This window comes from Pseudomonas putida (genome assembly GCF_002741075.1).
GTDB classification, from domain to species: Bacteria; Pseudomonadota; Gammaproteobacteria; order Pseudomonadales; family Pseudomonadaceae; genus Aquipseudomonas; species Aquipseudomonas putida_T.
Window position 1 is genome coordinate 202,501 of the sequence record NZ_CP016634.1, and the last position, 57,671, is coordinate 260,171.

The 57,671-nt window shown below is 58.5% G+C and carries 46 protein-coding genes, 2 tRNA genes and 3 rRNA genes (2 of these 51 only partly in view); 27 read left to right on the forward strand and 24 right to left on the reverse strand.

Annotated elements, in window-relative coordinates:
* The 10 genes from IEC33019_RS01265 to IEC33019_RS01310 form a co-directional block, all read left to right on the forward strand.
* Positions 1–210, forward strand: a 16S ribosomal RNA gene (locus IEC33019_RS01265) (it extends 1,327 nt beyond the left edge of the window).
* Positions 211–295: 85 nt separating this feature from the next.
* Positions 296–372 (forward strand) — tRNA-Ile (locus tag IEC33019_RS01270).
* 22 nt (positions 373–394) lie between these two features.
* Positions 395–470: transfer RNA gene (locus IEC33019_RS01275), tRNA-Ala, on the forward strand.
* Positions 471–704: 234 nt separating this feature from the next.
* Positions 705–3,595: ribosomal RNA gene (locus IEC33019_RS01280) — 23S ribosomal RNA — on the forward strand.
* A 128-nt stretch (positions 3,596–3,723) separates the two neighbouring features.
* Positions 3,724–3,839 (forward strand): 5S ribosomal RNA (gene rrf, locus IEC33019_RS01285).
* The 16S, 23S and 5S rRNA genes sit together here with 2 tRNA genes alongside, the layout of an rRNA operon.
* A 329-nt stretch (positions 3,840–4,168) precedes the next feature.
* Positions 4,169–5,812 (forward strand): acetolactate synthase large subunit, encoded by a 1,644-nt coding sequence (locus tag IEC33019_RS01290; protein WP_099592774.1) that lies wholly within the window; start codon positions 4,169–4,171, stop codon positions 5,810–5,812.
* 159 nt (positions 5,813–5,971) lie between these two features.
* On the forward strand, positions 5,972–6,526 hold the full coding sequence (locus IEC33019_RS01295; RefSeq protein WP_070091762.1) for a UPF0149 family protein: 555 nt from the start codon (positions 5,972–5,974) through the stop codon (positions 6,524–6,526).
* 172 nt (positions 6,527–6,698) lie between these two features.
* Positions 6,699–7,328, forward strand: a complete 630-nt coding sequence (locus IEC33019_RS01300) for a glutathione S-transferase family protein (RefSeq protein ID WP_070091761.1) — start codon at positions 6,699–6,701, stop codon at positions 7,326–7,328.
* An 18-nt stretch (positions 7,329–7,346) separates the two neighbouring features.
* Positions 7,347–9,362, forward strand: coding sequence for a pyridoxamine 5'-phosphate oxidase family protein (locus IEC33019_RS01305; RefSeq protein ID WP_070091760.1), 2,016 nt, complete (start codon positions 7,347–7,349; stop codon positions 9,360–9,362).
* Positions 9,363–9,408: 46 nt separating this feature from the next.
* A complete protein-coding gene (locus IEC33019_RS01310; RefSeq protein WP_070091771.1) occupies positions 9,409–10,308 on the forward strand; it encodes a LysR family transcriptional regulator in 900 nt (299 codons plus the stop codon).
* Positions 10,309–10,931: 623 nt separating this feature from the next.
* Here the strand turns inward: IEC33019_RS01310 and IEC33019_RS01320 are convergent.
* The 4 genes from IEC33019_RS01320 to IEC33019_RS01335 are packed head-to-tail and all read right to left on the reverse strand — an operon-like array spanning position 10,932 to position 16,399.
* Entirely contained in the window at positions 10,932–12,875 is a 1,944-nt protein-coding gene (locus tag IEC33019_RS01320) for a TniQ family protein (protein WP_099592776.1), read from the reverse strand.
* Positions 12,875–13,816 carry a TniB family NTP-binding protein gene (locus IEC33019_RS01325; RefSeq protein WP_004576814.1) on the reverse strand — a complete coding sequence of 314 codons (942 nt, stop codon included), beginning with the start codon at positions 13,814–13,816 and terminating at the stop codon, positions 12,875–12,877. The genes IEC33019_RS01320 and IEC33019_RS01325 overlap by 1 nt, the downstream gene beginning before the upstream one ends.
* Positions 13,813–15,744, reverse strand: a complete 1,932-nt coding sequence (locus IEC33019_RS01330) for a DDE-type integrase/transposase/recombinase (RefSeq protein WP_099592777.1) — start codon at positions 15,742–15,744, stop codon at positions 13,813–13,815. Before IEC33019_RS01330 ends, IEC33019_RS01325 begins: the two co-directional genes overlap by 4 nt.
* Positions 15,745–15,748: 4 nt before the next feature.
* Positions 15,749–16,399, reverse strand: a complete 651-nt coding sequence (locus IEC33019_RS01335; RefSeq protein ID WP_099592779.1) for a TnsA endonuclease N-terminal domain-containing protein — start codon at positions 16,397–16,399, stop codon at positions 15,749–15,751.
* A 743-nt stretch (positions 16,400–17,142) separates the two neighbouring features.
* Here IEC33019_RS01335 and IEC33019_RS01340 point away from each other — a divergent pair.
* The 3 genes from IEC33019_RS01340 (at position 17,143) to IEC33019_RS28035 (ending at position 18,281) form a co-directional block, all read left to right on the forward strand.
* Entirely contained in the window at positions 17,143–17,469 is a 327-nt protein-coding gene (locus IEC33019_RS01340; protein WP_004576817.1) for a hypothetical protein, read from the forward strand.
* 85 nt (positions 17,470–17,554) lie between these two features.
* Positions 17,555–17,890, forward strand: coding sequence for a hypothetical protein (locus tag IEC33019_RS01345; protein WP_099592782.1), 336 nt, complete (start codon positions 17,555–17,557; stop codon positions 17,888–17,890).
* 229 nt (positions 17,891–18,119) lie between these two features.
* Positions 18,120–18,281, forward strand: coding sequence for an MbcA/ParS/Xre antitoxin family protein (locus IEC33019_RS28035; protein WP_349814583.1), 162 nt, complete (start codon positions 18,120–18,122; stop codon positions 18,279–18,281).
* 121 nt (positions 18,282–18,402) lie between these two features.
* On the opposite strand, the gene IEC33019_RS01355 is transcribed toward IEC33019_RS28035, so the two are convergent.
* Complete coding sequence (locus IEC33019_RS01355; RefSeq protein WP_099592785.1) at positions 18,403–18,756, reverse strand: hypothetical protein; 354 nt, start codon at positions 18,754–18,756, stop codon at positions 18,403–18,405.
* Between the two features lie 121 nt (positions 18,757–18,877).
* On the opposite strand from IEC33019_RS01355, the gene IEC33019_RS01360 reads away from it, so the two are divergent.
* Genes IEC33019_RS01360 through IEC33019_RS01370 form a run of 3 tightly spaced genes read left to right on the forward strand, consistent with a single transcriptional unit; the run spans position 18,878 to position 22,226 of the window.
* On the forward strand, positions 18,878–20,431 hold the full coding sequence (locus IEC33019_RS01360) for a recombinase family protein (RefSeq protein WP_099594109.1): 1,554 nt from the start codon (positions 18,878–18,880) through the stop codon (positions 20,429–20,431).
* Entirely contained in the window at positions 20,431–21,324 is an 894-nt protein-coding gene (locus tag IEC33019_RS01365) for a ParB/RepB/Spo0J family partition protein (protein ID WP_099592787.1), read from the forward strand. Before IEC33019_RS01360 ends, IEC33019_RS01365 begins: the two co-directional genes overlap by 1 nt.
* Positions 21,321–22,226 carry a ParB/RepB/Spo0J family partition protein gene (locus IEC33019_RS01370; protein WP_099592788.1) on the forward strand — a complete coding sequence of 302 codons (906 nt, stop codon included), beginning with the start codon at positions 21,321–21,323 and terminating at the stop codon, positions 22,224–22,226. The genes IEC33019_RS01365 and IEC33019_RS01370 overlap by 4 nt, the downstream gene beginning before the upstream one ends.
* A gap of 241 nt (positions 22,227–22,467) precedes the next feature.
* On the opposite strand, the gene IEC33019_RS01380 is transcribed toward IEC33019_RS01370, so the two are convergent.
* Positions 22,468–24,354 carry a DUF262 domain-containing protein gene (locus tag IEC33019_RS01380; RefSeq protein WP_099592790.1) on the reverse strand — a complete coding sequence of 629 codons (1,887 nt, stop codon included), beginning with the start codon at positions 24,352–24,354 and terminating at the stop codon, positions 22,468–22,470.
* A 663-nt stretch (positions 24,355–25,017) separates the two neighbouring features.
* On the opposite strand from IEC33019_RS01380, the gene IEC33019_RS01390 reads away from it, so the two are divergent.
* Both IEC33019_RS01390 and IEC33019_RS01395 read left to right on the forward strand, forming a co-directional pair.
* Entirely contained in the window at positions 25,018–25,830 is an 813-nt protein-coding gene (locus IEC33019_RS01390; protein ID WP_099592792.1) for a hypothetical protein, read from the forward strand.
* On the forward strand, positions 25,796–28,942 hold the full coding sequence (locus IEC33019_RS01395; RefSeq protein ID WP_172959793.1) for a DEAD/DEAH box helicase: 3,147 nt from the start codon (positions 25,796–25,798) through the stop codon (positions 28,940–28,942). Before IEC33019_RS01390 ends, IEC33019_RS01395 begins: the two co-directional genes overlap by 35 nt.
* A 145-nt stretch (positions 28,943–29,087) precedes the next feature.
* On the opposite strand, the gene IEC33019_RS01400 is transcribed toward IEC33019_RS01395, so the two are convergent.
* The 8 genes from IEC33019_RS01400 to IEC33019_RS01430 all read right to left on the reverse strand — a co-directional run bounded on the left by IEC33019_RS01400 (position 29,088) and on the right by IEC33019_RS01430 (position 41,730).
* Positions 29,088–29,798 (reverse strand): YgjP family zinc-dependent metalloprotease, encoded by a 711-nt coding sequence (locus tag IEC33019_RS01400; RefSeq protein ID WP_099592794.1) that lies wholly within the window; start codon positions 29,796–29,798, stop codon positions 29,088–29,090.
* Positions 29,799–29,811: 13 nt separating this feature from the next.
* Positions 29,812–33,096, reverse strand: a complete 3,285-nt coding sequence (locus tag IEC33019_RS01405) for a type I restriction endonuclease subunit R (protein WP_099592796.1) — start codon at positions 33,094–33,096, stop codon at positions 29,812–29,814.
* Positions 33,097–33,099: 3 nt separating this feature from the next.
* Complete coding sequence (locus IEC33019_RS01410; protein WP_250169414.1) at positions 33,100–33,429, reverse strand: OST-HTH/LOTUS domain-containing protein; 330 nt, start codon at positions 33,427–33,429, stop codon at positions 33,100–33,102.
* Positions 33,430–33,588: 159 nt separating this feature from the next.
* The gene (locus IEC33019_RS01415) at positions 33,589–34,902 is read right to left on the reverse strand and encodes a restriction endonuclease subunit S (protein WP_099592799.1); all 1,314 of its coding nucleotides are present in this window, start codon (positions 34,900–34,902) and stop codon (positions 33,589–33,591) included.
* Positions 34,899–36,509, reverse strand: coding sequence for a type I restriction-modification system subunit M (locus IEC33019_RS01420; protein WP_172959794.1), 1,611 nt, complete (start codon positions 36,507–36,509; stop codon positions 34,899–34,901). The genes IEC33019_RS01415 and IEC33019_RS01420 overlap by 4 nt, the downstream gene beginning before the upstream one ends.
* 269 nt (positions 36,510–36,778) lie before the next feature.
* Complete coding sequence (locus tag IEC33019_RS01425; RefSeq protein WP_070091759.1) at positions 36,779–38,029, reverse strand: ribonucleotide-diphosphate reductase subunit beta; 1,251 nt, start codon at positions 38,027–38,029, stop codon at positions 36,779–36,781.
* 517 nt (positions 38,030–38,546) lie between these two features.
* Positions 38,547–38,678, reverse strand: a complete 132-nt coding sequence (locus IEC33019_RS27960) for a hypothetical protein (protein ID WP_256544354.1) — start codon at positions 38,676–38,678, stop codon at positions 38,547–38,549.
* A 172-nt stretch (positions 38,679–38,850) separates the two neighbouring features.
* Entirely contained in the window at positions 38,851–41,730 is a 2,880-nt protein-coding gene (locus tag IEC33019_RS01430; RefSeq protein WP_070091758.1) for a ribonucleoside-diphosphate reductase subunit alpha, read from the reverse strand.
* Between the two features lie 778 nt (positions 41,731–42,508).
* Between IEC33019_RS01430 and IEC33019_RS01435 the strand changes: the two genes are divergently transcribed.
* Positions 42,509–43,222 (forward strand): response regulator transcription factor, encoded by a 714-nt coding sequence (locus tag IEC33019_RS01435; RefSeq protein ID WP_070091757.1) that lies wholly within the window; start codon positions 42,509–42,511, stop codon positions 43,220–43,222.
* A complete protein-coding gene (locus IEC33019_RS01440; protein WP_070091756.1) occupies positions 43,219–44,823 on the forward strand; it encodes an ATP-binding protein in 1,605 nt (534 codons plus the stop codon). The genes IEC33019_RS01435 and IEC33019_RS01440 overlap by 4 nt, the downstream gene beginning before the upstream one ends.
* A gap of 3 nt (positions 44,824–44,826) precedes the next feature.
* On the opposite strand, the gene IEC33019_RS01445 is transcribed toward IEC33019_RS01440, so the two are convergent.
* Positions 44,827–45,528, reverse strand: coding sequence for a 4'-phosphopantetheinyl transferase family protein (locus IEC33019_RS01445; protein WP_070091755.1), 702 nt, complete (start codon positions 45,526–45,528; stop codon positions 44,827–44,829).
* Positions 45,529–45,606: 78 nt separating this feature from the next.
* On the reverse strand, positions 45,607–46,398 hold the full coding sequence (locus IEC33019_RS01450) for a dienelactone hydrolase family protein (protein ID WP_070091754.1): 792 nt from the start codon (positions 46,396–46,398) through the stop codon (positions 45,607–45,609).
* Positions 46,399–46,530: 132 nt separating this feature from the next.
* Here IEC33019_RS01450 and IEC33019_RS01455 point away from each other — a divergent pair, with 132 nt between their 5' ends.
* The 4 genes from IEC33019_RS01455 (at position 46,531) to IEC33019_RS01470 (ending at position 51,011) form a co-directional block, all read left to right on the forward strand.
* Positions 46,531–47,133: an outer membrane beta-barrel protein gene (locus tag IEC33019_RS01455; protein ID WP_070091753.1), complete on the forward strand. Its 603-nt coding sequence runs from the start codon at positions 46,531–46,533 to the stop codon at positions 47,131–47,133.
* Positions 47,134–47,276: 143 nt separating this feature from the next.
* A complete protein-coding gene (locus IEC33019_RS01460) occupies positions 47,277–47,954 on the forward strand; it encodes a response regulator (RefSeq protein ID WP_070091752.1) in 678 nt (225 codons plus the stop codon).
* Positions 47,951–49,297: an ATP-binding protein gene (locus tag IEC33019_RS01465; RefSeq protein ID WP_070091751.1), complete on the forward strand. Its 1,347-nt coding sequence runs from the start codon at positions 47,951–47,953 to the stop codon at positions 49,295–49,297. The genes IEC33019_RS01460 and IEC33019_RS01465 overlap by 4 nt, the downstream gene beginning before the upstream one ends.
* A gap of 391 nt (positions 49,298–49,688) precedes the next feature.
* A complete protein-coding gene (locus tag IEC33019_RS01470; protein WP_070091750.1) occupies positions 49,689–51,011 on the forward strand; it encodes a dicarboxylate/amino acid:cation symporter in 1,323 nt (440 codons plus the stop codon).
* Between the two features lie 104 nt (positions 51,012–51,115).
* On the opposite strand, the gene IEC33019_RS01475 is transcribed toward IEC33019_RS01470, so the two are convergent.
* Positions 51,116–51,610 (reverse strand): SprT family zinc-dependent metalloprotease, encoded by a 495-nt coding sequence (locus tag IEC33019_RS01475; RefSeq protein WP_070091749.1) that lies wholly within the window; start codon positions 51,608–51,610, stop codon positions 51,116–51,118.
* A 127-nt stretch (positions 51,611–51,737) separates the two neighbouring features.
* Positions 51,738–52,337: a Yip1 family protein gene (locus IEC33019_RS01480; RefSeq protein WP_070091748.1), complete on the reverse strand. Its 600-nt coding sequence runs from the start codon at positions 52,335–52,337 to the stop codon at positions 51,738–51,740.
* 253 nt (positions 52,338–52,590) lie between these two features.
* On the opposite strand from IEC33019_RS01480, the gene ttcA reads away from it, so the two are divergent.
* Both ttcA and IEC33019_RS01490 read left to right on the forward strand, forming a co-directional pair.
* Entirely contained in the window at positions 52,591–53,415 is an 825-nt protein-coding gene (gene ttcA / locus IEC33019_RS01485; protein ID WP_070091747.1) for a tRNA 2-thiocytidine(32) synthetase TtcA, read from the forward strand.
* A 4-nt stretch (positions 53,416–53,419) separates the two neighbouring features.
* A complete protein-coding gene (locus IEC33019_RS01490) occupies positions 53,420–54,091 on the forward strand; it encodes a DNA-3-methyladenine glycosylase I (protein ID WP_070091746.1) in 672 nt (223 codons plus the stop codon).
* Positions 54,092–54,187: 96 nt separating this feature from the next.
* Here IEC33019_RS01490 and IEC33019_RS01495 read toward each other — a convergent pair whose 3' ends face one another.
* The 3 genes from IEC33019_RS01495 to arsC are packed head-to-tail and all read right to left on the reverse strand — an operon-like array spanning position 54,188 to position 55,546.
* A complete protein-coding gene (locus tag IEC33019_RS01495) occupies positions 54,188–54,598 on the reverse strand; it encodes a DUF2069 domain-containing protein (protein WP_070091745.1) in 411 nt (136 codons plus the stop codon).
* Positions 54,591–55,196 (reverse strand): NAD(P)H:quinone oxidoreductase, encoded by a 606-nt coding sequence (wrbA, locus tag IEC33019_RS01500; protein ID WP_099592803.1) that lies wholly within the window; start codon positions 55,194–55,196, stop codon positions 54,591–54,593. Before wrbA ends, IEC33019_RS01495 begins: the two co-directional genes overlap by 8 nt.
* Complete coding sequence (gene arsC, locus IEC33019_RS01505) at positions 55,193–55,546, reverse strand: arsenate reductase (glutaredoxin) (RefSeq protein ID WP_070091743.1); 354 nt, start codon at positions 55,544–55,546, stop codon at positions 55,193–55,195. Before arsC ends, wrbA begins: the two co-directional genes overlap by 4 nt.
* An 85-nt stretch (positions 55,547–55,631) precedes the next feature.
* On the opposite strand from arsC, the gene IEC33019_RS01510 reads away from it, so the two are divergent.
* Positions 55,632–56,099: a TlpA disulfide reductase family protein gene (locus IEC33019_RS01510; protein ID WP_070091742.1), complete on the forward strand. Its 468-nt coding sequence runs from the start codon at positions 55,632–55,634 to the stop codon at positions 56,097–56,099.
* 114 nt (positions 56,100–56,213) lie between these two features.
* On the opposite strand, the gene IEC33019_RS01515 is transcribed toward IEC33019_RS01510, so the two are convergent.
* The 3 genes in view from IEC33019_RS01515 to IEC33019_RS01525 are tightly spaced (at most 31 nt apart) and all read right to left on the reverse strand, a layout consistent with a single transcriptional unit that may run on beyond the window.
* The gene (locus IEC33019_RS01515) at positions 56,214–56,618 is read right to left on the reverse strand and encodes an META domain-containing protein (RefSeq protein ID WP_099592805.1); all 405 of its coding nucleotides are present in this window, start codon (positions 56,616–56,618) and stop codon (positions 56,214–56,216) included.
* Positions 56,615–57,052, reverse strand: coding sequence for a hypothetical protein (locus tag IEC33019_RS01520; protein ID WP_070091740.1), 438 nt, complete (start codon positions 57,050–57,052; stop codon positions 56,615–56,617). The genes IEC33019_RS01515 and IEC33019_RS01520 overlap by 4 nt, the downstream gene beginning before the upstream one ends.
* Before the next feature lie 31 nt (positions 57,053–57,083).
* A protein-coding gene (locus IEC33019_RS01525) for a 2-hydroxyacid dehydrogenase (protein ID WP_070091739.1) crosses the window boundary here: on the reverse strand, positions 57,084–57,671 show its 3' portion. Its footprint extends 402 nt past the window's final position; 588 of the gene's 990 nt are visible here — the last part of the coding sequence; its start codon lies off the right edge, out of view; its stop codon occupies positions 57,084–57,086.

Consider the following 57,671-nt stretch of genomic DNA (forward strand, 5'->3'; position numbering starts at 1 on the left):
AGTCGGAATCGCTAGTAATCGCGAATCAGAATGTCGCGGTGAATACGTTCCCGGGCCTTGTACACACCGCCCGTCACACCATGGGAGTGGGTTGCACCAGAAGTAGCTAGTCTAACCTTCGGGAGGACGGTTACCACGGTGTGATTCATGACTGGGGTGAAGTCGTAACAAGGTAGCCGTAGGGGAACCTGCGGCTGGATCACCTCCTTAATCGAAGACATCAGCCTGCTGATGAGCTCCCACACGAATTGCTTGATTCCTTGAAGAAGACGATGCTGTAACGCGACCCTGTTATAGGTCTGTAGCTCAGTTGGTTAGAGCGCACCCCTGATAAGGGTGAGGTCGGCAGTTCAAATCTGCCCAGACCTACCATTAGCTTGGTGCAGATGACTACGGGGCCATAGCTCAGCTGGGAGAGCGCCTGCCTTGCACGCAGGAGGTCAGCGGTTCGATCCCGCTTGGCTCCACCACTTGCCGTTACCTGCAGAACTTAGAAATGAACATTCCGGTGTGAATGTTGATTTCTGACTTTTGTCAGATCGTTCTTTAAAAATTCGGATATGTGATAGATAGACTGATGACCACTTTCACTGGTGGGCCATCAGGCTAAGGTAAAATTTGTGAGTTCTGCTCGTAACTGAGCAACATGCGAATTTTCGGCGAATGTCGTCTTCACAGTATAACCAGATTGCTTGGGGTTATATGGTCAAGTGAAGAAGCGCATACGGTGGATGCCTTGGCAGTCAGAGGCGATGAAAGACGTGGTAGCCTGCGATAAGCTTTGGGGAGTCGGCAAACAGACTGTGATCCAGAGATCTCTGAATGGGGGAACCCACCTAGGATAACCTAGGTATCTTGCACTGAATACATAGGTGCAAGAGGCGAACCAGGGGAACTGAAACATCTAAGTACCCTGAGGAAAAGAAATCAACCGAGATTCCCTTAGTAGTGGCGAGCGAACGGGGACCAGCCCTTAAGTTGGTTTGAGATTAGTGGAACGCTCTGGAAAGTGCGGCCATAGTGGGTGATAGCCCCGTACACGAAAATCTCTTGTCAATGAAATCGAGTAGGACGGAGCACGAGAAACTTTGTCTGAACATGGGGGGACCATCCTCCAAGGCTAAATACTACTGACTGACCGATAGTGAACCAGTACCGTGAGGGAAAGGCGAAAAGAACCCCGGAGAGGGGAGTGAAATAGAACCTGAAACCGTATGCGTACAAGCAGTGGGAGCCTACTTTGTTAGGTGACTGCGTACCTTTTGTATAATGGGTCAGCGACTTATATTCAGTGGCGAGCTTAACCGAATAGGGGAGGCGTAGCGAAAGCGAGTCTTAATAGGGCGTTTAGTCGCTGGGTATAGACCCGAAACCGGGCGATCTATCCATGGGCAGGTTGAAGGTTAGGTAACACTGACTGGAGGACCGAACCGACTACCGTTGAAAAGTTAGCGGATGACCTGTGGATCGGAGTGAAAGGCTAATCAAGCTCGGAGATAGCTGGTTCTCCTCGAAAGCTATTTAGGTAGCGCCTCATGTATCACTCCAGGGGGTAGAGCACTGTTTCGGCTAGGGGGTCATCCCGACTTACCAAACCGATGCAAACTCCGAATACCTGGAAGTGCCGAGCATGGGAGACACACGGCGGGTGCTAACGTCCGTCGTGAAAAGGGAAACAACCCAGACCGTCAGCTAAGGTCCCAAAGTCATGGTTAAGTGGGAAACGATGTGGGAAGGCTTAGACAGCTAGGAGGTTGGCTTAGAAGCAGCCATCCTTTAAAGAAAGCGTAATAGCTCACTAGTCGAGTCGGCCTGCGCGGAAGATGTAACGGGGCTCAAACCATGCACCGAAGCTACGGGTATCACTTAGGTGATGCGGTAGAGGAGCGTTCTGTAAGCCTGTGAAGGTGAGTTGAGAAGCTTGCTGGAGGTATCAGAAGTGCGAATGCTGACATGAGTAACGACAATGCGAGTGAAAAACTCGCACGCCGAAAGACCAAGGTTTCCTGCGCAACGTTAATCGACGCAGGGTTAGTCGGTCCCTAAGGCGAGGCTGAAAAGCGTAGTCGATGGAAAACAGGTTAATATTCCTGTACTTCCAGTTATTGCGATGGAGGGACGGAGAAGGCTAGGCCAGCTTGGCGTTGGTTGTCCAAGTTTAAGGTGGTAGGCTGAAATCTTAGGCAAATCCGGGATTTCAAGGCCGAGAGCTGATGACGAGTTGCCTTAAGGCGACGAAGTGGTTGATGCCATGCTTCCAAGAAAAGCTCCTAAGCTTCAGATAACTGGGAACCGTACCCCAAACCGACACAGGTGGTCGGGTAGAGAATACCAAGGCGCTTGAGAGAACTCGGGTGAAGGAACTAGGCAAAATGGCACCGTAACTTCGGGAGAAGGTGCGCCGGCGAGGGTGAAGGACTTGCTCCGTAAGCCCATGCCGGTCGAAGATACCAGGCCGCTGCGACTGTTTATTAAAAACACAGCACTCTGCAAACACGAAAGTGGACGTATAGGGTGTGACGCCTGCCCGGTGCCGGAAGGTTAATTGATGGGGTTAGCGCAAGCGAAGCTCTTGATCGAAGCCCCGGTAAACGGCGGCCGTAACTATAACGGTCCTAAGGTAGCGAAATTCCTTGTCGGGTAAGTTCCGACCTGCACGAATGGCGTAACGATGGCGGCGCTGTCTCCACCCGAGACTCAGTGAAATTGAAATCGCTGTGAAGATGCAGTGTATCCGCGGCTAGACGGAAAGACCCCGTGAACCTTTACTATAGCTTTGCACTGGACTTTGAGCTTGCTTGTGTAGGATAGGTGGGAGGCTTTGAAGTGGGGACGCCAGTTCTCATGGAGCCATCCTTGAAATACCACCCTGGCAACCTTGAGGTTCTAACTCAGGTCCGTGATCCGGATCGAGGACAGTGTATGGTGGGTAGTTTGACTGGGGCGGTCTCCTCCCAAAGAGTAACGGAGGAGTACGAAGGTGCGCTCAGACCGGTCGGAAATCGGTCGTAGAGTATAAAGGCAAAAGCGCGCTTGACTGCGAGACCCACACGTCGAGCAGGTACGAAAGTAGGTCTTAGTGATCCGGTGGTTCTGTATGGAAGGGCCATCGCTCAACGGATAAAAGGTACTCCGGGGATAACAGGCTGATACCGCCCAAGAGTTCATATCGACGGCGGTGTTTGGCACCTCGATGTCGGCTCATCACATCCTGGGGCTGAAGCCGGTCCCAAGGGTATGGCTGTTCGCCATTTAAAGTGGTACGCGAGCTGGGTTTAGAACGTCGTGAGACAGTTCGGTCCCTATCTGCCGTGGACGTTTGAGATTTGAGAGGGGCTGCTCCTAGTACGAGAGGACCGGAGTGGACGAACCTCTGGTGTTCCGGTTGTCACGCCAGTGGCATTGCCGGGTAGCTATGTTCGGAAGAGATAACCGCTGAAAGCATCTAAGCGGGAAACTTGCCTCAAGATGAGATCTCACTGGGATCTTGAATCCCCTAAAGGGCCGTCGAAGACTACGACGTTGATAGGTCGGGTGTGTAAGCGCTGTGAGGCGTTGAGCTAACCGATACTAATTGCCCGTGAGGCTTGACCATATAACACCCAAGCAATTTGCTTCTGCAGATTGCGGTGGTGAAGACGAAAGAACCGAAAGTTCGCAACCACAAAGATCACATATCCGAATTGGCTGGAGTGTTCACGAGACATTTCGGCAACCGAATTTCTTGACGACCATAGAGCATTGGAACCACCTGATCCCATCCCGAACTCAGCAGTGAAACGATGCATCGCCGATGGTAGTGTGGGGCTTCCCCATGTGAGAGTAGGTCATCGTCAAGATTCATTTCGCAAAACCCCTATCTGCGCGAGCAGATAGGGGTTTTGTCTTTGCGCCCTTGTAACACACGCTACCTCTAGGCTGGAGCAAGCCCACCCTTGCAACGGCGAACCCTGCCTTTACAGCAAATATCTTTTGCTCGTCTGCTACCTCACGTCGCCTCATCGTAAGTGCGACAATATTGCTGACACATTACGTGACTTCCCCGTACCTACCCTGCGTCAAGGCTTAGGTTCGGGGCGATCCTGGCACCCGGACCGAGCGATGCCAGCGCACCGTGCTGCGCATTTCTGGACTTACCACCGTCCTATCACTTGAGGTAGCAAGCAAGATGGCCAAGGCCGCCGATGTCGTTGTGCAATGCCTGGAAAACGAAGGCGTCGAGTATGTGTTCGGCATTCCCGGCGAGGAAAACCTCGACCTGCTGGAATCCCTGCGCAAGTCGAAGATCAAGCTGGTCCTGACCCGTCATGAGCAATCCGCGGGCTTCATGGCCGCCACCTACGGCCGCCTGACCGGCAAGACCGGCGTCAGCCTGTCGACCCTCGGCCCTGGTGCCACCAACCTGGTGACCGCCAGCGCCTACGCCTACCTGGGCGGTATGCCGATGATGATGATCACCGGCCAAAAGCCGATCAAGAAGTCCAAGCAGGGCCGGTTCCAGATCATCGATGTGTGCGGCATGATGGACCCCATCACCAAGTACACCCACCAGTTCGCCTCGGCCGACAACATCCCGGCCCGCATGCGCGAAGCCTTCCGCCTGGCTGAAGAAGAAAAGCCAGGCGCTGTGCACCTGGAACTGCCGGAAGACATCGCCGCCGAGCAGACCGATGCCATGCCGATCCAGCCCAGCCTGCACCGTCGCCCGCTGGCCGAGCACGTGGCCATCGAAGCGGCCGTCGAGAAACTGCGCACCGCCCGCAGCCCGATCCTGGTGATCGGCGCCGGTGCCAACCGCAAGATGACCGCCAAGGTTCTCAAGCAACTGATCGACAAGACGGGCATTCCATTCGTCACCACCCAGCTGGGCAAAGGTGTGGTGGACGAGCGCCATCCAAGCTTCCTGGGCAACGCCGCGCTGTCGTCCGGCGACTTCGTGCACCGCGCCATCGAAGCGGCCGACCTGATCATCAACATCGGCCACGACGTCATCGAGAAACCGCCATTCTTCATGGTGCGTGGCGGTACCGAGGTCATTCACGTCAACTTCCGCTCCGCTGAAGTCGACGCCGTGTACTTCCCGCAGATCGAAGTGATCGGCGACATCGCCAACGCCGTCTGGCAGATTGCCGAAGGCCTGGGCGACACCTCGCATTGGGACTTCACCCGCCTGCTGGCGATCCGCGAAGCCAACGAAGCGCAGATCGCCGAAGGCAAGGACGACGACCGCTTCCCGGTGTACCCGCAGCGCCTGGTCGCCGACATCCGCCGCGTCCTGCCGTCCGAAGGCATCGTGGCCCTGGACAACGGCATCTACAAGATCTGGTTCGCCCGCAACTACAAGGCCCACAAGCCCAACACCGTGCTGCTGGACAATGCCCTGGCGACCATGGGCGCCGGCCTGCCGTCGGCCATGGCGGCGCACCTGGTGTACCCGGACCGTCCGGTCATCTCGGTGTGCGGTGATGGCGGCTTCATGATGAACAGCCAGGAGCTGGAAACCGCAGTCCGCCTGGGCATGCACATCACCGTGGTGATCCTGCGTGACGACGGCTACGGCATGATCCGCTGGAAGCAGGCCAACATGGGCTTCACCGACTTCGGCCTGGATTACGGCAACCCAGACTTCGTCAAGTACGCCGAAGCCTACGGTGCCAACGGTCACCGCGTCGAAAGCGCCGAAGGCCTGCTGCCGCTGCTCGAGCACTGCATCAAGACCCCGGGCGTACACGTGATCGACTGCCCGGTGGACTACAGCGAGAACGACCGCATCCTCAACCAGGAACTGCGTGAGCGCGCGCTGGCGGTCTAACGGTTGACGCCCTGTCGCGGGACAAGCCGCGCTCCCTCAGGCATTACACCTTTGGGAGCAGGGGTTGTCCCGCGATTGCTATTGTTCAACCCATAATTCCCTCAACGCCTTCCCCCATGTGCTAGGGTGCACCCAAATTTCCGCCCTAGGACACTCATCATGCTGCCCGCCCTCAGTGAAAAAGAGCTCGACCGTCTTGAAGACTTGCTGATCACCTACGGCAACGACTATTCCGTGCTCAACCTGGCCGAGCTCAACGGCTTTTTCACGGCGTTGGCCAGCTCACCAAATGCAGTCATTCCCGAACTATGGTTGCCTGCTGTCGCCGGTGGCAAAGTCCCCAAGTTCAAGAAGCCGGCCCATGAGGAAGCCTATACCGCGCTGATGCTGCGCTACGCCAATCAGGTGGCTCAAGCGCTGGCTGATGATCTTGAGCACTTCGAGCCATTGTTCGAAGAAAGCGAAGGCGAAGAGGGCCCGGCGATCATTCTCGAAGAATGGTGCTTCGGCTACATGCGCGGCACCCAGGTGGCCGAATGGAGTGAGCTGCCGCCGGAGCAGGATCGCTTGCTCAAGGCCATTTCCCTGCATGGCTTGGAAGACAATTTCGAGTTGCTCGACTCGATGAGTTTCGATGAGCACCAGGCCTGCGTGCCGCAGGTGGTCGAAGCCGCGCGCGGGTTGTACCTGTATCAGAAGCGGCAGCGGCACTGAGCATGGACCTTGCCGCCGCGCTGTAGGCGCGCACCTGTCCTGCGGTAGGGACCACGATTGTTCCACTTGCCGAAATACTGGATTGCTTCCCGCACTGATTCTGCTGCCCACCGATCCAGTGCAGCATGTCCTCCAGCAGCGCCACTCCCGGCGCTGATCCGGAGCCCAGAACATGCCAAGCCCGATCAAACTCTATAACTTCCCCAAGTCCGGCCATGCTCACCGCATCGAGCTGATGCTGTCGCTGCTCGAACTGCCCACCGAACTGGTCTTTGTCGATCTGGTGAAGGGGGAGCACAAACAGCCCGAGTTCCTGGCCATCAACCCCTTCGGCCAGGTGCCGGTGATCGACGACAACGGTATCGTCATCGCCGACTCCAATGCCATTCTGGTGTACCTGGCCAAAGCCTACGGTGGTGAACGTTGGCTGCCTCAGGATCCGGTCGGTGCCGCTCGGGTGCAACGCTGGTTGTCGGTCGCGGCGGGCCCGTTGGCCTTCGGCCCGGCGGCTGCGCGCCTGGTGACTGTGTTCGGCGCTTCGTTCAACACCGATGAAGTCATCGGCCGCGCCCACACCCTGCTCAAGGTGATGGACGCCGAACTGGCCAAGGGGCCGTTCCTGGTCGGTGACCAGGCGACCATCGCCGATATCGCTAACTACTCGTACATCGCCCATGCGCCGGAAGGCAACGTGTCCCTGGAGCCTTACCCCAACGTGCGTGCCTGGCTGGCCCGTATCGAGGCGCTACCGGGCTTCGTGCCCATGCCTCGCACCGTCATCGGTTTGCAGACCACGCTCTGAGCCCCGAGGAATGCCGCCATGCGATCACCCTGGCATGCAGGTGAAAAACGGCTACAGGAGCACGCCGGTGTTGCAGAGCGCATGGAGGCATTTGGGCAGAAGGTCATCCGTGACTACATGCCCGATCAGCATCGCGCGTTCTACCACCAGTTGCCGTTCATGGTGGTCGGTGCCGTGGATGCCGAGGGCAAACCCTGGGCGACGCTGCTCGAAGGCCCTGAGGGCTTCGTCAGCTCGCCCGATCCGCGGCAGTTGCTGATCGGCACCGAGCTTGCCGCTGACGATCCGGCCACGCCGGGTTTGGTAGCCGGCGGTGCGGTCGGTCTGTTGGGCATCGAACTACATACCCGGCGGCGCAATCGCCTCAACGGCACGATTCGTCGTGCCGATGCCGGCCGATTGGAGGTGGTGGTCGAGCAGTCGTTTGGCAACTGCCCGCAGTACATTCAGTTGCGCGAGTACACCCGTGTCGACCAGCCACCGCAACCGCGCCGGGATTTGGTGGCGCTTGATGCCGGCGCTCGCGCCATGATCGAGAGTGCCGATACGTTCTTCGTTGCCAGTTATGTCGAACCTGAAGGCGGCCAGCGTTCAGTGGATGTCTCTCACCGCGGTGGGCGCGCCGGTTTCGTGAGAGTCGAGGGCAACCGCCTGACCATCCCCGACTATGCCGGCAACCTGCATTTCAACACGCTCGGCAATCTGCTGGTGAACCCGATCGCAGGCTTGTTGTTTGTGGATTTTGTGAGCGGCGACGTGCTGCAGGTGGTCGGGCGAGCCGAGGTGATTCTCGACAGCCCTCTGATCAGCGCCTTCGAGGGCGCTGAGCGAATCTGGACCCTGGATGTCGAACAGGCAGTGTTTCGTCCCGCTGCCGTATCGCTGCGCTGGACGTTCCACGAGTACGCCCCCACCAGCCTCATGACCGGTACCTGGGCGCTGGCCGAGCAGCGCCTGCAACAGCATGAGCGGCAGCGCCAATGGTTGAGCTGGCGAGTGCTGCGCATCGAGCAGGAAAGTCGCGATATCCGGTCGTTCTATCTGCAACCCGAGGATGGAACTCCCGTGACCTTTGCGCCCGGTCAGCATATTCCCGTGCGCTTGCGAATCGATGGGCAGACGCCGGTGATCCGCACTTACAGCCTGTCCAGCGCGCCCTCCGATGGCGAGCTGCGTATCAGCGTCAAGGCGCAGGGGCTGGCCTCCCGGTATCTGCATCAACAGCTGAAGGTCGGTGATTTGCTGGAGGTGCGCCTGCCCATGGGTAGCTTCACCCTGGATCAACACAGCATACGGCCCCTCGTGCTGATCGGTGCAGGCGTGGGCATTACGCCGCTGATCGCCATGCTCCGCGAGCAACTGGCCAGTGGGCAAGGGCGATGCATTCATCTATTCCACGGCGGGCGAACCTTGGGCGACCTGCCATTTAAGCAGGAACTCGCCGCGCTCCAGCGGCAGTCCAACGGCCAGCTGCATATCCACCGCGCCTTGAGTCAACCGCAAGCACATGCGGTGCACGGCCGCGACTACACCTTCGCCGGCCGACTGAGCATCGATCAGATCAAGGCCACGCTGGCACTGGATGACTACGACTTCTATCTCTGTGGCCCGGCCAGCTTCACCCAAGACCTGTACGAAGGCCTGCGCGGCGTGCACGTGCCCGATGCGCGGATCCATGCCGAGGCCTTCGGCCCCTCGACCCTGCGTCGCCACTCCGACGGCAATCAGCCCACGCTACAACAACCGCCGCCTGCCAATGAGCCGGTACCGGTGTACTTCGCCAGTTCCGCGAAGGAGGCACATTGGGTACCCGACAGCGGCTCGCTGCTGGAGCTGGCAGAGCGCCGCGGCCTGTCGCCGGAGTTCAGTTGTCGAGGCGGGTCCTGTGGCACCTGCAAGACTAAACTGGTGAGCGGACAGGTCCACTATCCGATCCCGCCCGCCGAACTGCCCGAGCCTGGCAGCGTGCTGATCTGTTGCGCCATCCCGGCTGAGCCTGAGGACGCTGTGCAGCCCTTGGTGCTGGAGCTCTAGCGTCAGCGCTGGAATAATCGCTCCAGGACAACGCATGGGGCGCGGCATGGACCAGATTCACCTGATGAGAGTGTTCGTGGCCGTGGGCGAGCTGGAAAGCTTCGCCGCAGCGGCCCGCCGTCTGGCCATCTCGCCGGCGGCCGTGACCCGCGCGGTCACTGCGCTGGAGGAGCAGCTCGGCGTCAAGCTGCTGCTGCGCACCACCCGCAGCGTGCGCCTGACCGAGGCCGGCGGCCGTTACCTGGAAGACACACGGCACATTCTGGCGAGTATCGTCGAAGCTAACGAAGCCGCCGCCGGCATCAACGCCTCCCCCAAGGGTGACCTGGCGGTGACGGCCCCCATTCTGTTTGGCAAGAAATTCGTCATGCCCTGCATCGTTCGTTACCTGCAGCAGTATCCCGAGGTGGACGTGTCGGCGTATTTTCTCGACCGCGTGGTGAATCTGGTGGAGGAGGGCATGGACGTGGCCGTGCGCATCGGCCAGTTGCCGGATTCCGGGCTCAAGGCAGTGCGTGTAGGCCAGATGCGTCGGCTGCTGTGCGCCTCGCCTGAGTACCTGGCGCGTCATGGCACGCCGCGTCACCCTTCTGAGTTGCACAGGCATCAGATCATCGCCGCCGGGGCGCTGTCGCCGCGCACGGACTGGCGTTTCGGCGCGATCGACGACCCGACGTTGGTGCGCATGAAGCCGCGCCTGACCGTGACCAGCAACGACGCCGCCATCGCTGCGGCCAGCGCAGACCTCGGGATTGCCCGCTTGTTGTCTTATCAGGTGGCGGATGAACTGGCGGACGGGCGCCTGCAGGTGATCCTGGCCGAGTACGAGGAAGCCTCCTGGCCGATCCATATCCTGCATCGGGAAAGCAAGTACGGCTCGACCAAGGTGCGCACCTTCATCGACATGTTGGCCGAGCATTTGCGCAGCCAGGCCCATCTGGCCTGATCCCTCACCAACACCCTTCACAATGGCCGTAGCACGGTCCTGTGGGCTGGCGAAGCCTGCGAAGGGATACAAAGCAGCCCCGCTATCCGGAAAGGCGGCACTTGCCCAGCAGCTCGAGCCAGTGGATGAAGCCTCCCCGAGGCGCCACAAGCCTGTCCCAGGAAGGAACGCCGACTCGACCTGCGCCTGCATCACCTCGCTCTGCGCCACCAGCCGTACACGCAATTTCGCGCAGTGCTCCTCCATGTACCCCCGACCAATGAGTTCATCCAGCACCCGCTGCGCCAGGCTCGACACGCCAATTTGTCAGCAGCGCAAGTCCGTAGGAGTGGCCTTGTGCCGCAGTGGAGCGCGAAGCGGTCCCAGAGATCTCAACGCCCATCAGGACGGCATAAATAAAAAAGGCTGCCCGTGGGCAGCCTTTGTGGGGAGCAGCGCTCATTCTCATTGGACTGAGAAATGTCACTGAGGAAAATCAAGGGCTGGCGAGGAGTTTATCGCTTGGAGCGAAATTCAATTTCCACTATTGTGTGAAATTTAGCGATTTTTTATCACTTATTTGTGAAATGACTATTATCAAGGGAAAGTATGCCCCGGCATCGTCGGATGGCTCGGCGTCTGACCTACGATTTTAACCTATTTACTTCGTTGCGATGTAGTAGGCGGACAGTCGGGACATATCCTGGCTCCCCTGGCGATATTGGATTGATTTTTCCCATTCTCACAAGGTTGGTCGAATATCCGATGGGGCCGTCGAGCATCTCATCTGCCTCGCAGAGGCTAACGAACGATAGGCGGTGTTCTTTCAGTTGCGTTAGTCGGTTTTGAGGTATAAAGACCTTGGCACCCAAGCGCAGGTGCTCTACGAAACCGCTTTGGACAAAACGCCGAGAGAAGGTTTGCGGTGACATTGATAGTTCTCTTGCACAGCTTTTTAGCGTAAGCATTCTCTCCAGCAGGGCTTTGGTGCTGAGGACCGAACTCATCGTGAATCTCCGTTTTGCTCCCTGCACACGCGTGAGATGGCCAAGGTCGTGTAGGTGCTTAAGATCATGCAGGGACACTTGCAGCATACGCGCGGCGACAGCACTGACGCATGAATCGTCTGGCTCAGGGGCGCCGCAGCTAGCGGAGGCTCTTTTTCTGCCAGACATGGATTTATAACGAACCAAGCCTTGGAGCGTTAGGAGTAGCTCCTGACCAAGATCCGTGCGCCGATAGATGGTTACTAGGCCACCGTCGATCAAAGGGCCTGATACTGGCTGCACTCCGAGGTGAAGCAGCTTGGCAGAGAGCGTGGTGCGAGGAAGTGCCAGCTCATCGGCAAGCTGACCGATGAATATGAAATCGGTCGAAAATTGAGCAACAGATGCCGCATTGATCAAAATTTTACCACGTGGACCTTTCTTTAGATGGGGCTGTATAAACCCATTGGAGAGCGCATTGCGTGCCGCCTCAGGATATACTCCGAGCCGGACTGCGGCCTCCTCGATAGTGATGAGGTCGTTGTGGTCGTCACTATGAAGAGCCTCTGGAACACTGGATACGGTATTTGGTGCGTGCTGCTGTGATTCCAACAATTTGCACAGGTTGATCGCAGAATAGATCCAACGTACTCCTTGTTGCTTCTTTCGCTGAACCAGATTGCGTGACAGCAGTGACTTGAGATTTTTGGTAGATACATTCAAAGCCTTCAGCATTTCATCTTGATAAAGCTGTAGCTCTGAACAACGGCATGAACCAATGTGCTCGTTCTTGGGGACTTCGGAAATGAGCAAGCGAGAGATTTGATTTCTGATCCATACGTCAGTAGCGGTCATCCAAGGCGCCATGAGTGCTCGAACCGGCAAACAGGGGTACTTTTTGCTTGCGAGAGCGAGCACCTCATTGAATGTTTGCTCATCGCAGTTGGCGACGCATGCCGCCATTTCGAGAATCATCAAGCGCTGGGGGTGTGCTTCATAGCGAAGTGCCCGCAGTGCAAACATAAAACGGTCCAGTGCATCCTGGTCCCCTCTTCTGAAGAAGTCCAGAACCAGATGGGAGGCATGAGACTGAGAGGCTGCGGTAGGACTAATGCAGAGATCGAAGCCGCAGCGGCAGTGGTTACCCACCAACTGGGTCCATTGAATCGGCTTCTGGCAGTTAGGGCAGGCGAACTCGTATCGACATTCATGGTAGGGGCAGGTGTCCAGCCAGATGAGGTCTTGAATCGCGCGATGACCAACGTTCCGAAGGCATTCTGGGCAGAAACAGTAGGCTTCGGCACGGATCGATGCCGCTGGGACTAGCAGTCCCATCACTTCCACCGGACTTTCGCTTGTGGGGCCTCTCTGGGTATAAAAGCTTCGTCGGAATTGCCCCCCATTGAGAGCGGTGTTTTTGCTGAGTTCAGTGACTAGTTTCGAGTGTCGCATTTGCCATGCAAAGGGTTGTCGAGACTCCTTGGAGCCCATGGCTCTGGCCATTGCAGTGACTGAGCCGAACCCATTGGCCAGCGCGGTACGGATCAGGACATTGCGTGGACTTTCTTCGTCAGATCCATGAGCGAGGAAAAAAAGCTTCATTAACTCATCCTCCCGGCGATGATTCGGTCGAGCGACGCCGGGGGCAAACGGAAGGGATTATTGGGGCATTTGGCGGTTGGGATGAACGACAGGTCCACCGCTTTTGCGAGATCTTCATGGGTAAAGCATCCATCGTCCCGTAGGAGAGCGGCTTTAAGGGCATCGCTGAGCAGTTGCCTAATCCCATTCATGTTTCCGCCGCTGGCCAAGTACATTGCCTTTAGGTGTTGATCCGCGCAGATGTTCATACAGCTTGTGAACTCGCCAACCTCTTTCAAGGTGTTTCCCAGTGCACGGAGGGTTTTGCTGAATACCGATTTTGGATCTAGCGTCGAGTAGGTAAATTCGGTCATTTGGTGACGATAAGGATAGCGTCGAGAAAGTTGCGGGTGGGCATTGATGATCTCTTCGCAACGTGGTATGCCAACAATAGCTATAGGGACGAGGGTTTCGTTCAAGAGAGTGCGAACCCAGTCGCAGACCTGCTCCCTTGATTTTTCAGCACCTTTTCTGAGCAGATTATCGAATTCGTCAAGGACTATCAGTTGTGTTTGGCAAGTTTCTAGCAAAACAACAAGACGGTTAAAAAGTGTCGAGTTATTACCTGAGGTATTGGTGGATCCCAGCTTTTCAAGCATGCTAACAGTCAGCGTTTTTATGGTTGCTCCAGCATTGAGCGAACAGTAGAATGCCGGCACAATCTCTCTGGTTCCATGCTCATCGGTAACGACGCTTCTTGCACCGAAACGGCTCATCGCAACCTTGCAAACAGTAGACTTCCCTGTACCAGGCTCTCCAACGATGAGCGCAGAGGCTGGCTCACCGCGCACCTGAGTGGTTTCTACGCTACGATAAATGCAATCAAGCGCTTGGGTGTACTCAGGGTGGCTGACAATGCACTCTGCGAACTGCGATAGTTTGTCGGTAATAGTTTTGGTCATGGTTTCTTCCTGGGTAGTTGAATGGTTTGATAGTCGTCTTCCTCGGAGTCATCGACTTCGTTACCTCGGATGTCTTGTTTGATAAGGGCATTGTCAGTTTCCTGGGACTCTAGCTCGTGATCATGGTCTGGATAGAATTCGTGGGTAATATCAAGAGAGCGCTGTTGGATTAGCGCGTCTTGCAATTGCTGACGTTTGCGTCGTTCGCTCCGTGTTTTTCCGTTGCTGATTTCTGTGTGAATTCTGAGCAGGGCTTTTCTTGCGTCAGTTTCGTCATACGCTTTTTTCTCAGCCTTGAATTTTTCTTGCACAAGTTCGTGCTCGTACATCGATAGGCCATATTGATAATCAGTGACTGCGTCAGCTGTGTAGAAAACGTGGCTTCCCGGTGCATGTACATAGGCAGTGCCGAGGTCAGAGCGGTCATACAAAACCTCTACAGATTGGCCCGCTCCAACCACCTCTGCGAGGTGTGAGAGGCCGGGTCCGGTCCAGGCCAAATTTTTATGTCTAACTCGTCCTTTGTTAATTGTGCAGCGGAAGCTTGCCATGCACAGAAAAGAAACGTTTTCCGGCGAGAAGACCTTTGGTGGGTTAATCGGGTCGATGCTTTGCTTCCACATCTCTAGCGTTGGAAGGCTGCGCTGACCGTGCCTTCGCTTGTGATAATAACTGTGTACCCAATCTTCAAAAATATTCCGCAGTTTTGCCAACGTGAACGTTGCTTCGGTTGTGGAGTTGTAGTCACCTTTTTCTGCTGGGTTTGATTTTGTTGTCCCCTCTAGACAATGAATTAGCTGTTTGTTGAGCGTCTTGAAAAATGACTCAATAAACGGCTTTTGATCAGGTTGTCCTCGTGAGCAAAACCTTATTTGGAAGCCAAGTCGTTGGGCAGTTGCTAGAAGGGAGGCGTTGTAGAATTCGGAACCGTTGTCAACGACCAACTCCTCAGGTAGTCCGGCTGGAGAGCCATCCTCCCGTTCAGTCAGTGCATGGCGCAATGCGCTAGCGGTCTTCTCGTAGCAGGGCGGTGTCATCGACAACGACCAACCAATTAGTGCTCCCGAGTAGGTATCTATGAGCATAGTCAGATAGGGTCTACCAATATTCAGGCCAAAGTCGTCGACTAGCTCAACATCTAGTTCTTGCGTATCGGCCTCAACTCTTGCGAGTAGGCGGCGTGAACAGTGAATGCTAGTGCCAAACTTATGTTTATTGGCAGCTGCTTTTTTCCCCAGGCGTGCGCAATCGGCCACATATGTGGGAATAGCATTCACTGCGCGGTAAAACGTCGCTGTTGAAGGAATGTCTAGATCCGTCGTTCGGTCTTCATTCAAAACCTCGATATGGCCTCTCATGAGTTGGTAGACGCAGGAGGCTGGTAGCCGGGTTGGCGTCAAATAGTAATTTTTTATGTAGGTTTGCATAATGTCGAGGGCCTCTGGTTCGAGCCTCTTAGCGCGCTGGCATTTATTCTGCGGTGCCTTTAGTAGCGCAAAAATATTCTGACCGCTCTCTACGTAGCGTTTCATCAGATTGTATATTTTTGTGTATTTTGGCGGCTTTGGGTCGCCGCGTTCTGATGCTAGATTCTGCAACTCAGCGAGAGTGCTCTCACGTGGCAGTGAACCATGAAATTTTTCGTGTAGCTTGCGAATGTAGTAAGCGATATTGTCCAGTTTGAGTTGTTCAGAAGCATCGAGATGGATCATTCTTAGTGCTTCGGTTTCATTCAAAATGGCACTGCGAGCAGGGACCAGTTGTCCCTGTTGTAGGCGCTTATCAACTTCACTGTCAAGGAGGTTTATCACTCCCTTGTGGTTGACGCCTCGTAGCTGAAAGTAGCCATTGTAAAAGCTAACTACTTCCATCAGTTCACCATTGAACAGGTAGCGAGCGCCCAGGCGCACTTCATGACGCTTTTCCATGCCCTTATCTCCAGTGAACTCGGCTGTCTTGGGTGAGGGGCTTGCTCCAGTCGAGATGCAGGTCCTGATTGAAAATCGCCGCAGCTATCGCGCCAGGGGAAGGTGGCGAAGGCAGGTCCAGTAGCTCGCGAATGCGCAACGGCGGAGTCAGGGCACCAAGTCGGTCACGCAGGTAGTCGAGTTCCAGCGGCGAAACGGCTCGTGACTGGTTATAGGTCTGGATCAGGTTGTTCAAGAGTGGCTGGTGGCGTATTTGTCGCTCTGTCAGCAGTTCGAAGTCAGCGCCTCGGGATTCGACGAGCTGCTTGGCTGCTTGGTAGAGGGCAAGGGACTTCGGTTTTTGAAAGACGTTGTCGGGTTTTACCTCAACAAAGCGGATGGGCCTATCTGCGTACTGAACGACGAAATCTGGCACGTAGGTGTGAGCCTTGCCCTCTACCAGCACGTGCAGCCGCTCGGGTTGTTCTCGGTAGGCTATGACATTCCGATCCTGTTCCCAGTGAAAACAGGCGTCTGCTTCCAGCCGTGTTTCACAGATAATCAGCAAGCCATTCTTTCGAGAGGGAAAGACCGTGGTTTGTTTCCCATATTTGCTGCGCCCAATCAATCTTTCGGGCGAAGGGAGGCCGCCGACAGAACTGCGGATTTTTTTCATGATGTATACCCTATTGGTAGCGTTACTTAGGCTGGTACTAAGACATCAGCTTGTCAAACGGCTGTCAGATAGATGGTCATAACATCATGGTTCGGTCCTGGTCGGTTCGTTTACTATATTGACTAGTTGATGAGAAAAGCGGGTTAATCAAGGGTTTGAAAAGTTATATCTATATTTTCCTATTATTATTTTATAGAAAGCACGGAGCATGGCCTGACGAATGGCTAGGCACCATGTCTAGTGAAACTCGGTAAGCTTACAGGTCAAGTAATTTTTCCTGCCGAAACGACAGGGGTCAGCAGAAAGCTGAAAGCTCGCTGATCAGCGATTGAGGAAGGGTAATAAGTATTGCAAGGCGAGGGGGAGTGCTTTCATTCTTGGTTCGCGCATTGATTAGATGCCGCCAGAGTATAACAAGGCTTGCTATGAAAGTCAATGGCTGGTTTCGCGTTAGAGTAGATCGCCTTTCCGCCACGGAGGGGGCTAAGGATCGCCCATGCTGCGTAGGACGGCCTATCTAGACGGTGACGCTGGTTGTGTCGAGCGGCTCAAGCCAGCTCCAGACTGTTTCCGCCAAGGCTAACCATGCGGAGGTTACCGGAGAGGTCGTGGACTTGGCTAATCGGTGAATGGTCATTGAACTTTAACTAATAGTCCTATGGGCCTCAAAAGTTGACAAGTACTTTCGGTATACTAAATTTACAATGCTGACCAAGGGCAAATTCTTCCCAAGGTAAATCAATATGTTGATGCCGCGTCAAAATATTGTCCTCCTTTTGTTCTGCTCCGATATTCGTAAGCTGACGATTCGGGATCCTGAAATTTTGCTGGTTCAACCCCATGATCTCCCCGATTTTCCAGAGCGTGGGGTGGAGCTGATTTCGTTCAAGTATAGACGTGAGGTGGTGCAGCTGAGTTTGCAGTTGACGCTGCTTTTAGGGACCTGTGTGCGAATTTACCCCATTGGCGAATGCACCAAGGGTAAGCTGAAGAGAAAGTTATCCTCCGCCCAGGGATTATATCGGGTGCTGACATTGTGGCACCTGGATCAGAACTCTACGTGTCATTAATGACTAGATCGTAAATCTAGATTTTTCGTAAACCTACAAAGTTTACAAGAAGACCAGGTTTACGATCGGGAAACAGGTGAAGCAAATGCAAGGGAAGGATTGGACGCAGCAGATCAAGGCTCTGGACCTCGACCTCGGCCCCGATTTTGCTGGTTGGCAACGTTTCGCCAATGCTTTACAGCTTGCTGCGCTAGATTACGACTTCAAACTCACCCTTGTACGGCCCATGGATGGTTATCTCAGGATTGAGGAGCCATTCGCGCCACTGCATATACAGACCTTAGCCATGGCAGTGGAATACGTGACCGACGCGATTTGCCAGCGCTGTGGGAAGCCTGGGCCGCAGCGTCTGGTAAGCGCGAGGCGCGTTTGGAAACTCTGCGCTCGCTGCCAGACAGACTTGGCGATGCGAAATGAGTAATCCAAATCCAACTTGTGTCGGTTGTGGCTGTGTTCTCCTGACCGAAGACCTCAGCAGCACTTGGGCTATAGCTACCCATCCTGCGCAGGGGGAGGGGGTACTAAGGCTGTGCGAGCGATGCACTGCTCGCGTCGCAATGGCCCTTTGGCCTCAGTTGATTGCGCTGGTAACGCCTACCACCGAGTGCCCAGAAGACGTTCTGGCCATAGTTGGAGTCATTTATCAGGTTATGGCGTTCTTCAGGTACGATCAATCGTGCGCTTCGCGTTGGTTCTCATCTCCTGTCATCGGTCTTGCTGGGCAATGTCCCAAAGACCTCGTTCAAAGTGAAGCAGGCCGCCAAGAGATCTTGAGGTTGCTTGGGCAGTTGGCGCATGGTGTGCCGCCATGAGCCAACTTGAACCGTTGCCCTTGGGGGGCGGGCGATAAGTCGGCCTGCAAGCTAAGGGCCTCTCACCGTAATCCTATTGTGTCCCAGTTGCGTGGTCGGAGTGGGCCTCCGCAAAGGGCTGTCAGTGAGCGCTGGCAGGACCCAGGCAAGCCTCGATCATTTCCGCGACGTCAAGCAAGCGCTCGCGCAAAGCGGGAAGCCAGACGACTGCCACGGACGAGTTCCGCTGCGCCAATTCAAGCACCGCCTGAAGGGCATGGTCGGAATGCCGCATTAATTCAATCAAATGAAGGCCGCTAGGACCATGGCTGCCCGCCAGCCAATGCTTAGCCGTGCGTTCACTGGCATCAGTCCAATGGCGCAGCGTCTTAATGGCGCGGTGTGACGTGCCCAATTCGGTGCGTAAGGCAGCAGCTAGGGCACCGGCGTAGGTTTGCGCACAGATTGGAAATGAATTACCCATTTTCGTGATCATCTTTCCGTATCTCCTCTTTATATTCGTGAGTAGCGCATCTGAAGTAGGCCGGTAGGTGTGGTGCGGTCTACGGCTTGGTATGGGTGTAGACCCCAAGTCGCTGAGGGGCATCGATCAACAAATGAGACGAGCACATCTATCCACGACCGGGGGCAGCAATAGAGCTGCTGTCTATGTCCGCATGTCGACGGAGCACCAGCAGTACTCCACTGAAAACCAGCTGGATGCCATTCGCGTTTATGCGGCAGCACATGAGCTGGAGATCGTCCGGGTGTACACCGATGCGGGGAAAAGTGGCTTGAGCCTGGATGGTCGGGAGGCTCTTCAGCAGCTACTTCGAGACGTCGATGCGGGTCAGTCCGAGTTCTCTGTAGTTCTGGTCTATGACGTAAGTCGATGGGGGCGCTTTCAGGACCCTGATGTCAGCGCCAGCTACGAAGTTCGATGTCGGCAGGCGGGGGTCAGGGTCGAATATTGCGCCGAACAGTTCGTTAACGATGGCTCACCGGTATCCAGCATCATCAAGAGTGTTAAGCGCATGATGGCTGGTGAGTACAGCCGTGAGCTGTCCGTCAAGGTGTTTGCGGGGCAGTCGCGCTTGATCCAGCTGGGCTACCGACAAGGTGGCCCGGCTGGATATGGATTGCGTCGCCAACTTATCGATCAGACAGGGCAGCCTAAAGCAATCTTGGATCGGGGAGAGTACAAAAGCCTTCAGACGGATCGGGTGATCCTCACGCCAGGTCCTGAGTCCGAACAACAGGTCGTTCAAGATATTTACCAGACCTTTGTCAGGGAAGGTCGAACCGAAGCTGAAATTGCAACGCAACTGAATCGGCGTGGACTTCTTACAGACTTCCAGCGACCGTGGACACGGGGCGTAGTGCATCAGATCCTGATCAACGAAAAGTACATCGGTAACAACGTCTGGAATCGCACTTCTGGCAAGCTGAAACAGCCCCGTACACCCAATCCAGTTGATCAGCTGGTGCGGGCCGACAGTGCCTTCTCCTCAGTGGTTGACCATGCGTTGTTTCTCGCGGCGCAAGCCATCATTCGAGCGCGGTCACGGCACTGGACTGATGAGCAAATGCTGGCCACGCTGAGGCAACTATTTGCGGAGCGAGGTTGCCTGTCTGGGTTGATCATTGATGAGCAGGAGGATTGCCCCTCCAGCAGTTGTTATCGCCAGCGCTTTGGTAGTTTGCTACGTAGCTACAGCCTGATTGGCTATTCCCCCGCACGGGACTACAGCTTTCTGGAGGCTAATCGCCGGCTGCGAGAACTGTATCCGCACATCTTGGCCGACACGCAGGAGCGCATTCGTCTTGTCGGAGGGCGCATTGCGGTCGACCCCCAGACTCAGCTGGTTTGGGTTAATGATGAGTTCTCGATCTCGGTGGTGCTGTGCCGCTGTCAATGTTCAGAGTCAGTGCGCAGGCGTTGGCAGCTACGCTTCGATTTCGGTTTGTTACCTGACCTTACTGTCGCTGTTCGCATGCTCCCCGGTGAGCAGCAGGTGCTTGATTACTACCTCTTTCCCATGATCGATTTGGCGGCACCTCACCTGCGTCTGGGAGATACTAATCCGCGCGAATTGGAACTCTACCGGTTCGACAGCTTGGATATCCTGGCGGCCCTGAGTCGACGTATACCCCTGGGGAGCGCTGCGTAATGGCCACATCGGGAGAACATCTTGCACTTCATGTGGCGCAGGCGGCGCCTATTGCGCAGATCCCACTCGCGGATGTTCGCGTGCTCAACCCGCGTAGTCGCAATCAACAGGTGTTTGCACGCCTGGTAGAAAACATTGCGAGTCTGGGGTTGAAACGACCGATCACGGTGACCCGCAACGGTTCGAGTTTCGATCTGATCTGTGGACAGGGGCGCTTCGAAGCCTTCAAGGTCCTGGGGGAGTCGGCCATTCCGGCGGTCGTGGTGACGGCGGCTGAAGCGGACTGCTATCTCATCAGCCTGGTAGAGAATCTGGCGCGACGTAAGCACTCGAACCGCGACTTGCTGATGGCGATCAACGTACTGCACGAGCGTGGTTACTCCATCAGGCAGATTGCCCAGAAAACCTGCTTGGACCGTGCCTATGTTGGCGGCATTCTGATCCTGTTGCGGCAAGGAGAGGAGCGCCTGATCGCTGCCGTCGAAAAGGGCTGGCTACCGATTAAAGTCGCGATCCATGTGGCACGGTCTGACGATGGCCAAGTCCAGGCCGCCATGGTCGAAGCCTATGAAAGTGGATTGTTGAAAGGAGATGAACTCATCAAGGTGCGCCGTCTGATCGACCGAAGACGCGTTCTTGGCAAAGGCTATGGTAGGCAGCATGGAGGCGAGCGCATGACCACTCCTCGCCAGCTGCTGACTGCCTATCAGACTGAGGTGCGCCGTCAGCGCCTGATGGTGAAGAAGGCGGACATCGGTGAGCAACGATTGCTCTTCGTCGTTACCGCATTGCGTCGGTTGTTGGCCGATGAATTTTTCCGGTCAATGTTACGCAGTGAAGGTATTGATGATATGCCGCAGGTATTGGCCGAGCGTATTCAGGGGGACGCATGACTGTCGTCAAGCGTGCCTTTGAGCCCGATTTGATTACCGTCCGCTTACCGCTGATCTTGCCCTCTCGCCAAGTCACCCACGATATGCTGACGTCCGTCAAATACGCGGCGATTTTGGCCTCCATCCGTGAGTTGGGCGTGGTCGAGCCGCTCGCGGTGCATCCCGAGCCGGTTCACGGAACGGGAGGGGAGCCCTGTTATCTACTGTTGGATGGTCATTTGCGGCTAGCTGCGCTCGCACAGTTGGGGGCGGAAGACGCGTTGTGCCTGTTGGCGACAGATGACGAAGGTTTTACCTACAACCGGCAGGTCAACCGACTTACCCCGATTCAAGAGCACAAGATGATTCTGGAGGCGATTCGCAAAGGAACGACCGCCGAGCGGATTGCCGAAGTCTTGAGCATCAACGTTGGACGCATCCGCGAGTGCCAGCATTTGCTGCGGGGGATTGCGCCGGAAGTCGCTGAGATGCTGAAAACGCGAATGGTCAGTCAGGCGGTCTTTCGCGTGCTGCGCAAGATGAAGCCGATGCGCCAGATCGAATTAGTCGAGATGATGATGTCGGCTAACTGCTTTACTGGCCGCTACGCCGAAATGGTCTTGGCCGCAACGCGTCCTGAACAGCTGGTCGAGGCAAAGAAAGTCAGTGAGGGCGTGACTGCTGAAGACATTGCACGCATGGAGCGGGAGATGGAAAAGCTCTACCACGACTACCGGTTGGTTGAAGACACCCTTGGCGAAACCATGTTGGTACTCGTGGTTGCCAAAGGCTATGTGTCTCGCATGCTGCGCAATCAGACTATCGCCGCTTACTTGGAGCGTTTCGAGCCTGACCTGGTGCGGGAGCTGGCGGGGATTGTGGAGGCGGTCACCGCCGATGCTCGTAGTCTGGAGCGTGAATAATCCTCTCTGCTGTGCTGTGCTGTGCTGTGCTGTGCTGTGCTGTGCTGTGCGGCGGCGCGCGCCAGGCACTCACTGAGCGGCGCCAGCAAACCGCATCTCGGGTGAGGCTCCGGTTCATCGCACGGTCGGCCTGTATCGCGGGGGCGATCCCCGGAGGGATCGCCCCCGCGTAAGCAGAGCCGCTACTACCGGATCGGCATTCGGCCGCAAAGTAGTGTTGCTGCTTCTGAGTGGTAGGTGATCATTCGTGTTTGGGCCAGATCGTCAGTGCTATGTTGGCGAGGGTATGGGCTCGGGCTGAAATCGCGGCTTCATCCCACGCAGAGGTAGCAATCAGTGGGACATTGAGGCGCAGGCTGGTGTTAGCAATCAGCTTGTCGCGTTTCGCCGCGAAATCGCAGTGTTGCGCCGCCCTATTGACGCTGAGGTTCAGCAGCGTCAAGTTGCCTAGCGTTGGGATGCTCTCATGCCGCTCACGAATCAGGAGCTGCCAGGGCGTCAACGTGCCGCCAGAGCGCACAATCACTTCGATATCCGACTCGTCGCTGTCGGCTGCCACGCTGCCATCTTTCAGCGGCCAGTGGGCGTGCCAACTGCGTGGCAAAATATGGTCGATATCAAGCGCTGATAGGTTTGGCAGTTCGGGCTCTTCGCTTTTAACGGATAGCCGTAAACCGCCCTCTAGCTCCGTTAGCAGCGAACGGGTTTTCGCGGTATCCAGCCGGCCTGGGTACAACGGTGCGCTGACGCAGGCGTTACGGAATTCGGCGTCGTCGGGCCAACGGGAAGCATCTCCGTTGAGTGTACTCAGATAGTCGCCGAGGACCCCGCTGGAGATCCCTGATTTCGTCAGGTGACGTAGCGCACTGAGGAAGATGTTGTTGTAGTTTTTGGGCGTCAGTCCACAGACAGCGCGGCGTACCACGTAGGACACCAGGCAATTGAACATGCAGGCTTTGTCCGCCTCAGGCACTTGCGCAGTCGAAATCAGCAGGGCCAGCGGGTGGAGCGTCGTGACATCATACGCCGCAATACGACGCCCAAGACGAGCAATGAGGGAGGAGCCGGAGGTGCTGATCAGTTCGCGGTAATGTTCCGCGTATTGGGTCAGGGTCACCAACTGATGGTCTGCGGTTTTGGCTGGAGCCTCGGCTGCGTAGCGCCGGTATTCGTTGTACAAGCGTGACAGATCAATCTCACTGCCCATCTCTGCTTGCAGTGTGGCGTGGATCAACCACTCCAGGCGGGGCTTGTTCAGGCGGCCACGACGCTGCTTGGTAGACCAGTAGTCTTCTTCGAACGGTAGCCACTGCTTGTCGTAAAGCGCTTGGGCATCGACTTTATCTTGGTCGGCGCGCATGAAAATGTAGTTGCGGATCAAGTCCGTGGCATGCAGCTCTGCGCCCCGTCCATTGAGCGTTTCAAAAATCACCTGGGCATCGTCCTCGGCTTCCAGCGAAATGCTGACCAGCTTGAGGTCTTGCAACACCGCCATGATGAGGCTTTCTGCATAGGCGGCGGCCAATTCGTTTCCTGAGCGAATCCAGCGTATGAACTCATGGGTAAAGAACCAGATCGCGGCCAGTGCAGGTGGGTGATCATGGTGCTTGCGCAGGCTGCCGTGCTGCGTGAAATGGGCCGGGTATTCGCTCCGGAAATCGTCCAGACGCTGGATGCCGAGGCTTTTGATGAAATGGGGGCGGTCGCGGAAGGTCGGCCACAGCTTATAGCGCTCCATTTTGGGGTCGCGCATGGTTTCTTCGTTGTTGTTTTGCATGCAGCCGATCACGCTGGGCTCAAAGGCCTGAATGCCGGTTGCACGTAATGCGAGCAGGAGTGACGCCAGCACGTACTGAAGCGTGGTCAACCGTTGCTGGCCATCAATGATGTGCAGGGTGTCGACGCCCATCAGCCCGTCTTTGGCTTGGGGTTCGAGGACCACCGCCCCCAGGAAGTGCGGTGTGATGCTCAGGCCGGATACCCGTGCCTGGGCTTTTTCCTGGATGTCCTGCCACAAGGCATTCCATTGATTGCGCAGCGTCCACACATAGGCGCGCTGGTAGAACGGTACACAGTACTGGCGGCGGTCTTGGAAAAGCTGGCGCACGGTGAGCGTTTCGGATTTCATGGCGTCCCCTTGATGGTCTGCGCATTCTGGCCTGTGCGGACCATGGCGTCACTAGGGCGGGGCGACTGTCGCGTGCTGCGTGTAATTTGACCTTATGGTCAATCAGCCCCCACATTTGGCTCGCACCTGGCGGCAGTCCCGCTTGGACCTGGCGATCATGCCCCCGGTCGGTGGTCGACCGGAAGGGGACCAACTGGTTGCGGCACGCGGCAACCACTAGCCTGAGTGTTTAGGGCAAGAGCTGCCGGGGCTGGATAAGACGAAAAAAGCGGTGGAGCAGGACACGCTGGTAGCGCTGATCGAGAGCGGGGCGGCGCGGGAGTTTCGCGCCAGCCGTGGACCGGGTGGCGAGGGCTGGAGTTTGAGTACGCGGCTGGGCCGGTTCTGGTTGCCGGTGCGCTCGCGCCGCGAGCCAGTCAGGACCTGGGCGAGCCTGACCGCGCTGGGGCGGTTCTGCGAGGCAGTGGGGTCCGAAGTTTGAGCGTCGAGTTCTAGCGTCGGTTGGGTTCGGCAAACACCCCCCAGCAATACAGGCTGTACGCGGATACGCCAAGCATGTGCATGATTTACCGTGGTCCCGTTTCCACTCTGTCCCTATGGAATGTGATGTAATGGCGCCATTATGAGTTCATATCCATAAAAGTTTGGCTCCGGAGGGACGATGTGAAGCCAAGCCATCTCGATTGGTTAAGTGACACTGGTGAACGGAAAACCACAACGTGCGGCCGCAATATCGAAATCTGGGCCTTGGATCCAGAAGATGACGCTGCGGTATTGTCGGCATGGGCCAAATACTTCCGTCAGCACTACATCACCGATGCGGACCTGCCGGTGATGGTCGATGGTACTGGGCTAACCAAAGCTGACTATCTGCGTACTATACTGCTGCCCGATGCCAAGACGACCCCAGGACCCAGCTTGCGCTCTGGGGACTTCGGCGAAATTCTCGTTGCTGATTACATTGAGTTCGTCCTAGGGTACTGGTGCCCACGTGAACTTCGCTATCAGGATCGATGGAATCGAAACGACTCTACCAAGGGCTGCGACGTCATTGGCTTCAGATTTGCAGTCGACGGCCAGGTCAGCCCTACGGACGAGCTTTTTATATTCGAATCAAAGTCCGGTATGACGAAAACGGAAGCGCATCGTCTCCAAGATGCCATCGATGACAGCATCAAGGACAAGCTACGGGAAGGCATGAGCCTCAACGCTATCAAACGACGATTTATTGATCGTGGAGCACTGGCAGATGCAGATCGAGTGAAGCGCTTTCAAAACCAAGCGGATCGCCCTTTTCGACGCATCAATGGGGCGGCAGCGATCCTAGATGACGATGTGTTCGCGCAAACCGATCTGACAGCTGCCGACGCTTCGGCGCATCCTAACGCCGGTAATCTTCGACTGATCGTTATTCGAGGTCCATCGCTTATGAAGCTTGTTCATGCTCTATACGAAAGGGCAGCAGATGAAGCCTGAAGCGAGTGCGCTCAACATCCTATCCACGACCCGCGCCAGGGCGAAACTGCACGAGTTTCGCGTTGCGCCTGAGGACTTCAACGCGCTCCCACGGGACCCTGCCATCCTCTTTGCGCTTGCGATCGGGATTCTTGGCGACGTGGCTGCCACCATTGCAGACGGCATTGGGGCTGAAGTGGGTGCTGAATTAGGCGAGCTACAGGTTCCTGTGGGCTGGAATGAGGGAGACGCGGACCCACAAGCTGCTCTCGGCTTCTCGTCGGTCTTTTTCGATGCCTTTCTTAATGCACAACTCGATACCGAACTGACATCCGAGTTCTCATTACTTTGTGCGGCGGCTTATTACGTTGCTGGCAATGTCGGTAGTGCCACCGTGATTGTTCGGCGAATGGAGCCTCCCGACACTGAGATCGCTGGCGGGCTGGGTTACCTCGCCTATTCGATCCTGAGAAACGACTTCGTTGCGATTGAGGTGCCCCACACCCATCGTGCAGTTACGTCGCGCCTTCTCGAAGCTCTCGGTCGCTTCTTTCGATTTGAGGGTGATATAGAGGCAATCGTCGAAGCTTGCAATCAGATGCGTGGCTACTTCTATAGTGCGGGATCACCTCGTGAACTGCTCTATGCGGACATCGTCATAGCAGTCTGCACGCTAAAGTTGCGCAACGCGGCACGGACGAAATTACCCCTCGCTTCCGGCCTTGAGTCAGAACTATGGCGCCCGGCGCTCAGCAAGCCCCATTTCCCGATTGAGCTTTGGCCCGCACAGCAAAGGATTGCTGATGCTGGTGTATTGTCTGGGCGGTCAGTCGTCATCCAGATGCCGACCAGCGCGGGCAAGACGCGTGCTACGGAACTGATCATTCGGTCAGCCTTTCTGTCGAGGCGCGCCAATCTCGCGATCATAGTCGCGCCGTATCGGTCGCTGTGCCACGATATTCGGAGCGATCTCGTAGCTGCCTTTTCTGGTGAGAATATCCGGCTCGACGAGGCCTCGGACTCCTATCAGTTTGATCTAGCGCTCGAAGCTCTGATTGCTGATGATTCTGTTCTAATCGTTACGCCGGAGAAGCTGCTGTACATGCTACGACGCGCGCCCGATCTCGCGGAAAGGATCGGTCTTGTCATTTATGACGAAGGCCACCAGTTCGATGGCATCACCCGTGGACCTACTTACGAACTGCTGCTGACGTCCCTGCGTATGGCATTGCCGGTTGCGGCGCAGATTGTTCTTATCTCGGCGGTGATCGGGAATGCTGCTGACGTGGCCGCTTGGCTTATTGGGGATGCACAGGCAGTTATTGGGGGTGATGGTCTCCTGCCAACTACCAAGAGCATCGCGTTCGCGAGCTGGCAAGATCAACGCGGTCGCTTAGAGTATGTGAAACCGCAGGATCCCGCAGAACGTGAGTTCTTTGTGCCGCGCGTAATCGCCGACACCGTTTTACCCTTGCGCGGACGTGAAAGGGCCGTGCGGCGGTTCCCTGAAAAAAATGGCGGTGACGTCGGGCTCTTCCTCGGTTTGCACGTCGTTCGCAATGGCAGCGTCGCTATCTTCTGCGGCCGCAAGGATAGCGTGACAAAGATCTGCTTGCGGGCGGTTGAGATTCTTGAGCGTGGATTGGATGTTGAATGGCCGATTGCATCCTCGGACGCAATGGAAGTCCACAAAATCCGTGCACTTTGTGAGCTTGAACTGGGGGCGGGAGCTTCGGCCACCCAAGCTGCGGCACTTGGGATCTTCGCGCATCACGCCGATACTCCGCATGGCATCCGCTTAGCGATCGAACATGCCATGAAAGAGGGGCTTGCGAGATTTGTCGTTTGCACCTCAACGCTGGCGCAAGGAGTGAATTTTCCACTCAAGTATCTAATCGTAACCTCAACTCAACAGGGCGGGGAGCCAATCCTTGTTCGTGACTTTCACAACCTGATGGGGAGAGCGGGCCGGGCGGGTATGCACACCGAAGGTAGTGTAATTTTCTCGACACCGACAATTTACGACCAGCGAAAGCAGTTTAGAGGGCGTTGGACCTGGGATCGCGCAGTTGAGCTGCTGGACGCCAAAAACTCCGAGCCGACGCGGAGTTCTATCCTAGCGTTGTTTGATCCGTATGAGCAGCGCACTCCACCCATTGTTCAGGAGATTCCGCTTGCTTGGCTGGATCTCGCTTTCGCTGACGCCACCAAATTCGACGAGGTTGTTGCATCTGCACGTGCTGTGCAACCCGCTATCAACGAACGCGAATTCCGACGTTTCATAGAGGGACGGGCACGTGCGGTGCAGCATATTGCTTCGTTTCTAATCGCGAACATGAGCTTTACCGACGGCGAAGATGCGGTTATGCGTATAGGTGAACTCATGGCCAACACTCTCGCTTATCATCTCGCAGATGAAGAGATACGGCCTCGCTTGATTGCGCTGTTCCGCTCCATTGGTCAATCCATCGCCGTGAATACCGATGACGGTATGCGAGCGCTTATTCGGCGGTCCCCATTACCACCAGCGGCAGTGGTCGAACTTCAAGCTTGGGTGGACGCAAATATCGAAGTGCTTCGGGACGCTGCTACCGAGGATCGCCTTTTCGATGAAGTCGCGCCGATTGCCTTAAGGTTCGCGACGTCTCGCGCGATCTGCACTATAAGCGTTCAGGATGTTATCCCTCGGACGTTGCGTGAATGGGTTTCGGGCCGATCTTATGCGACGATTTTCGAGACGCTTCATAAGGCTGGTGCGCGCGCGGGGCGAGATCGTGTCACGGTCGAGGACGCCGTTGCACTTTGCGAGAGCGGTTTCGGATACGACGTGGCAATGGTCGTAGCATCACTTGCCGATCTTACCGAGGGGCTTGATGAGGGGCTGCATTCTGCTGCCACACTTCTGCAAAAGCAGATCAAATATGGTTTGTCGGAAAGATCAGCAATTGCCTTCCATGAGGCTGGCTTTGCCGATCGTTATGTGGCGTCAGGGCTTGGTTTGCGGTGGGGACAGGCTATCGATCGTGCAGGGGTGCGTGCGGCTTGTCAGCAGGAGGAGTTAATGCGAGGTGCTCTTGCTCACTTACCGTCTTACTTCATAGCTGTCGCTGCTGAACATGGCGGATGGGTCTAGAGTGCCTTTCACTGCCGGGTACTTGATCCGCCATAGACTTGGGGACGGTGAGATTTCTATTCCACTGCATTTCTCTAGCCAAAGCTATTTCAGAGGCCATCACGCTAATTTCCACTAAGCAAAAAACTACAATGTCCGCTGAGCATCAGACGGCATCACCAAAGGCAGCTTGTTCCAGCACCTGATGCTGCCGCTGCCACCCCGGCATGTGACTAGCCACCAGCGCCCAGAAGGCCTTGGTATGGTTATTTTCCACCGTATGGCACAGCTCATGGAGGATGACGTAGTCCTGCACGCTGGCTGGCAGCTCCATCACCCGAGGATGAAACTCTAGGATGTGGTTTGCATCGCAACTCGCCCAACGGCTTTGGAAGTGACGAATACGGATACCGGCAGCCAGTAAGCCGGTTTCGCGCTGCCAGTGGCGCACACGTAGCGGTAGTTTCTCGTGAGCCCGCTCTCGATAGAACCGCTCCAGCAAGGGCATCAGCACTTCGGGAGGAATACTCAAACCATCAGGGTTATCAACGATAAAACGCGAGGCAGTGAAAGCTAACCGTGGTTTGAGCGCGTCTGGCACATGACGAACTTCAGTGTAATAGGTGCGCCCTGCATAGCGTAAGCGGCTACCCGTCACGATAGACTCACTAGCCAAAGGCTGATTCACCTGTGCCAATTTTTCCCGAATCCAACGTGCGCGGCGCAGCACCAAAGCCTCTTGCTCAGGTTCATCCACCTGCGGCCCTCGCAATAGAACGGGCCGCCCCCGTTCTACCGTCACGTAATGGCGCTTGAGTTTGCTATCGGGCTGGAAGTACCACTCGATAGCCGTTTGACCGTAATTCAATACTGGCATGGAGGACGCCGCGTCAGTTTTTCAGCAGGATATCGAAGATTCGCTTGGCGTGATCACGCGCCACTGAGCGCTCCCATCCCGCCAGAGGCATCAATACCCCACGCAGGTGGTCTCTAAAATCAGGGTGCGTATCCGGCATTTTCTTCCAGTTTTCAGTAGCCAGCGCACGGTTCAGCATTTCGTCTTCGAACAGCTTGGCCGTAGCCACTCTTGCCGTGTTCTCAGCCAGTAACGTACCAAGGTAGTGGTACACCGCTGAGTGCGCAGGCTTATTAAACCCGGTGTTGTCTTTGTCCTGAATCCGCTGGCTGAACAGCTCCAGTTGCTCTAGGAACTTGGCTTGAGTAATGCGACCGGCCTTTTCCTCTTCCAGCAGTTTTTCCAGCTCATCGGCTATCTTGTCGAAGAATGCTGGATCCTTGTCCTTGCCGGTGACGATGGTCTGCTTCAGCTGATTTTTCATCACCAGGGCGCGACTTCCAGGGCTCGCCAGTTTCTTTAGCCGCTCCATATCGCGGGCATCCAGAATCGACACCTCGTGGCCCAGCAGGCTCTTGGCCGGACTGGCAGCGATGTACTCATCCAGCAGCTGTTGCAGAAGCGCGGACTCCAGTTTGGTGATGCGTTCCTTGTAGGTACTGCCCGGAAGTTTGTCTCGCAGCATCAGGCGAATCTCACCTAGCAGGGTGAAATAGGGCTTGAAAGGAACTCCACGGACATCCGGTAGGATGATGTCCACAGAGCGGTTGAACTGTTTCACCAGATCGAGAAATTCTTCGACCATGTCCAACCGAGTGGCGGGGTCAAGGAAACGCTCGGCGTCGTCTTTGTAGGCCTCGCGCTGAACCACCGGGTCATGCTTTTTCGGCAGCAGCTTGAGAATACGGTCGAGCGTTGCTTGCAGTTTGGGCAGTTCGGTTTCAACCCCTTCCCAGACCTGTGAAGGCTTCACCTCGCCGCCATAAATCTTCAGCGCATGGTCAAGGTGCTCAACCACTCCATGGTAATCCACGATGTAACCGGCATTCTTGCCTGGGAGAGTACGGTTCACCCGTGCGATAGCCTGCAACAGGGTGTGCTCCTTAAGCGGCTTGTCGAGGTACATGGTGCCGACAATCGGAGCATCCCACCCGGTCAGTAGCATGTCTGAAACGATGATCAGCCCGACGTTGTTCGCCTGCGGCTTACCATCAAGCCCTTTACTTTCCTCACCGTAGGGCAGGGGAAACAGCTTGCTGACAAAATTTCCGATCTGCTCGGACGGCATGGCCACCGGGGTCTTTCCGGCTTTCACCTCGGCCTTGACCCGCTCCTCGATGCTGCGAATCTTGTCAGTCTCGATCCCGCATTCTGCCGCCTCTTCCATGGCAGAAGCCCCCGTACGGGAAGGGGTGATGCTGGCCAGGGAAATAACTACCTTGCTATCAACGGTTGGCAGTCCTTTTTGCCCCCGCTCGACCATGATTGCATCGATCAGATCCTTGTAGCGTACCGCCATATCGCGGCCATCGCACACCAGCATGGCCTTCAAGCCCTTGGCTTTTACGTTACTGAGGAAGTGCTCGACCAGATGCTCCGCGACCTGCTCCATGCGGTCACCGGCCTGGCGCCAGCGGCGCAGCAGTTCACGCTTTAACTCGTGCTGTCGAACCTCACTCTGGTCGGCAAACTGCTCTTTGAACGCGGCATCCAACTCAGCATTAGCCGACAGCGCAACCCAAGCATCCTGGTATTTGATCGGTAGGGTGGCGCCATCTGCCACCGCTTCTTGCAGGCGGTATTCGTCGATGTACGCACCACCACCAAACTCGCCCAATGTGTGTTTGTCCTCTTGCAGCAGCGGTGTACCGGTGAAAGCGATGAACTTGGCGTTGGGCAAGCTGGCGCGCATAAAGGCCGCGAGGAAGTCGTACTGGCTGCGGTGAGCTTCGTCGACCAGCACATAGAAATTAGACTTGGTACTCAGCACTCGGAAGTGCACTTTCTCCCGGCTGATCTCCTCCCACTGAGCCTTCACCGGCTCACCGTTCTCATCCACCTCCAAGTGGCGGATATTGCGCTCATGCGCAATATAGAAGTCCTTTTCCTCACGAATACGTCGGTGGCGGGTCGCTTGCAGCTCATCTTCTTCTTCGTCAGGAGTCTCAGCAGTCTGCTCACCGGGCTGGTCGTTCTCCTGAAACTTCTGCACCGTGCTGGTAAATACGCTGCCGTAGTCGTTGGATAACATCTTCACCAAGCCATCAACCGACACAGCATGAATGGCATTGATGCCCACCGCATGGAAGGTATCGAAGATCTGCTTATCTAGGTCTTTGCGGTCTGTCAGTACCAGCACGGTAGGGTTGTTCAACCCAGTACTATCGGCACGCAGCATTCGCGCGAGCAGGGCCATTGTCAGGGATTTGCCGCTACCCTGGGTATGCCAGACAACACCGCCCATGGGCTTTGGCGCGCACAGGCGATCCACCGTTTTGCACACAACCCGCCATTGTTGATAGCGCGGAAGCTTCTTCACAGTCTTGCCGTCACGGGTTTCGAACAGCACAAAATGAGTGATCAGTTGCAGGAAGCGACTCGGCTCGAACAGTGCCCACAGCAGGCTCTCCTGCTCACTGGGTGTATCGTCTAATAGGGCAGCAACAGCAGCAGTTTCCTGCGCCTGCAAACGAAAGCGGGCGTAATACGCTGGCTTGGTCAGGATCGCGCCATACAGCCCTTCACGCCGATTCAGCCCAACACAGACCTGGTTGAATACAAACTGGGTTGGGAAGGTGCTTTGGTAGCCATCCAATTGGCCCAAGGCTTCATCCAGGCGGTGATGGCTGGCTTTGCATTCGATGATGGCCAGGGGCAAGCCATTCACAAACAGCAGCAGGTCAGGGCGGAAAACATCCCCATCGGCATTGCGCCCCACGTACTGATCGACCACATGAAAGTCGTTGTTGCTGGCATCGTTGGCGTCGAAGAAGCGCACACTGCGCGGCTTACCTTCGACATCCTTCACCTGAATATCCGAACGATGCACCGCTTGTTCCCAGAACGCCTTGTTGGCGGGCAACAGCTCATCGTTGACGCGCTTATGTAGCTCGATCAGTGCCGCACTGATGCCACCGGGTGCGCTCGCCAGCCATGGGTTGAGGCCCAGCAGACGAACCTGCAACACATCATCCAGTACCGGTGCCAGATGGCGATGCTCAACTTGCACCCGGCTACCGGGCAGATGGGTATAACCCAGCTTGATCAACCAATTGATGGCGGGCAGCTCGACCCCGACCTTCTCTGGTGACTGGCTCATTGCTTACTCCTGCTCCCTGGAGGTTTCCCTCGGACGACTGCGATACCAAACCACCGTAGCGCCATTTTCGGCTTGGCTTTGCTTACGAATTTCAAACTGCTGCGACTCATGGATGACATGATGCCAACTCTCACAGCCATAACGCTTGGGCGTCTGCTCGGGGTAGGTCTTGGCAATCCAGTGAATGGCCTCCAAAAGAGGTGTCCACCCCGCCTGAGCCAGCTTGGCTTCCGCTTCACGCAAGCATGCAGTTACCCCGCTGCTGGGCCAGTGTACGATGACATCGACCCAGATGCCGTAGAAAACAGCATCTTCGTACTCTTTGGTTTGCATGAACGAAACCATCAGCTGTCGAGCCTCATCCATGGATTGAGCAGCCGCTCGTACTGCTGCAATTGCAACATACAGAGTCCAAGCTTGCGCTGCACGGTGCGCTGATGGTCAGGTACAGGATCCGAGGGCGGGGGGGGAATTTCGTCCATGAAGAAAGACTCAGCTTGGACCGCTAGAGCTATCGAGCTTGACCCGCCATTCGCCGGTTAGCAGCTTTTGCATCAGGCCACGCTTAATAGACTCAACAGCACATCGCTTCGTTTCAAGTACCTGACGTTTTGCATCAACGTCATCTAGAATCTGACTAATCTTCTGCTGCTCAGCTAACGGCGGCAGAGGAATAGTGATATTTGCCAGCGCGCTCAATCCAAGCGTTTTGTTTCGACCAGCCCCGCCTGGAGATGCCAATGAGAGCGAGGCGATTCCAGCTGGTGTGACCAAGTACCTATAGATGTAGGAAGTATCGGCCCGAGACCTGTCCACGGTGCATGTGATGTACCTATGCGAACCATAACGGCCATCATCTTCGGGCTTTGCTACAGCTACGGCACCTTCCCATGCAAACACATTTGAAAACAGAAGGTCTCCAGCTTTAATTTCGAATAGCCGCTTGTTGCCAACCTCAGAACCAAGCAGAGTTGGCTTATGAAATGTCCCCTTTCCATAAGAGCGCAGGCCCAGTTCGGGATATACCGCATCGGGGCAGATTTCTACCGGTCTTCGAATTAGCGGTGCAATATCGCCGAGCCGTATTACCTTCCACGTGGAAGGAATGTCCAGCGACAGCACTTCTTTAAATTCTGTATGAAGCACCCACTGACCACTGGCATCTTGGGTGCCCATACCCCTGCTGAATAGGGTTTGCATCAGGCCCTGTTTGAGGGTAAGGGTGGCTTCAGTCTGGCGGGTTATGAGGTCTAGCTTCTCGTCCAAGGCCGTGAGAATAGCAGCAATTTTCTGCTGTTCTGCGAGCGGAGGGGTCGTAAGCAATAGACCTTTTACGTCGGCCGAATTTACAGCGGGATAGTTGGAGCCAACCGTCAGTTTCTCGATTTGTGCATCCACTCCACCAGAGAGCAACGATTGATAGAGATACTCGGGGGACGCAATCTCTGCCCTTGCGCGAACAACAGCAAATCCAGTTGATGCAATCACATTGCCATCTACGCGACGCGCGAAGTAATGCCCCTTTAACTTAGGGCGGACGGTGGCAAACAAGATGTCCCCTGTTTTGATTTTGCGTCGCGCTCGTGAAGGGGCTTCAGAAAATTTGATATGGTCGTGACCACTAATCAACCGCCCAGAATCTACGTCGCCCAGGCTTATGTAGCGAAACGAGAAATCTGCGGCTGTCTTATTTGATAGAGATTCCGAATCAACATCCGCGAGCAATCCAACTTTCTCGACAGACCAGTCAGAAGGTATCCATCCAATCTCAGTCTCCTTGTATCCGGGCTTGTTGACCACGCTCATTCCTCATTCTCCAACAAGCCTAGTTCGGAGAAATAACCACTCAGCCGCGCATCAATTTGCGCTTCTTCCTCAGCCAGCATTGCCAATTGCGCCAAGGTGGCGGCCACATCTACAGCCTCTTCGGTCTCGCCGTTGTCTATATATCGGGCGATGTTGAGGTTGCCGTCGTTGCTTCGGATTTCGTCTAGCTTGACGACACGGCAGTAGTTCTCCACCTCAGTCTGCTGCTCGAACGCAGCCTTGTGAGTGCTAACGATACGAGTGACGTCTTCAACCCGCAGACTGTTCTGCACCTTGTTATCACCATAGTCGGCACTAGCGTCAATAATGATTACCTTGCCCTTCAGCGCCGGCGGCTTTTGCTTATTCAGAATTAGTACGCAAGCCGGAATGGGGGTGTTGTAGAACAACGCAGGTGGTAAGCCGACAATGGCTTCAATCAGATCTCCTGGCTGTTTTCCGTTGGCAGCGTCGGTGCCAAAGAGCAGTCCATTGCGAATCTTTCCTTCCTCGCCACTGCGGAACAGAACGCCATGGGGCAAGATAATTCCCATACGACCATCCGCTTTAAGGCTTGCCAGCATATGCTGAGCGAAGGCTAGGTCGGCAAAGCTACGTGGAGGGATACCATAGACCAACCGACCATAAGGATCACTGACCTGCTTGTAGTTGGGGGCTTTGGCCTTCTTGCCATTTTCCTGCTCGTTCTCGTTGCTTAGCTCCAGCGGAGTCCACCAGGACTTTGCCGAGAAGGGCGGATTGGCAATAACCCGGTCGAATGTCTTCAGATAGTCGCCGTCCAGGTGCTTAGGCTCCACCAAGGTGTCGCCACGCTCAATGGAGGCATGCATGTTGTGTAGGTAAAGATTGAGCTTGGCGATAGCCCAGGTGCCCAGGTTCCTTTCCTGTCCGTACAGCAGTACATTGGGTTTCCCCATCAGGGTGCCATTGGGCAAATCAGATACATGATGGGCGCTTTCCACCAGCATGCCGCCACTGCCGCAGGTGGGGTCATACACGCTGTGGCCGGGTTGCGGATCGATTAGCTCAACCACCAATTGCACCACGGCCTTGGGCGTATAGAACTCACCGCCTTTTTTACCGGCGTCGTCGGCAAACTGCTTGATCAGATATTCGTAGGCATCGCCCAGCATGTCGGCTTTGTACAGGTCGTCATTGCCCAGCTTGTACTGGTTAAAGTGACGTAGCAGGCGCTGCAATGTGGCATCCGCCAATACCCGCTTGTCACCGTACTGCGTAGCCGTCAGAACGTGTTGCAGCTCAGGGTTGTTGGCCTCGATGGTCGCGAATGCCTTATCCAGCGCCTCGCCGATATTTTCGGTGCGCGAGATCAAATCGAACCAGCGAGCACTGATCGGAAACTTGCCCCATTTGTCCTCGATCTCATCCTGGGCATCGCCATAGCTCAGGCTTTCGTCCTTCATCAGCTTAGCGACGCGCTCGTCGAAGACGTCGTTGTAACGTTTTAGGAAGAGCAGGCCGAAAATGTAGTTCTTGAAGTCGGAGGAGTCGATGGAACCACGCAGGATGTTCGCGGATTCCCAGAGCCAGGACTCCAGCGTTTCGAGTGACAGCTTGTCAGTCATGGGTAAATCAATCCCTATAAAAAGTACGACGCCCAGCACCTAGCGATTGCTGCCATGGCGCATGGGTACACCAGAAAAGTGGGCTTGATTGTACAAGTCAACGCCATCTGGAGCCCGAAAATTCATCTCGTTTCGTCGCTCCCTATCAAACGAGCATCGCCGTCTAGAGAACAAAAAAAGGGCTGCCAAATGGCAGCCCTTTTTGGTGCATCCGTTTCACGCTTAGTGAGAGGGTTTCACGGATTAGAGATTTTGAGCGAGCAGGGCAATCAGTCCCAGCTCAGAGCACCACCGGTCTGATACTCAATCACGCGAGTCTCGAAGAAGTTCTTCTCCTTCTTCAAGTCCATGATCTCGCTCATCCATGGGAACGGGTTGGTGGTCCCTGGATACTCTTCTTTCAGGCCGATCTGGGTCAGGCGGCGGTTGGCGATGAACTTGAGGTAGTCCTCCATCATCGCTGCGTTCATGCCCAGCACGCCGCGTGGCATGGTGTCACGGGCGTATTCGATCTCCAGCTGGGTACCCTGAAGGATCATCTGGGTTGCTTCTTCCTTCATCGCGGCATCCCACAGGTGTGGGTTCTCGATCTTGATCTGGTTGATCACGTCGATGCCGAAGTTCAGGTGCATGGACTCGTCGCGCAGGATGTACTGGAACTGCTCGGCGACGCCGGTCATCTTGTTGCGGCGGCCCATGGAGAGGATCTGGGTGAAGCCGCAGTAGAAGAAGATGCCTTCCAGGACGCAGTAGTAGGCGATCAGGTTGCGCAGCAGCTCTTTGTCGGTCTCGACGGTACCGGTGTTGAACTCGGGGTCGGAGATGGCGCGGGTGTACTTCAGGCCCCAGGCTGCCTTTTTAGCGACCGACGGGATCTCGTGGTACATGTTGAAGATCTCACCCTCATCCATGCCCAGCGACTCGATGCAGTACTGGTAGGCGTGGGTGTGGATCGCCTCTTCGAAGGCCTGGCGCAGGATGTACTGGCGGCACTCGGGGTTGGTGATCAGGCGGTACACGGCCAGGGCCAGGTTATTGGCCACCAGGGAGTCGGCGGTGGAGAAGAAGCCGAGGTTGCGCATGACGATGCGGCGCTCGTCTTCGGTCAGGCCGTCCATGCTCTTCCACAGGGCGATGTCCGCGGTCATGTTGACCTCTTGCGGCATCCAGTGGTTGGCGCAGCCGTCGAGGTACTTCTGCCAAGCCCAGTCGTACTTGAACGGGACCAGCTGGTTGAGGTCGGCGCGGCAGTTGATCATGCGCTTTTCGTCAACGCGAACGCGGGCGGAGGAGCCTTCGAGTTCGGCCAGGCCTTCGGCGATGTCGAGTTCGTTCAGGGCGGCTTTGGCGCGCTTGACGGCTTCGGAGTCGTCGGCGGTCGCTGCACGGGCTTCCTGGGCTGCGGCGTCACCGGCGCTGTCCAGTTTGTCGAGGGTGGCGGCGGCATTGGCCTGTGCGGGGGTGGCGCCTTTGGCGGCGACTTCACCGTCTTCCTTGTCGAATTCGTCCCAGCTCAGCATGGTCCTGGCTCCTGCTAGAGGGTTGCGCGGGGCAACCGATTGGATTTTAAAAAAGGTGACGCCTGCAAGGCCCGAAAGGGCGATATGGCAGGCAGTGAGCGCGTGCGCTCGTCACGTTTGAAGGTGTCGGGTCAGCGTCTGTCCGTGCCTCGGGGGAGGGGCCAGGACGCTTGAATACAGTGTGGCAACGATAAAACGTGCGGGCCGGCCAAGCGGTTGGGTACGGCTTGTGTCACGCAGTCGATCATTGGCTAAACCCTTTTTCGAGGGGGGCGAAGTATAACGGAATTCGCTACCGATCGGAGCGACGCTGGGCCGGTCTGCTGTAATTTTTCGACCGGTATCAGGCGCGTCCGTTCACGAATCACGCGTCGTTTCCACGGGGAAGGAGTTTAGCGGAAAAGTCGCAGATGTGGTGTCTGATTTTTTGATCCAGCACAAAATATTGTGTTTTTGAGGGCTGGCGGGCGGGATCGAAAAAACCGCACCCGGAAGGTCTTGGCCTCCCGGGCGGGGCTTAGCGGCAGCGGTTGCGCAACGTCTGGACGATGTGCGTCCTGGGGTTGTTGCGCGCCTCTTCGACCGTGGTGAAACGACCGGTTTCGGCATTGCGGCCAATCTTGCGAGTTGCAGGTTTCTTCCGAGCCATCGTGATGTCTTCCGTGTGGGTCAGTGAAGCGCCAAGCCCTGGAATCCAGGGTATGGGGCAGCACTGTTTTATCCCTTCGCGAAAGCGACGTGCAGAGGGCAGTGTCTCTCGATGACGCAGATACAAAAATGCCGCAAGCGGCGCCTGAAGGCACCTCCCGCGGCATGGAGTGTTACTGGCAGGCTTCGCAGTCTGGCTCGTCGATCGCGCAGGCCTTCGGCACTGGGGCTGGGCCCGCCGCCTGGACCGGGGCGCTGTCGCCGCCGCTGGAAACGGCGTTGAGCTTGCCGGTGTTGATGGTCGACTTCTCGGTGCTGGTGGCGGCCAGGGCGCGGAGGTAGTAGGTGGTCTTCAGGCCACGGTACCAAGCCATGCGATAGGTCACGTCCAGCTTCTTGCCCGAGGCGCCGGCGATGTACAGGTTCAGCGACTGGGCCTGGTCGATCCACTTCTGGCGACGGGAGGCGGCGTCGACGATCCACTTGGTCTCGACTTCGAACGCGGTGGCGTACAGGTCCTTGAGCTCTTGCGGGATACGCTCGATCTGCTGAACCGAACCGTCGTAGTACTTCAGGTCGTTGATCATGACCGAGTCCCACAGGCCACGGGCCTTCAGGTCGCGAACCAGATACGGGTTGATCACGGTGAACTCGCCTGACAGGTTCGATTTGACGTACAGGTTCTGGTACGTCGGCTCGATCGACTGCGAGACACCGGTGATGTTGGCGATGGTCGCGGTCGGCGCGATGGCCATGATGTTCGAGTTGCGGATGCCTTTCTTGACGCGCTCGCGGACAGGGGCCCAGTCCAGGGACTCTTCCAGGTTGACGTCGATGTACTTGGCGCCACGGGCCTCGATCAGGATCTGCTGGCTGTCCAGCGGCAGGATGCCCTTGGACCACAGGGAGCCTTCGAAGGTCTGGTACGCGCCACGCTCGTCGGCCAGATCACAGGAGGCCTGGATGGCGAAGTAGCTGACCGCTTCCATCGACTTGTCGGCGAACTCGACGGCAGCGTCCGAGCCGTACGGGATGTGCTGCAGGTACAGCGCATCCTGGAAGCCCATGATGCCCAGGCCGACCGGACGGTGCTTGACGTTCGAGTTCTGTGCTTGCGGCACCGAGTAGTAGTTGATGTCGATCACGTTGTCGAGCATGCGCACGGCGGTCTTGACGGTACGCGCCAGTTTCGCGGTGTCCAGCTTGCCATCGACAATGTGGTTCGGCAGGTTGATCGAACCCAGGTTGCACACGGCGATTTCATCGGCGTTGGTGTTCAGGGTGATCTCGGTGCACAGGTTCGAGCTGTGGACCACGCCCACGTGCTGCTGCGGCGAGCGCAGGTTGCATGGGTCCTTGAAGGTCAGCCATGGGTGGCCGGTCTCGAACAGCATCGACAGCATCTTGCGCCACAGGTCTTTGGCCTGGACGGTCTTGAACACCTTGATCTTGTTGTACTCGGTCAGGGCTTCGTAGTACTCGTAGCGCTCTTCGAAGGCCTTGCCGGTCAGGTCGTGCAGATCCGGCACTTCCGAAGGCGAGAACAGGGTCCACTTGCCGTCGTCGAAGACGCGTTTCATGAACAGGTCCGGGATCCAGTTGGCGGTGTTCATGTCGTGGGTACGGCGACGGTCGTCACCGGTGTTCTTGCGCAGCTCGAGGAATTCCTCGATGTCCAGGTGCCAGGTTTCCAGGTAGGCGCAGACCGCGCCCTTGCGCTTGCCGCCCTGGTTGACCGCGACGGCGGTGTCGTTGACGACCTTCAGGAACGGCACGACGCCTTGCGACTTGCCGTTGGTGCCCTTGATGTACGAGCCCAGGGCACGTACCGGGGTCCAGTCGTTGCCCAGACCGCCGGCAAACTTGGACAGCATGGCGTTGTCGTGGATGGCCTTGTAGATGCCCGACAGGTCATCCGGCACGGTGGTCAGGTAGCAGCTCGACAGCTGCGGACGCAGGGTACCGGCGTTGAACAGGGTCGGGGTCGAAGCCATGTAGTCGAACGAGGAGAGCAGGTTGTAGAACTCGATCGCACGGGCTTCTTTGTCTTTTTCCTGCAGCGCCAGGCCCATGGCCACGCGCATGAAGAAGACCTGTGGCAGCTCGAAGCGCACGCCATCCTTGTGGATGAAGTAGCGGTCGTACAGGGTCTGCAGGCCCAGGTAGGTGAACTGCTGGTCACGCTCGTGTTCGATGGCCTTGCCCAGACGCTCCAGGTCATAGCCTTTGAGGGCAGGGTCGAGCAGCTCGAACTCGACGCCTTTCTCGACATAGGCCGGCAGGGCCTTGGCGTACAGGTCGGCCATCTCGTGGTGGGTGGCGCTGTCGGTCACGCCCAGGAAGCCCAGGGCCTCTGCACGCAGGGTGTCCATCAGCAGGCGGGCGGTGACGAAGGAGTAGTTCGGCTCGCGCTCGACCAGGGTGCGCGCGGTCATCACCAGGGCGGTGTTGACGTCCTTGATGGCCACGCCGTCGTACAGGTTTTTCAGGGTGTCGCGCTGGATCAGCTCGCCATCGACTTCGGCCAGGCCTTCGCAGGCTTCGCTGATGATGGTGTTCAGGCGCGCCATGTCCAGCGGCGCCAGGCTGCCGTCGGCCAGGGTGATGCGGATGCTTGGGTGCGGCTCGACAACGGAGTCGGTGTTGGCGCGGGTGGCACGCTCCTTGGCGCGCTGCTCGCGGTAGATCACGTAGTCACGGGCGACTTTCTGCTCGCCGGCGCGCATCAGGGCCAGTTCGACCTGGTCCTGGATTTCCTCGATGTGGATGGTGCCACCCGATGGCATACGACGCTTGAAGGTCGCGGTGACCTGTTCGGTCAGGCGAGCGACGGTGTCGTGGATGCGCGACGAGGCGGCGGCGGTGCCGCCTTCAACTGCGAGGAACGCCTTGGTGATGGCCACGGTGATCTTGTCGTCGGTGTAGGGGACGACAGTACCGTTACGCTTGATCACGCGCAGTTGACCGGGTGCGGTCGCGGCCAGATCCTGGTTCGAATCGGCGGCCTGCGGCACCTTGGCCTGCGGGTTCTCGCGAGTTGTGTCGGTTTGCATGGGTGGGTGTCTCCACAGTTTCTATATTGTTCAGGCGCCTTTGGGGCGCCCACCGTTCCATCCACTAGCCTGATGGCCCTGAGCGGGGACGCGCATGCACGCGTAACCGCCCGCTCGGGCGTACCGACTTCGGGACAGACTCAGGAATAAGGGGCAATAACCTGCCGCTCCCTGGCCGAAGTCAAAGGTTTTGGGCCAGGCCCAAAAACTGTTGCTGATGAGTGTCAGGCCTGGCCTGCAACACTCATACCCGAACAAGGCCCTGGGTGGGCTTGCCTCGGTCGCCTCCGCAGGAGCGGTTTGGCTGCTGGAATCACGTTAAGTTCAGCCAGAAAAATCGCTTGAACTTCTCTGTTGACTTGTGTTTGTGATTTTGCTCGAACCCCAATATCTAGTGGTTCGCTGCGATGGGGATACAAGATAATGCGGTCTTAGGGGCTTTGCAAGGCGAGCGCCTGTGGATAACTTGTGCGTACTTTGTGTGTGATCCGTGGGTATTCGCTGTAGGCCTTGTCCTAACTGGCCTTCACTTTTTTTCTGCGTCCCGATGCCCTGTCGCGGATTTTTTCGGGCGCGAACCCTATCACAAAAACCACTCCCGTCGAGGGCCTGCGACCGGCGGCTCGGCGTGGTTGGCAGGGGCAGGGACGAGACGTAGTATCCGCGGGCAATGTTGCCTTTTGGTGAAGGATGGTTGTCTGGCCCGATGCGATCGTCGGTCGCACACCGCAACGCCAGCAGGTGGCTTCAGAACAAGAATAAACAGTGAAGGCGGACCATGGACCAGCCCAACAACCGGATATTGATCGTCGAGGACGACCAGCGACTGGCGGAGCTTACCGCCGAGTACCTGCAGGCCAACGGCTACGAGGTGGCGGTGGAGGGTGACGGCGGTCGGGCGGCGCGGCGCATCATCGACAGCCAGCCGGACCTGGTGATCCTGGACCTGATGCTGCCCGGCGAAGATGGCCTGAGCATCTGCCGGCGTGTACGCGGCCAGTACGCTGGTCCCATTCTCATGCTCACCGCCCGCAGCGATGAACTGGACCAGGTCCAGGGCCTGGACATGGGCGCCGACGACTATGTCTGCAAACCGGTGCGCCCGCGTCTGCTGCTGGCCCGCATCACCGCCTTGCTGCGGCGCAGCGAAGCGCCGGAAAGCAAGCGTCAGGAACTGCAGTTTGGCCCATTGCGCATCGACAACCGCCTGCGCGAGGCCTGGCTGGGCGAGCAGGCGATCGAACTGACCGGCGCGGAGTTCGACCTGCTCTGGCTGTTGACCAGCAATGCCGGGCGGGTGCTGTCCCGCGAGGAGATCTTCACCTCCCTGCGCGGCGTCGGCTACGACGGCCAGGACCGTTCGATCGATGTGCGTATTTCCAAGATCCGCCCCAAGATCGGCGACGATCCGATCCATCCGCGGCTGATCAAGACCCTGCGCAGCAAAGGCTACCTGTTCGTCGGCGAGGCCGCCCAGGCAGCGGCCCCATGAATTCGATCTTCCTGCGCATCTACGGCGGCATGCTCGCCGTGCTGGTGTTGGTGGCGGTGCTTGGCGTGCTCAGCCTGCACCTGGTCAATCAAGTGCGCGCCGAACAGCACCGTGAAGGGCTGGCCCAGGGCACCTTCAGTCTCATGGCGGACAACCTGGCCCTGCAGGATCCGGTGGAGCGCAAGCGCTCGTTGTTGATTTGGGAACGCCTGCTCGGCGTGCCGTTGGACCTGCAGCCTTCCTCGGCCTTCACTCTGGACGGCGGCCAGCGCACGCGCCTGCGCCGAGGCCTGGTGGTGGTGGTGGAGACCGGCCCGCACACCGTGCGCGTCTTGCGCCAGATCGGCGATGAAGACCAACTGCTGGTGGCCCAGGTCAAGCAGGTCAGCGAACAGTTGGCCCGCGCCACGCTCTACCTGCTGGCCGATGAACTGGTGCGTTACCCGGTCACCGAGCAGCAACGACGCCTGGCCGAGATCAGCAAGAGCAAGGGCTTTGGCTTCGACATCGCCCTGCAACGCTTGGAGCGGGCGGGTCTGGACGACGACCAGCGGCGCCGGGTGGAGGAGGGCGACACGGTGATGGCGCTGGGCAAGGATGGCGATTCGGTGCGGGTGTTCTCCGGATTGACCGGCTCGCCCTGGGTGTTGGAGATCGGGCCGTTGCATCAGCTCAACCCGTATCCACCGCAATTGCTGGTCCTCATCGCCTTCCTTGGCCTGTGCCTGATCGGCCTGGTGGTCTACCTGTTGGTGCGTCAGTTGGAGCGACGTCTGTCGGGGCTGGAGGTCGCCGCCACACGCATCGCCCAGGGCAGCCTGGAGACCCGCGTGCCTGCAGGCGACGCCGACTCGGTAGGACGCCTGGCCGAGGCCTTCAATGGCATGGCGGAACACCTGCAGCGCTCATTGACCATGCAGCGCGAACTAGTGCGGGCTGTGTCCCACGAATTGCGCACGCCCGTGGCGCGTCTGCGCTTTGGCCTTGAGATGCTCGAGAGCGCCAGCACCGAGCAGGCCAGGGCCAAGCACTTGGCCGGCATGGACAGTGACATCCAGGACCTGGACAACCTGGTGGATGAAATGCTGACCTATGCCCGCCTGGAGCAGGGCACCCCGGCCCTGAAGTTCCAGGCCGTGGACCTCGACGCGCTGCTCGAGCGCGTGATCCAGGAGCTGTCGCCGTTGCGGGCCGAGGTCAAGGTGGTGCGCGGGGACTGCCAGGGCGCGGATGCGACAGGCGCTTGGGTCGATGCCGAACCCCGTTACCTGCACCGGGCGCTGCAGAACCTGGTGGGCAATGCCATGCGCCATGCCGAATCCCAGGTCAGGATGAGCTATCAGTTGGGCCAGGAGCGCTGCCGCATCGATGTGGAAGACGATGGGCCCGGAATTCCCGAAGGGGTCTGGGATCGCATTTTCACCCCCTTCACCCGTCTCGACGACAGCCGTACCCGCGCCTCCGGCGGCCATGGCCTGGGGTTGTCTATCGTGCGCCGGATCATCTATTGGCACGGTGGCCGGGCCATGGTCGGGCGCAGCGAAGCGTTGGGCGGGGCCTGCTTCAGCCTGATCTGGCCGAGCAGCCAGGCACAGGTTTAGGCGTTACACGCTGATCAGGCTCAGTAGATAGCCGTCCTGGACGCAGAATTGGCCCTCCAGTTCCTGGCCTGCCTGCCATTGGGCTGACAGGTCGGTGAGCAGGCGCAGGCGGGCGTGACCGTCGACAGACCATTCCAGCAGCTCGGCGTGTTCGAAGTAGAAACGGCGCCGGGTCAAGGGGTAGAGCGCCTTGAACAGGCTTTCCTTGAGCGAGAACGTCAAGGTCACGCCCAGGGCGAGCTGGCTGGGGTCCAGGCGCTGGAGTTCGGCGGGGGTGAGGATCTCTCCTGCCAGGCGCTTGGCGCGTTCGTCGTCCAGCAAGGATTCCTGATCCAGGCCCAGGCCACCGCTGTCGCCATCGGCGGCCACCACGGCGGCGGCCCAGCCTTTGCCATGGGTGATCGAGCCGTGAATACCGGCCGGCCAGATCGGCGAGCGATCCTCGTGGGTGGCGGGCACATAGTCACGTCCATCCAGTGCATGCAGGGCCGCACGGGCGCAGACCCGTCCGGCAAGGTACTCGGCCTGGCGCTTGGCCACCGAGCGCTGCAGGCTGGCGCTTTGCTCGATGCCGGCGCGCTGGAAGTCGTCCGGCGTCAGTCGGGCAGGGTCGAAGGTACAACTGACCAGCACCGCACCCGGGACCGGGCGCGGCAGGGGCCAGTGGTATTGAAGGGGGGAGCAGCAGGGCGGAAGTCTGGTCATGGAGGCTATTGTGCCAGTGGCGTCCGGCCGCGCAAACCAGGCGAGTGCCGGGCCCTCGATCACTGGCCCGGCCGGTTTTCAGTCAAAGGATTTCTTGAGGAAGGCCTGCATGTCCGCCCACGAACGTTCGTCCGCCGCCTTGTTGTAGCCGATGTCCGGCCCGCCGTGTTCGCCGTGGCTCAAGCGGTCGGCATCCGGGTTGGTGAACCCATGCTTGGCGCCGGGAATGGCAACGAATGTCATGTCGGCGCCGGCATCGTCCATTTCCTGCTTGAACGCTGCCACTTGCTCTGGCGGGATCATGCTGTCGGCCTCGCCATGCTCCACCAGGATCTTCGCCCTGATCACTCCCGGCTTGGCTGGCGTCTGGGTGGCCAGCGGGCCATGGAAGCTCACCACAGCATCAAGTTTCTCGCCTCGGCGTGCGGCATCGAGCACCACCTTGCCGCCGAAGCAGTAGCCCACCGCTGCCAATTGATGCTTGTTGGTGTTGGGCTGGATCTTCAGCAACTCCACGCCCGCATCAAAGCGCCGTGCCGCAGCCTTGGGGTCCTTCATCGCCGCTGCCATGAACGCCTGGGCGTCCTGGGGATGCTCGGTGTGCTTGCCATCGCCGTACATGTCGATGGCCAGGGCGTTGTAGCCCAGCGCTGCCAAGTCTCGGGCACGGCGCTTGGCATAGTCGTTCAGGCCCCACCATTCATGCACCACGACGATGCCCGGGCGTTTGCCCTCGACCGCATCGTCGTAGGCGTAGTAGCCCACCAGGCGCTGGCCGTCGGCGTCCTGGTAGGGAATTTCGCGAGTCTGCACGGCCGCCTGGGCGAAGGCGGCACTGCACATCAGGGCCAGGGCAAGCAGGGAACGCATGGTCGGTACTCCTTGGACAAAGGGTGCGATTCGTTCAGCCGGGGTTCAGCCAGGGTTCAGCCGCGGTTCAGGGCTCCCTCCCTACTCTAGTCACCAGACACGAACATCGCCTCTAACTGGAGTATCCAACCCATGAAAACACTCAACACCCTGATGGTCGCCATGGCCGTTTGCGCCGCCAGCTTCACCGCCCAGGCTGCCGATGACACCTTCGCCAGCCTCACCTATGGCCAGACCAGCGACAAGGTCCGCAAGTCCGGCCTGCTGCAACGCAACACCGATCATCTGAACGCAGACGGCGTCATCGGCAAGGACGGCACCTGGGGCGTGCGCGTAGGCAAGATCAACGACGACGCCCGCTACTACCTGACCTACGACAATGTCTCGGGCGATCACAGCGGCATCAAGCTGCGTCAGGAAAACCTGCTCGGCAGCTACGATGCGTTCCTGCCGGTGGGCGACACCACCAAGCTGTTCGGGGGTGGCAGCCTGGGCCTGACCAAGCTGTCCCAGGAGTCCTCCGGTTACAGCCGCGACACCGACGTGGGCTATGCCGTGGGCTTGCAGGCCGGCGTGCTGCAGCAGATCACCAACAACGCCTCGGTGGAGCTGGGCTACCGTTACCTGCGCAGCAACGCCAGCACCGAGCTGGCCGAGCATGGCGGTCCCAAGGCGGGCACCTTGCGGCTGACCAGCAGCGCCCAGACCTACCTGTCGGCCAACTACACCTTCTGACCTAGGCTAGGGGCCAGGGTAACGCTGATATGCTGCACCGGTCCCACCGTGGGGCAAGCCCGCGCCTGTCGACCTAATGTCGTGCAGGCGCGGGCTTGCCTCGCGAGGGCATCGGACACAGGTATTGAATCAAGGAGAGTGACATGAAATTGCTGGTGGTCGAGGATGAAGCGCTGTTACGCCACCACTTGTACACGCGCCTGGGCGAGAGCGGGCATGTGGTCGAAGCGGTGGCCAATGCCGAAGAGGCGCTTTACCAGGCCGAGCAATACAACCACGACCTGGCAGTGGTCGACCTCGGTCTGCCGGGGATGAGTGGGCTGGACCTGATCCGGCAGTTGCGCAGCCAGGGCAAAAGCTTCCCGATCCTGATCCTCACCGCCCGCGGCAACTGGCAGGACAAGGTCGAAGGCCTGGCAGCCGGTGCCGACGACTATGTGGTCAAGCCGTTCCAGTTCGAAGAGTTGGAGGCGCGCCTGAACGCCTTGCTACGTCGCTCCAGCGGTTTCACCCAATCGACCATCGCGGCAGGCCCTCTGGTGCTGGACCTCAATCGTAAGCAGGCGACTTTGGACGAGCAACCGCTGGCCCTGACCGCTTACGAATACCGCATCCTCGAATACCTCATGCGCCATCACCAGCAGGTGGTGGCCAAGGATCGCCTGATGGAACAGCTCTATCCCGATGACGAGGAGCGCGACCCGAATGTCATCGAGGTGCTGGTCGGTCGCCTGCGGCGCAAGCTCGAGGGCGACCGTGGCTTCAAACCGATCGACACGGTGCGTGGCCTGGGCTACCTGTTCACCGAGCGCTGCCGATGATCCGCTCCTTGCGCGTACGCCTGATGCTGGCGGCGGCGCTGCTGGCGCTGTTGTTCATGCTGGGGCTGCTGCCGGCGCTGCAAAAAGCCTTCAGCCTGGCGTTGCAGGAGTCGATCGAACAACGTCTGGCCTCGGACGTGACGACGTTGATTTCCGCCGCGCGGATCGAACAAGGGCGGCTGCAGATGCCCGAGCAGTTGCCGGACGAGCGCTACAACCTGCCTTATACCGGCCTGCTCGGCTACATCTTCGACCGCCAGGGGGCCTTGGTGTGGCGTTCGCGCGCCACCAACGGGCAGAACATCAACTATCGCCCACGGTATGACGGGCGTGGCAATGAGTTCGCCCGGATCCATCAGGACGATGGCGAGGAGTTCTTCGTCTACGACGTCGAGGTCAAGCTGCTCGGGGGCAAGAGCGCCGCCTTCAGTATCGTGGCGCTGCAACCGGTGCGGGAGTACCAGCACACCCTCGATGGCCTGCGTGAAAAGCTCTATTTGGGCTTTGGCGCCGCCTTGCTGGCGCTGATGGTGCTGTTGTGGGCCGGCCTGACCTGGGGGCTGCGCTCGTTGCGCAGGCTGAGCCTGGAGCTGGACGAAGTGGAGGCGGGCGCGCGTGATGGCCTGAGTGGCGAGCATCCGCGTGAACTGCTGCGCCTGACCGGCTCGCTCAACCGTCTGCTGCGCAGCGAACGTGAGCAACGCCAGCGCTACCGCGATTCGCTCGACGATCTGGCGCACAGCCTCAAGACGCCCCTTGCGGTGTTGCAAGGTGTCGGCGAAAGCCTCGGCCAGGGCGACAGCGAGCGCGAGCAGGCGCGGGTGCTGCAAAGCCAGATCGAACGCATGAGCCAGCAGATCGACTACCAGTTGCAGCGTGCCAGCCTGCGCAAGAGCGGTCTGGTGCGTCACCGGGTGCAATTGCGACCGGTGCTCGAGAGCTTGTGCAACACGTTGGACAAGGTCTACCGCGACAAGCGCGTGGTCGTGAGCTTCGACATCCCCGCGGATGCCTGGGTGCCGATGGAGCAGGGGGCGGCGTTGGAGCTGTTCGGCAACCTGCTGGAAAACGCCTACCGCCTGAGCCTCGGCCAGGTGCGTGTGAGCCTGCAGCAAGCGCCTGGGCAGTTGGTGCTGTACGTCGAGGACGATGGTCCTGGTGTACCGGGCAGCCAGCGCGAGCGCATTCTCAAGCGTGGCGAGCGGCTCGATCGCCAGCATCCGGGGCAGGGCATTGGTCTGGCGGTGGTCAAGGACATCATCGACAGCTACGACGCCGAACTGAGCCTGGATGATTCGTCGCTTGGGGGCGCGGCCTTCCGGATCGTTTTCCATCTGGAGTGAAACCCATTGGGGCCGCTGCGCGGCCCATCGCAGGCGTTGCCAGCTGGGAGCGAGGAGCGAAGGGAACGGCCATAGAGCAGACTGGCCTGCGCACGCTTCCCTCCCCGGGCGGATTCCCGCCAACACCCCCCTTCCAATCCCGCCAGCGGGCGGAAATCCGCCAACCTCAACCTGCGCGACCGCCCCGCCATGGGGCGCTGAAAGCCCCGAATTACGAGGGTTGCACTGATTGCGAGCATTTTGGCATCGGCCTTGCTATCGACCTGGCAGAGGCCTTTCACAAGGCAGCTCGAACACAACGACAAATCCCTCCAGGTGCAGGAGGGTTCGCGCTTTAGGTGCCCCAACGCTCTGGGAAGGGTGGGCCGGCACACTTGAGGAAAAACTAGCCATGACGACACGTCAGCCGTTGTACAAATCCCTGTATGTCCAGGTGTTGGTTGCCATCACCATTGGTATTCTGCTCGGTCACTACTACCCGGAAACCGGCGTAGCCCTCAAACCCCTGGGTGACGGATTCGTCAAACTGATCAAGATGGTCATCGCCCCGATCATCTTCTGCACCGTCGTCAGCGGCATCGCTGGGATGCAGAGCATGAAGTCGGTCGGCAAGACCGGCGGCTATGCGCTGCTGTATTTCGAGATCGTTTCCACCATCGCCCTGATCATCGGCCTGGTCGTGGTCAACGTGGTCCAGCCCGGTGCCGGCATGCATGTCGACGTCAGCACCCTGAACGCCAGCAGCGTGGCCGCCTACGCCGCGGCAGGTGCGCAGCAGACCACCGTGGGCTTCTTGCTCAACATCATCCCCAACACCGTGGTAGGTGCCTTCGCCAATGGCGACATCCTGCAGGTGCTGATGTTCTCCGTGCTGTTCGGCTTCGCTCTGCACCGCCTGGGCAGCTACGGCAAGCCGGTGCTGGACCTGATCGACCGCTTCGCCCATGTCATGTTCAACATCATCAACATGATCATGAAGCTGGCCCCGGTCGGTGCCTTCGGCGCCATGGCCTTCACCATCGGCCAGTACGGCGTGGGCTCGCTGGTGCAGCTGAGCTACCTGATGATCTGCTTCTACGTCACCTGCCTGCTGTTCATCCTGGTGGTGCTGGGCAGCATCTGCCGCTTCCACGGCTTCAGTGTGCTCAAGCTGATCCGCTACATCCGTGAGGAGCTGATGATCGTGCTCGGCACTTCCTCCTCGGAGTCGGCCCTGCCGCGCATGCTGGCCAAGATGGAGCGCCTGGGCGCCAAGAAGTCCGTGGTGGGTCTGGTGATCCCCACCGGCTACTCGTTCAACCTGGACGGCACCTCGATCTACCTGACCATGGCCGCGGTGTTCATCGCCCAGGCCACCGACACCACTATGGACATCACCCACCAGATCACCCTGCTGCTGGTGTTGCTGATCGCGTCCAAAGGGGCCGCGGGTGTCACGGGGTCCGGCTTTATCGTCCTGGCCGCCACCCTGTCCGCCGTGGGTCACCTGCCGGTGGCGGGCCTGGCGCTGATCCTGGGCATCGATCGCTTCATGTCCGAGGCGCGTGCGCTGACCAACCTGATCGGCAACGCCGTGGCCACCGTGGTCGTGGCCAAGTGGGTCAACGAGCTGGACACCGACACGCTGCAGGCCGAGCTGGCCTCTGGTGGCTCGCCGTTGGTCGACCCTCGTCCGGTCGATGACCTGGGCGTGGCCGAAGGCCCGGCGCGTTGATTACGTTGTGAAACAAAGAAGGCGACCCTCGGGTCGCCTTCTTTGTTTGGAGTGCCTGCCGGTCTAAGCCTTGTGGAAGCGGATTTAACCGCGAATGCTGTTTGTCATTCGACGCGGGTCTCGCCGCTGTACACCAGGATCGCCCGGCACCGCCGGCACAGGTAGCGCCGCCCCTGGCGCACCAGCTTGTGCCGCTGTGCGGTGAACGGGAAGTCACTTTCCGGGCAGGGGCAGCGATAGATGTAGCGGGTGGCCACGCGCCGCTTCACTTCATAGTTGTGGCAACGGTTCGGTGGCAGTTCGTACACGCCACGCATGATCAGTTGCCATTCCTCGCCATGGGCCTGGATCCTGTCGCCGAACAGCTGGTGCGCCACCAGGTGTGCGACTTCATGAGCCACGGTCTGGCGCAGGAAGTCCTCTTGGTTCTCGCGGTACAGCTGCAGGTTGAAGCGCAACAGGTTCTCGTGAAGATGAGCGACGCCGGCCTTCTGGCCGCGCAGCTTGAAACTGACTTCCGGGCGGGGGAAGGTACGTTTGAAGAAGGTTTCGGCTTGCTGGTAGCAGGTTTCGACGCGTTGTTTGAGCAGCTCGGGCATGACGGGGTGGTTCTCCTGAGCGGGCAATTATGCCGCAAGCGTCAGGTACCTGCCGGGCCATCTGTCAGCACACAAGCCGAGGCCGCCTTGCGGCGGCCTCGGGTGACGCTCCTATGTTGCGTTGGATCTAGTTGGTATAGACAGGCCCCACACCCAGCCCCCAGATGATCACCGTGGCGGCCATGATCGCCACCAGTACCACCAGGCCTACCGCCAGCACGGAGCTGGAGAACAGGAAGCCTTCGTCGGTGGGGATGTTCATGAAGGTCGGCAGACCGACATAGAGCAGGTAGACCGTGTAGCAAATGGCCGCCGTGCCCACCAGCATGCCTAGCCAGAGGTGCGGGTAGAGCGCCGCCAGGCCGCCGATGAACAGCGGGGTGGCGGTATAGGTGGCAAACGCCACGCATTGCGCCATGGATGGGGTGGCATCGTAGGTGCGAGCCATCCAGTGGATGAAGGCACCCATGACCGCGACCCCGGCGAGCATCGCCAGGTAGGACATGATGCTCATCCAGAGTGCGCTTTCCATCGTCAGCATCACCGCCGGCCGATCACCGATGACCCAGCCGACCTGGGTGGTGCCGATGAACGCTGAGACAGCCGGGATCGCGGCCAGTATCAGCGTGTGGGTTAGGTACATGTGGCTGATGCTTTCGTCCTCGCCACGGATCTCCTTCCACTCCTGGTCAGGGTGGGTAAACAGCCCCAGAACGTGATGGATCATGCCGGTCACTCCTATCGTCGTTGTCAAACGCCCCCCAAGTGGAGCGCTTGCGGCCCGAGGCCTGGACACCGATGCAAGCGGTCGTGTGGCCTTATCTCGCAGTATAGGAAGCGGTTACCTGCATAAACCTGGGTTTTTAGAGCAAATTGCGCTGTCAGGCGCGCCCTTGATTCTTTATCGGAATGGCCTACGCCCAGGCTCGGTTTGTGCGTAAAATAGCCGGCTTTTGTCACACCTCGCGGATCCAAGCGCTATGGGCACCCTCTCGGTCAACCAGAACAAACTGCAAAAACGCCTGCGTCGCCTCGCTGGCGAAGCCATCACCGACTACAACATGATCGAGGATGGCGACAAGGTCATGGTCTGCCTGTCCGGCGGCAAGGACAGCTACACCATGCTCGACGTTCTGTTGCACCTGCAGAAGGTGGCGCCGATCAAGTTCCAGATCGTCGCGGTGAACATGGACCAGAAGCAGCCAGGCTTCCCTGAGCACGTGCTGCCGGCCTACCTCAAGGAACTGGGCGTCGAGTACCACATCGTCGAGAAGGACACCTACTCGGTGGTCAAGGAGCTGGTTCCGGAAGGCAAGACCACCTGCTCGCTGTGCTCGCGCCTGCGCCGTGGCACGCTATACACCTTCGCCGACGAGATCGGTGCGACCAAGATGGCCTTGGGTCACCATCGCGACGACATCGTCGAGACCTTCTTCCTCAACATGTTCTTCAACGGCTCGCTCAAGGGCATGCCGCCGAAGCTGCGCGCCGACGATGGCCGTAACGTGGTGATCCGCCCGCTGGCCTACTGCAGCGAGAAGGACATCCAGGCCTACTCGGACATGAAGGAATTCCCGATCATCCCGTGCAACCTGTGCGGCTCCCAGGAAAACCTGCAGCGTCAGGTGGTCAAGGAAATGCTGCTGGAGTGGGAGCGTAAGCACCCGGGTCGTACCGAGAATATCTTCCGTGCCCTGCAGAACGTGGCACCGTCGCAGCTCGCCGACCGCAACCTGTTCGACTTCACCAGCCTGAAGATCGACGAAAGCGCTACGCCGCGTTTTCTCGATGTCCTGAACATCTGACCTCATGCGCGACTACCAGTGGCTGCATGAGTACTGCCTGAACCGCTTCGGTTCGGCACAGGCCTTGGAGGCCTTCCTGCCGCAGCCGCGCACGCCTGCGCAGCTGCGCGACATCGGCGATGATCGCTACCTGTCGACGCTGGCCCTGCGGGTGTTCCGCGCAGGGCTCAAGCACAGCCTGGTGGATGCCAAGTGGCCGGCCTTCGAGCAGGTGTTCTTCGGTTTCGACCCGGAAAAGGTCGTGCTGATGGGCGCCGAGCACCTTGAGCGGTTGATGCAGGACGAGCGGATCATCCGCCACCTGGGCAAGCTCAAGAGCGTGCCGCGCAATGCGCAGATGATTCTCGACGTGGCGAAGGAAAAGGGCAGTTTCGGTGCGTTCATCGCCGATTGGCCGGTGACCGACATCGTCGGGCTGTGGAAGTACCTGGCCAAGCATGGCAACCAATTGGGCGGGTTGTCGGCGCCGCGCTTTCTGCGCATGGTCGGCAAGGACACGTTCATCCCCACCGATGACATGAGCGCTGCCTTGATCGCCCAGGGCGTGATCGATAAACAGCCAACCAGCCAGCGTGACCTGGCGCTGGTGCAGCAGGCATTCAATGAGTGGCATGAGCAGAGCGGGCGGCCGCTGTGCCAGTTGTCGGTGATGCTGGCGCATACCGTCAATCATTGAGGCCTGCGTCGCCTGCTTCGCGGGTGAGCCCACCCCACCTCGTCAGCGGTGCCGGTGCGAGCCGGTTTACCCGCGAAAAAGCCAGCGCCGCTTCTATTACCCTTCACCCGCCATGCGCCGCTCATGCTGGAACTTCCAGCGCACATACAGCAGGGCACTGACGAACAGCCCCAGGCTCACCAGCACCTCCACCCAGCCGAACACCGCCCGTGCCGGGTCGAACGCCGCCAGCACGCCCTTGATGAAATAGATATTCACCACGAAGCACGTCCAGGCATGGGCCCGGGCGCTGCCCATCAGCATGCCTGGCAACAGCAGCAGCAGGGGGATCAGCTCGATGGCCAGGATCACCTCGACCCGCGCACCATGCAGATTCGCGAACCACAGGTTATTGACCACCAAGAGGGCGATCAGGCCGAAGAAGCAGGCCAGGCTCAGGGCGCGGGTTAACCGCACCCGTGGGGCGAGCCATTGCAGCGGCGGCAGTACCTTGGGCTTTCTAGCCACGGTCGCCCTCCAGGGCCTTGGCGGTGTTCGCCAGGCGTTGGCCCAGGGCGCGGCACAGGGCGATTTCGTGCGGGTCGAGTTCGCGCTTGCCATCGGCGCCGGCGTGGTGGCTGGCGCCATAGGGCGTGCCGCCGCCGCGGGTCTCGAGCAGCGCCGACTCGCTGTACGGCAGGCCCAGTACCAGCATGCCGTGGTGCATCAGCGGCAGCATCATCGACAGCAGCGTGGTCTCCTGGCCGCCGTGCAGGCTGGCGGTGGAGGTGAACACCGCCGCAGGCTTGCCGACCAGTTCACCGCCCAGCCACAGGCTGCTGGTGCCATCGAGGAAGTACTTGAGCGGCGCGGCCATGTTGCCGAAGCGGGTCGGGCTGCCCAAGGCCAGGCCGGCGCAGTGGCGCAGGTCGTCGAGGGTGGCGTAGAGCGCGCCGTTGGCCGGGATGTCCGGGGCCACCGCTTCGCATTCGGTGGAAATCGCCGGCACGGTGCGCAGGCGCGCCTCCAGACCGGCCATCTCGACGCCGCGGGCGATGTGCCTGGCCATCTCGCTGGTCGAGCCGTGGCGGCTGTAATACAGCATCAGAACGTAAGGATCGCTCACGGCAGGATCTCCAGCACCTTCTCAGGCGGACGGCCGATCACCGCCTTGTCACCGACGACCAGGATCGGACGCTCGATCAGCTTCGGGTGCTGGACCATGGCATCGATCAGTTGGGCGTCGCTCAGGGCGGGGTTGGCCAGATCCAGGGCCTTGTATTCCTCCTCGCCGGTGCGCAGCAGCTGGCGCGGGGCGATGCCCAGCTTGCCGAGCAGCGCGTTGAGGATGGCGGCATCCGGCGGGGTTTCCAGGTAGCGCACGATGGTCGGGGCCAGGCCGCGCTCTTCGAGCAGTTCCAGGGCGCCGCGGGATTTCGAACAGCGCGGGTTATGATAGAGGGTCAGATCAGTCATGACGGGTCGCATCCAGCTGGGTGTGACGGCTATTCTAACCGCAGCGACTGTGTCGTTTGCTTGAAACTTCTAGAAGGATTGACCCATGGCAAGGCGTTTGGCAGCAGTATTGGCCATCACCGCGAGCCTGTTGCTCGGCGGTTGCGGTGCGGACTACGGCTTGGATCAGCACGGCAACACGGTAAAGGCCGAGCAGATCGACGGGCACTGGCTGGTGCTCAACTACTGGGCCGAGTGGTGCGGCCCATGCCGTACGGAAATCCCCGAGCTCAACGCTGCGGCCAAGCAGTGGGAAGCCCAGGGCATCAAGGTGGTGGGGGTGAACTTCGACGGATTGCAGGGCCAGGACCTCAAGCAGGCCGCCGAAACCCTGGGTATCGCCTTTACCGTTCTCGCCCAGGACCCGGCCGAGCGCTACGAGCTGCCGCGCAGCGAGGCCTTGCCGGTGACCTATATCATCGATGACAAGGGCAAGGTGCGCGAGCAGTTGATGGGCGAACAGACCCTCGAAGGGCTGCAGGCCAAGCTCAAGGCCTTGAAAGGCGGCGCCTGATCGAGTGTTGGGGCTGCTGAGCAGCCCTTCGCGGCACAAGGCCGCTCCTACAGGGGGACGCGTTTTTCTGTAGGGGCGGCCGTGTGCGAAAGGAGCGCAAAGCGCTCCAATCTGTCAGCCTTCTTCAGGCCAGAAGCGCAGCGGCTTGCCCTCGGCCGGCCAGAAGCGGATCTGCTCGATCGGCGAAACGTCCCAGCGCTGTACGGTCTCCAGCGCCTGGAGGAAGCGTTTTTCCTGATCCATCAAAGCAGGGGCGCACAGCTTGCGGGTCTTGCCGACCTTGCCGAAGCTGATGCGGTCGCCTTCCAAGGTGTAAGGCGCGAACCAGTGGTTGCAGCCGGCGTTGCCATAGGCGCGGCCGTCCTCGCCGAGGATCAGGGTCAGGTGGCTGTAGTCGATCAGCCGGCGCTCGCCGATCCACTCCAGCACGTAGCTTTGCTCGGGTTGCAATTTCGAAGGCTCCGATGCGCAGCCAAGCAGGCCGACGGCAATCAGTGCGCCGGTCAACAGATGTTTCACTGCGCGCTCCCCTGGCAGGCCGGGCACAGGTGCTGGTCGCCACGGCTGGCCCAGCCCAGCTCCGCGATACGGGCGCTGGCCGCAGGCTGGCGGGCCTTGTTGCCGAGCTTGCCGTCGACGGCGAATTCGAAGTCCAGCTCAGCCTGGCAGCCGTTGCACTTGACCTTCCAGTTGAGGATCTCCAGCTCGTTGAAGACCGGGCCGCTGGCCACGGCGACCCATTGGCCGCGCGGGTTGATCAGGTGGCGCACGCTCTCAACGGTCAGGCGCATGGACAGGTCCTTGCTGCCTTTGAGGGTCACCAGCAGGACATCGTCCTTCTGGATCGAACCCCCGTTGCCAGTCACCTGATAGCGGCCCGGCACCAGGGCGCGGCATTCGATCAGGGTGTGTTGCGGGTTGAAAAGGGTGTAGCGGAAATCGTGTTCGACCATGGGTCCTCCAAAATTGCCGCGTATCCTAGCATCAACCGTTCACCAGATTCTGCGGATCGCCCGCCGTCCAGCGGATGATGTTGTCCAGGGTGGTCGAGGCGATGGCTCCCAGCGCTTCATGGGTGAGAAACGCCTGGTGCGCGGTGACGATCACGTTGGGGAAGGTCAGCAGCCGGGCAAGCACGTCATCCTGCAGCGGCAGGTCGGAGCGGTCCTCGAAGAACAACTGCGCTTCCTCTTCATAGACATCCAGCCCCAGGTAGCCGAGCTGGCCGCTCTTGAGTGCAACGATCAGGGCCGGCGTGTCCACCAGCGCGCCGCGCCCGGTGTTGATCAGCATGGCGCCGGGTTGCAGGCTGGCCAGGCTCCTGGCGTTGATCAAGTGGCGGGTGTGCTCGGTCAGCGGGCAGTGCAGGCTGATGATGCGTGCCTGGCTAAGCAGTTCGGGCAGCTCCACATAGCGGGCGCCCAGGGCAAGCAGTTCGGGATTGGGGGAGGGGTCGTAGGCCAGCAACTGGCAGCCGAAGCCGGCCATGATGCGGGCGAAGGCGGCGCCGATCTGGCCGGTGCCGACCACGCCTACGGTCTTGCCGTACAGGTCGAAGCCGGTCAGGCCGTG

Excerpts from the sequence above, each read along its gene's own strand:
- IEC33019_RS01320 (WP_099592776.1), bottom strand. The coding sequence starts at position 12,875 with ATGAAGCTTTTTTTCCTCGCTCATGGATCTGACGAAGAAAGTCCACGC.
- IEC33019_RS01305 (WP_070091760.1), top strand. The coding sequence starts at position 7,347 with ATGCGATCACCCTGGCATGCAGGTGAAAAACGGCTACAGGAGCACGCC.
- IEC33019_RS01295 (WP_070091762.1), top strand. The coding sequence starts at position 5,972 with ATGCTGCCCGCCCTCAGTGAAAAAGAGCTCGACCGTCTTGAAGACTTG.
- IEC33019_RS01340 (WP_004576817.1), top strand. The coding sequence starts at position 17,143 with ATGTTGATGCCGCGTCAAAATATTGTCCTCCTTTTGTTCTGCTCCGAT.
- IEC33019_RS01435 (WP_070091757.1), top strand. The coding sequence starts at position 42,509 with ATGGACCAGCCCAACAACCGGATATTGATCGTCGAGGACGACCAGCGA.
- IEC33019_RS01445 (WP_070091755.1), bottom strand. The coding sequence starts at position 45,528 with ATGACCAGACTTCCGCCCTGCTGCTCCCCCCTTCAATACCACTGGCCC.
- IEC33019_RS01425 (WP_070091759.1), bottom strand. The coding sequence starts at position 38,029 with ATGCTGAGCTGGGACGAATTCGACAAGGAAGACGGTGAAGTCGCCGCC.
- IEC33019_RS01480 (WP_070091748.1), bottom strand. The coding sequence starts at position 52,337 with ATGATCCATCACGTTCTGGGGCTGTTTACCCACCCTGACCAGGAGTGG.
- IEC33019_RS01335 (WP_099592779.1), bottom strand. The coding sequence starts at position 16,399 with ATGAAAAAAATCCGCAGTTCTGTCGGCGGCCTCCCTTCGCCCGAAAGA.
- IEC33019_RS01450 (WP_070091754.1), bottom strand. The coding sequence starts at position 46,398 with ATGCGTTCCCTGCTTGCCCTGGCCCTGATGTGCAGTGCCGCCTTCGCC.
- IEC33019_RS01475 (WP_070091749.1), bottom strand. The coding sequence starts at position 51,610 with ATGCCCGAGCTGCTCAAACAACGCGTCGAAACCTGCTACCAGCAAGCC.
- IEC33019_RS01330 (WP_099592777.1), bottom strand. The coding sequence starts at position 15,744 with ATGGAAAAGCGTCATGAAGTGCGCCTGGGCGCTCGCTACCTGTTCAAT.
- IEC33019_RS01370 (WP_099592788.1), top strand. The coding sequence starts at position 21,321 with ATGACTGTCGTCAAGCGTGCCTTTGAGCCCGATTTGATTACCGTCCGC.
- IEC33019_RS01465 (WP_070091751.1), top strand. The coding sequence starts at position 47,951 with ATGATCCGCTCCTTGCGCGTACGCCTGATGCTGGCGGCGGCGCTGCTG.
- IEC33019_RS01380 (WP_099592790.1), bottom strand. The coding sequence starts at position 24,354 with ATGAAATCCGAAACGCTCACCGTGCGCCAGCTTTTCCAAGACCGCCGC.
- IEC33019_RS01430 (WP_070091758.1), bottom strand. The coding sequence starts at position 41,730 with ATGCAAACCGACACAACTCGCGAGAACCCGCAGGCCAAGGTGCCGCAG.
- IEC33019_RS01400 (WP_099592794.1), bottom strand. The coding sequence starts at position 29,798 with ATGCCAGTATTGAATTACGGTCAAACGGCTATCGAGTGGTACTTCCAG.
- IEC33019_RS01520 (WP_070091740.1), bottom strand. The coding sequence starts at position 57,052 with ATGGTCGAACACGATTTCCGCTACACCCTTTTCAACCCGCAACACACC.
- IEC33019_RS01410 (WP_250169414.1), bottom strand. The coding sequence starts at position 33,429 with ATGCAAACCAAAGAGTACGAAGATGCTGTTTTCTACGGCATCTGGGTC.
- IEC33019_RS01395 (WP_172959793.1), top strand. The coding sequence starts at position 25,796 with ATGCTCTATACGAAAGGGCAGCAGATGAAGCCTGAAGCGAGTGCGCTC.
- IEC33019_RS28035 (WP_349814583.1), top strand. The coding sequence starts at position 18,120 with ATGGCGTTCTTCAGGTACGATCAATCGTGCGCTTCGCGTTGGTTCTCA.
- IEC33019_RS01290 (WP_099592774.1), top strand. The coding sequence starts at position 4,169 with ATGGCCAAGGCCGCCGATGTCGTTGTGCAATGCCTGGAAAACGAAGGC.
- IEC33019_RS01300 (WP_070091761.1), top strand. The coding sequence starts at position 6,699 with ATGCCAAGCCCGATCAAACTCTATAACTTCCCCAAGTCCGGCCATGCT.
- IEC33019_RS01360 (WP_099594109.1), top strand. The coding sequence starts at position 18,878 with ATGAGACGAGCACATCTATCCACGACCGGGGGCAGCAATAGAGCTGCT.
- IEC33019_RS01345 (WP_099592782.1), top strand. The coding sequence starts at position 17,555 with ATGCAAGGGAAGGATTGGACGCAGCAGATCAAGGCTCTGGACCTCGAC.
- IEC33019_RS01490 (WP_070091746.1), top strand. The coding sequence starts at position 53,420 with ATGCGCGACTACCAGTGGCTGCATGAGTACTGCCTGAACCGCTTCGGT.
- IEC33019_RS01460 (WP_070091752.1), top strand. The coding sequence starts at position 47,277 with ATGAAATTGCTGGTGGTCGAGGATGAAGCGCTGTTACGCCACCACTTG.
- IEC33019_RS01415 (WP_099592799.1), bottom strand. The coding sequence starts at position 34,902 with ATGAGCGTGGTCAACAAGCCCGGATACAAGGAGACTGAGATTGGATGG.
- ttcA (WP_070091747.1), top strand. The coding sequence starts at position 52,591 with ATGGGCACCCTCTCGGTCAACCAGAACAAACTGCAAAAACGCCTGCGT.
- IEC33019_RS01405 (WP_099592796.1), bottom strand. The coding sequence starts at position 33,096 with ATGAGCCAGTCACCAGAGAAGGTCGGGGTCGAGCTGCCCGCCATCAAT.
- IEC33019_RS01440 (WP_070091756.1), top strand. The coding sequence starts at position 43,219 with ATGAATTCGATCTTCCTGCGCATCTACGGCGGCATGCTCGCCGTGCTG.
- IEC33019_RS01355 (WP_099592785.1), bottom strand. The coding sequence starts at position 18,756 with ATGATCACGAAAATGGGTAATTCATTTCCAATCTGTGCGCAAACCTAC.
- IEC33019_RS01310 (WP_070091771.1), top strand. The coding sequence starts at position 9,409 with ATGGACCAGATTCACCTGATGAGAGTGTTCGTGGCCGTGGGCGAGCTG.
- IEC33019_RS01420 (WP_172959794.1), bottom strand. The coding sequence starts at position 36,509 with ATGACTGACAAGCTGTCACTCGAAACGCTGGAGTCCTGGCTCTGGGAA.
- IEC33019_RS01325 (WP_004576814.1), bottom strand. The coding sequence starts at position 13,816 with ATGACCAAAACTATTACCGACAAACTATCGCAGTTCGCAGAGTGCATT.
- IEC33019_RS01365 (WP_099592787.1), top strand. The coding sequence starts at position 20,431 with ATGGCCACATCGGGAGAACATCTTGCACTTCATGTGGCGCAGGCGGCG.
- IEC33019_RS01470 (WP_070091750.1), top strand. The coding sequence starts at position 49,689 with ATGACGACACGTCAGCCGTTGTACAAATCCCTGTATGTCCAGGTGTTG.
- IEC33019_RS01510 (WP_070091742.1), top strand. The coding sequence starts at position 55,632 with ATGGCAAGGCGTTTGGCAGCAGTATTGGCCATCACCGCGAGCCTGTTG.
- arsC (WP_070091743.1), bottom strand. The coding sequence starts at position 55,546 with ATGACTGATCTGACCCTCTATCATAACCCGCGCTGTTCGAAATCCCGC.
- IEC33019_RS27960 (WP_256544354.1), bottom strand. The coding sequence starts at position 38,678 with ATGGCTCGGAAGAAACCTGCAACTCGCAAGATTGGCCGCAATGCCGAA.
- IEC33019_RS01455 (WP_070091753.1), top strand. The coding sequence starts at position 46,531 with ATGAAAACACTCAACACCCTGATGGTCGCCATGGCCGTTTGCGCCGCC.